The sequence below is a fragment of the Lunatimonas lonarensis genome (assembly GCF_000390185.1).
GTDB classification, from domain to species: Bacteria; Bacteroidota; Bacteroidia; order Cytophagales; family Cyclobacteriaceae; genus Lunatimonas; species Lunatimonas lonarensis.
Window position 1 is genome coordinate 1 of sequence record NZ_AQHR01000007.1, and the last position, 57,671, is coordinate 57,671.

The 57,671-nt window shown below is 47.3% G+C and carries 43 protein-coding genes and 2 pseudogenes (1 of these 45 running past the window's edge); 21 read left to right on the plus strand and 24 right to left on the minus strand.

What is annotated here, in order from left to right:
* Positions 1-144 precede the first annotated feature (144 nt).
* Both asnA and ADIS_RS00575 read left to right on the plus strand, forming a co-directional pair.
* Positions 145-1,179 carry an aspartate--ammonia ligase gene (gene asnA, locus ADIS_RS00570; protein WP_010852278.1) on the plus strand — a complete coding sequence of 345 codons (1,035 nt, stop codon included), beginning with the start codon at positions 145-147 and terminating at the stop codon, positions 1,177-1,179.
* 151 nt (positions 1,180-1,330) lie between these two features.
* The gene (locus ADIS_RS00575; RefSeq protein ID WP_010852279.1) at positions 1,331-1,525 is read left to right on the plus strand and encodes a cold-shock protein; all 195 of its coding nucleotides are present in this window, start codon (positions 1,331-1,333) and stop codon (positions 1,523-1,525) included.
* A gap of 58 nt (positions 1,526-1,583) precedes the next feature.
* Here the strand turns inward: ADIS_RS00575 and ADIS_RS00580 are convergent, their stop codons facing one another.
* Entirely contained in the window at positions 1,584-2,777 is a 1,194-nt protein-coding gene (locus tag ADIS_RS00580) for a glycoside hydrolase family 18 protein (RefSeq protein WP_155906971.1), read from the minus strand.
* Positions 2,778-3,209: 432 nt separating this feature from the next.
* Between ADIS_RS00580 and ADIS_RS00585 the strand changes: the two genes are divergently transcribed.
* The 4 genes from ADIS_RS00585 to ADIS_RS00600 all read left to right on the plus strand — a co-directional run bounded on the left by ADIS_RS00585 (position 3,210) and on the right by ADIS_RS00600 (position 7,139).
* A complete protein-coding gene (locus ADIS_RS00585; protein ID WP_010852282.1) occupies positions 3,210-4,235 on the plus strand; it encodes a sugar kinase in 1,026 nt (341 codons plus the stop codon).
* A 43-nt stretch (positions 4,236-4,278) separates the two neighbouring features.
* Positions 4,279-4,734: a YhcH/YjgK/YiaL family protein gene (locus ADIS_RS00590; protein ID WP_010852283.1), complete on the plus strand. Its 456-nt coding sequence runs from the start codon at positions 4,279-4,281 to the stop codon at positions 4,732-4,734.
* A 60-nt stretch (positions 4,735-4,794) separates the two neighbouring features.
* Positions 4,795-5,457 carry a bifunctional 4-hydroxy-2-oxoglutarate aldolase/2-dehydro-3-deoxy-phosphogluconate aldolase gene (locus ADIS_RS00595; protein ID WP_010852284.1) on the plus strand — a complete coding sequence of 221 codons (663 nt, stop codon included), beginning with the start codon at positions 4,795-4,797 and terminating at the stop codon, positions 5,455-5,457.
* A 311-nt stretch (positions 5,458-5,768) separates the two neighbouring features.
* On the plus strand, positions 5,769-7,139 hold the full coding sequence (locus ADIS_RS00600) for a Gfo/Idh/MocA family protein (RefSeq protein ID WP_010852285.1): 1,371 nt from the start codon (positions 5,769-5,771) through the stop codon (positions 7,137-7,139).
* Positions 7,140-7,240: 101 nt separating this feature from the next.
* On the opposite strand, the gene ADIS_RS00605 is transcribed toward ADIS_RS00600, so the two are convergent.
* The 5 genes from ADIS_RS00605 to ADIS_RS00625 all read right to left on the minus strand — a co-directional run bounded on the left by ADIS_RS00605 (position 7,241) and on the right by ADIS_RS00625 (position 15,765).
* A complete protein-coding gene (locus ADIS_RS00605) occupies positions 7,241-8,596 on the minus strand; it encodes a D-arabinono-1,4-lactone oxidase (RefSeq protein ID WP_010852286.1) in 1,356 nt (451 codons plus the stop codon).
* 74 nt (positions 8,597-8,670) lie between these two features.
* Positions 8,671-10,092, minus strand: coding sequence for a Glu/Leu/Phe/Val family dehydrogenase (locus ADIS_RS00610; RefSeq protein ID WP_010852287.1), 1,422 nt, complete (start codon positions 10,090-10,092; stop codon positions 8,671-8,673).
* Between the two features lie 72 nt (positions 10,093-10,164).
* The gene (locus ADIS_RS00615; RefSeq protein WP_010852288.1) at positions 10,165-11,133 is read right to left on the minus strand and encodes an aldo/keto reductase; all 969 of its coding nucleotides are present in this window, start codon (positions 11,131-11,133) and stop codon (positions 10,165-10,167) included.
* A 321-nt stretch (positions 11,134-11,454) separates the two neighbouring features.
* Positions 11,455-13,191 (minus strand): sodium:solute symporter, encoded by a 1,737-nt coding sequence (locus ADIS_RS00620; protein ID WP_010852289.1) that lies wholly within the window; start codon positions 13,189-13,191, stop codon positions 11,455-11,457.
* A gap of 96 nt (positions 13,192-13,287) precedes the next feature.
* Entirely contained in the window at positions 13,288-15,765 is a 2,478-nt protein-coding gene (locus tag ADIS_RS00625; RefSeq protein ID WP_010852290.1) for a PIG-L family deacetylase, read from the minus strand.
* A gap of 182 nt (positions 15,766-15,947) precedes the next feature.
* On the opposite strand from ADIS_RS00625, the gene ADIS_RS00630 reads away from it, so the two are divergent.
* On the plus strand, positions 15,948-16,892 hold the full coding sequence (locus ADIS_RS00630; protein WP_010852291.1) for a phytanoyl-CoA dioxygenase family protein: 945 nt from the start codon (positions 15,948-15,950) through the stop codon (positions 16,890-16,892).
* 5 nt (positions 16,893-16,897) lie between these two features.
* On the opposite strand, the gene ADIS_RS00635 is transcribed toward ADIS_RS00630, so the two are convergent.
* The 3 genes from ADIS_RS00635 to ADIS_RS00645 all read right to left on the minus strand — a co-directional run bounded on the left by ADIS_RS00635 (position 16,898) and on the right by ADIS_RS00645 (position 21,388).
* Positions 16,898-19,087 carry a DUF5916 domain-containing protein gene (locus tag ADIS_RS00635; protein WP_010852292.1) on the minus strand — a complete coding sequence of 730 codons (2,190 nt, stop codon included), beginning with the start codon at positions 19,085-19,087 and terminating at the stop codon, positions 16,898-16,900.
* A 201-nt stretch (positions 19,088-19,288) separates the two neighbouring features.
* Positions 19,289-20,482: a Gfo/Idh/MocA family protein gene (locus ADIS_RS00640; protein WP_010852294.1), complete on the minus strand. Its 1,194-nt coding sequence runs from the start codon at positions 20,480-20,482 to the stop codon at positions 19,289-19,291.
* Between the two features lie 42 nt (positions 20,483-20,524).
* Positions 20,525-21,388, minus strand: coding sequence for a phytanoyl-CoA dioxygenase family protein (locus ADIS_RS00645; protein WP_010852295.1), 864 nt, complete (start codon positions 21,386-21,388; stop codon positions 20,525-20,527).
* Between the two features lie 148 nt (positions 21,389-21,536).
* On the opposite strand from ADIS_RS00645, the gene ADIS_RS00650 reads away from it, so the two are divergent.
* On the plus strand, positions 21,537-22,202 hold the full coding sequence (locus ADIS_RS00650; RefSeq protein ID WP_155906973.1) for a hypothetical protein: 666 nt from the start codon (positions 21,537-21,539) through the stop codon (positions 22,200-22,202).
* An 87-nt stretch (positions 22,203-22,289) separates the two neighbouring features.
* Positions 22,290-23,495, plus strand: a complete 1,206-nt coding sequence (lhgO, locus tag ADIS_RS00655) for an L-2-hydroxyglutarate oxidase (protein WP_010852297.1) — start codon at positions 22,290-22,292, stop codon at positions 23,493-23,495.
* Here lhgO and ADIS_RS00660 read toward each other — a convergent pair.
* Genes ADIS_RS00660 through ADIS_RS00670 form a run of 3 tightly spaced genes read right to left on the minus strand, consistent with a single transcriptional unit; the run spans position 23,461 to position 26,008 of the window.
* Complete coding sequence (locus ADIS_RS00660) at positions 23,461-24,447, minus strand: YheT family hydrolase (protein WP_010852298.1); 987 nt, start codon at positions 24,445-24,447, stop codon at positions 23,461-23,463. The two genes, lhgO and ADIS_RS00660, sit on opposite strands and share 35 nt — an antisense overlap.
* Positions 24,447-24,794, minus strand: coding sequence for a hypothetical protein (locus ADIS_RS00665; protein WP_010852299.1), 348 nt, complete (start codon positions 24,792-24,794; stop codon positions 24,447-24,449). The genes ADIS_RS00660 and ADIS_RS00665 overlap by 1 nt, the downstream gene beginning before the upstream one ends.
* A 5-nt stretch (positions 24,795-24,799) precedes the next feature.
* Positions 24,800-26,008 (minus strand): BaiN/RdsA family NAD(P)/FAD-dependent oxidoreductase, encoded by a 1,209-nt coding sequence (locus ADIS_RS00670; RefSeq protein ID WP_035804150.1) that lies wholly within the window; start codon positions 26,006-26,008, stop codon positions 24,800-24,802.
* A gap of 211 nt (positions 26,009-26,219) precedes the next feature.
* Between ADIS_RS00670 and ADIS_RS00675 the strand changes: the two genes are divergently transcribed.
* A complete protein-coding gene (locus ADIS_RS00675; RefSeq protein WP_238325345.1) occupies positions 26,220-26,972 on the plus strand; it encodes an outer membrane protein assembly factor BamD in 753 nt (250 codons plus the stop codon).
* Between the two features lie 124 nt (positions 26,973-27,096).
* Here ADIS_RS00675 and ADIS_RS00680 read toward each other — a convergent pair whose 3' ends face one another.
* Together ADIS_RS00680 and ADIS_RS00685 are read right to left on the minus strand one after the other, a co-directional pair.
* Positions 27,097-27,699, minus strand: coding sequence for a tetratricopeptide repeat protein (locus ADIS_RS00680; RefSeq protein WP_010852302.1), 603 nt, complete (start codon positions 27,697-27,699; stop codon positions 27,097-27,099).
* Positions 27,700-27,713: 14 nt separating this feature from the next.
* Positions 27,714-28,529, minus strand: coding sequence for a 2,3,4,5-tetrahydropyridine-2,6-dicarboxylate N-succinyltransferase (locus ADIS_RS00685; protein ID WP_010852303.1), 816 nt, complete (start codon positions 28,527-28,529; stop codon positions 27,714-27,716).
* Positions 28,530-28,611: 82 nt separating this feature from the next.
* On the opposite strand from ADIS_RS00685, the gene ADIS_RS00690 reads away from it, so the two are divergent.
* The 8 genes and pseudogenes from ADIS_RS00690 to ADIS_RS00720 form a co-directional block, all read left to right on the plus strand.
* Positions 28,612-29,787 (plus strand): glycosyltransferase family protein, encoded by a 1,176-nt coding sequence (locus ADIS_RS00690; RefSeq protein ID WP_010852304.1) that lies wholly within the window; start codon positions 28,612-28,614, stop codon positions 29,785-29,787.
* A gap of 221 nt (positions 29,788-30,008) precedes the next feature.
* Positions 30,009-30,671 carry a metal-dependent transcriptional regulator gene (locus tag ADIS_RS00695; RefSeq protein WP_010852305.1) on the plus strand — a complete coding sequence of 221 codons (663 nt, stop codon included), beginning with the start codon at positions 30,009-30,011 and terminating at the stop codon, positions 30,669-30,671.
* 423 nt (positions 30,672-31,094) lie between these two features.
* Positions 31,095-31,541, plus strand: coding sequence for a thioredoxin family protein (locus ADIS_RS00700; RefSeq protein ID WP_035804153.1), 447 nt, complete (start codon positions 31,095-31,097; stop codon positions 31,539-31,541).
* Positions 31,541-32,923, plus strand: coding sequence for a tRNA uridine-5-carboxymethylaminomethyl(34) synthesis GTPase MnmE (mnmE, locus tag ADIS_RS00705; RefSeq protein WP_010852307.1), 1,383 nt, complete (start codon positions 31,541-31,543; stop codon positions 32,921-32,923). Before ADIS_RS00700 ends, mnmE begins: the two co-directional genes overlap by 1 nt.
* A 269-nt stretch (positions 32,924-33,192) precedes the next feature.
* A pseudogene (locus tag ADIS_RS23630) lies at positions 33,193-33,291 on the plus strand (hypothetical protein); the annotation flags it as partial.
* Positions 33,292-33,407: 116 nt separating this feature from the next.
* Positions 33,408-33,611 carry a tyrosine-type recombinase/integrase gene (locus tag ADIS_RS23280; RefSeq protein WP_238325347.1) on the plus strand — a complete coding sequence of 68 codons (204 nt, stop codon included), beginning with the start codon at positions 33,408-33,410 and terminating at the stop codon, positions 33,609-33,611.
* A gap of 434 nt (positions 33,612-34,045) precedes the next feature.
* Complete coding sequence (locus ADIS_RS23635; protein WP_162141545.1) at positions 34,046-34,228, plus strand: helix-turn-helix domain-containing protein; 183 nt, start codon at positions 34,046-34,048, stop codon at positions 34,226-34,228.
* Positions 34,229-34,668: 440 nt separating this feature from the next.
* Positions 34,669-35,285: pseudogene (locus ADIS_RS00720) on the plus strand (type I restriction-modification system subunit M N-terminal domain-containing protein); the annotation flags it as partial.
* 158 nt (positions 35,286-35,443) lie between these two features.
* On the opposite strand, the gene ADIS_RS00725 reads toward ADIS_RS00720, so the two are convergent.
* From ADIS_RS00725 to ADIS_RS00760, 8 genes are all read right to left on the minus strand, one after another.
* A complete protein-coding gene (locus ADIS_RS00725; RefSeq protein ID WP_010852313.1) occupies positions 35,444-36,847 on the minus strand; it encodes a BNR repeat-containing protein in 1,404 nt (467 codons plus the stop codon).
* 33 nt (positions 36,848-36,880) lie between these two features.
* Positions 36,881-39,088 (minus strand): polysaccharide lyase family 8 super-sandwich domain-containing protein, encoded by a 2,208-nt coding sequence (locus tag ADIS_RS00730; protein ID WP_010852314.1) that lies wholly within the window; start codon positions 39,086-39,088, stop codon positions 36,881-36,883.
* A 143-nt stretch (positions 39,089-39,231) separates the two neighbouring features.
* Positions 39,232-41,994 carry a polysaccharide lyase family 8 super-sandwich domain-containing protein gene (locus ADIS_RS00735; RefSeq protein ID WP_010852315.1) on the minus strand — a complete coding sequence of 921 codons (2,763 nt, stop codon included), beginning with the start codon at positions 41,992-41,994 and terminating at the stop codon, positions 39,232-39,234.
* A gap of 12 nt (positions 41,995-42,006) precedes the next feature.
* Positions 42,007-43,905: a heparinase II/III domain-containing protein gene (locus tag ADIS_RS00740; RefSeq protein ID WP_238325346.1), complete on the minus strand. Its 1,899-nt coding sequence runs from the start codon at positions 43,903-43,905 to the stop codon at positions 42,007-42,009.
* A 50-nt stretch (positions 43,906-43,955) separates the two neighbouring features.
* Entirely contained in the window at positions 43,956-44,951 is a 996-nt protein-coding gene (locus ADIS_RS00745; RefSeq protein ID WP_010852317.1) for an alginate lyase family protein, read from the minus strand.
* Positions 44,952-45,212: 261 nt separating this feature from the next.
* Positions 45,213-47,006, minus strand: a complete 1,794-nt coding sequence (locus ADIS_RS00750; RefSeq protein ID WP_051113236.1) for a RagB/SusD family nutrient uptake outer membrane protein — start codon at positions 47,004-47,006, stop codon at positions 45,213-45,215.
* A gap of 19 nt (positions 47,007-47,025) precedes the next feature.
* Positions 47,026-50,355 (minus strand): SusC/RagA family TonB-linked outer membrane protein, encoded by a 3,330-nt coding sequence (locus ADIS_RS00755; protein WP_010852319.1) that lies wholly within the window; start codon positions 50,353-50,355, stop codon positions 47,026-47,028.
* Positions 50,356-50,893: 538 nt separating this feature from the next.
* Positions 50,894-52,291, minus strand: coding sequence for a Gfo/Idh/MocA family protein (locus ADIS_RS00760; RefSeq protein WP_035804159.1), 1,398 nt, complete (start codon positions 52,289-52,291; stop codon positions 50,894-50,896).
* Between the two features lie 413 nt (positions 52,292-52,704).
* Here ADIS_RS00760 and ADIS_RS00765 point away from each other — a divergent pair, with 413 nt between their 5' ends.
* A complete protein-coding gene (locus ADIS_RS00765; RefSeq protein WP_010852321.1) occupies positions 52,705-53,706 on the plus strand; it encodes a Gfo/Idh/MocA family protein in 1,002 nt (333 codons plus the stop codon).
* Here the strand turns inward: ADIS_RS00765 and nagA are convergent.
* Entirely contained in the window at positions 53,699-54,895 is a 1,197-nt protein-coding gene (nagA, locus tag ADIS_RS00770) for an N-acetylglucosamine-6-phosphate deacetylase (RefSeq protein WP_035804176.1), read from the minus strand. The two genes, ADIS_RS00765 and nagA, sit on opposite strands and share 8 nt — an antisense overlap.
* 413 nt (positions 54,896-55,308) lie before the next feature.
* On the minus strand, positions 55,309-56,157 hold the full coding sequence (locus tag ADIS_RS00775; RefSeq protein WP_010852324.1) for a sugar phosphate isomerase/epimerase family protein: 849 nt from the start codon (positions 56,155-56,157) through the stop codon (positions 55,309-55,311).
* Between the two features lie 178 nt (positions 56,158-56,335).
* On the opposite strand from ADIS_RS00775, the gene ADIS_RS00780 reads away from it, so the two are divergent.
* Together ADIS_RS00780 and ADIS_RS00785 are read left to right on the plus strand one after the other, a co-directional pair.
* On the plus strand, positions 56,336-57,097 hold the full coding sequence (locus ADIS_RS00780; protein ID WP_010852325.1) for a creatininase family protein: 762 nt from the start codon (positions 56,336-56,338) through the stop codon (positions 57,095-57,097).
* An 18-nt stretch (positions 57,098-57,115) separates the two neighbouring features.
* On the plus strand, positions 57,116-57,671 hold the 5' end (the start) of the coding sequence (locus tag ADIS_RS00785) for a M1 family metallopeptidase (protein ID WP_010852326.1). Its footprint extends 1,079 nt past the window's final position; only the first 556 of its 1,635 coding nucleotides appear in the window; the start codon lies at positions 57,116-57,118; its stop codon lies off the right edge, out of view.

The following is a 57,671-nucleotide window of genomic DNA, read 5'->3' on the forward strand; positions in this document are numbered from 1 at the left end:
AATCGATTAATTTACAGACCAATTATTTTTAAGCGTAATCGCTGCCTCACGTAATCCAAATTGGTAATCAAGTAACTTTTAGTTAATATTGAACCCGGTAATAGAATACGTATTACCGGGTTTTATTCTATGTATCCAATATCCATGACAGCATTAAGCGAGTTGACTTACAAAAATTCCCTCAACAGAAGGCAAACTGAAAAGGCGATTGATATCATCAAAACACAATTCCCCCGTATTTTGTCAGAGAAGCTTAATTTGTTCAAAGTATCCTGTCCGCTGGTAATTATGGACGGTACGGGTATCAACGACGACCTGAACGGTATAGAAAGGCCTGTTAGGTTTCCAATTAAGAATCAGGCGGATGCCTCCGGAGTAGTCGTTCAGTCCCTCGCCAAGTGGAAGCGGTGGCAACTTGCCGAAATGGAGGTAGAACTAGAAGAGGGCATCATCACCGACATGCGTGCGTTGCGGCCGGATGAAGACTATTCCCCGATCCACTCACTTTATGTGGATCAGTGGGATTGGGAAAAGCGGATAGACCCTTCCATGCGGAAGTTGGCCTACCTTAAAGAAACGGTTCGGTCTATTTATCAGGCATTTGTAGAGATGGAAGCCATTGTCTGTGAACGTTTTCCCGAACTATCACCCAAGCTTCCAGCGGATATATCGTTTATAGAATCAGAGACTCTACTTCAACGCTACCCTTCCCTGTCCCCCAAAGAGCGTGAAGACCATATAGCAAGGGAACTTAGGGCCGTTTTTGTAATTGGCATAGGCGGAAAGCTCAGCAACGGAGAGTCGCACGACGGACGGGCGCCAGACTATGATGATTGGAGCAGTGAAAACGAGGAAGGTTTTCATGGGCTGAATGGGGATTTACTGGTGTGGAATGACGTGTTGCAGCGGTCTTTTGAATTGTCCTCGATGGGCATTCGGGTGGATGCCGAAGCACTCACCCACCAATTGAAGTTAACCGGCGAGGAAGATCGGTCCAGGTTGTTCTTCCACCAGAAATTATTAAATATGGAGCTCCCGCAGAGTGTGGGTGGTGGCATTGGACAGTCCCGAACCTGTATGTACCTGCTAAGGAAAAGACACATTGGCGAGGTTCAATGTGGGATTTGGCCGGTCGAAGAACAGAAGAAGTGTAAGGAAGCTGGAATAGCATTGATGTGACGTCCATGTGATGAGAACTTGGTACATGTCCTTTTATACGTCCGGTAGTGTAAATTTGCTTTTTTTTAAAAATTTATGAAATAATGTGTTTCATTTATCAAAAGAATACTTACCTTTAGGGCAGTTATTACAATCAATTTATATTACAATTATGAACACAGGAAAAGTAAAATTTTTTAACGAGTCTAAAGGCTTCGGTTTTATTATTGATGATGAATCGTCAAAAGAGTATTTTGTGCATGTGTCAGGCTTGATCGACGAAATCAGAGAAGATGACGATGTAACTTTCGACCTAAAAGAAGGAAGAAAAGGTCTGAATGCTGTGAATGTGAAAGTCGTTAGCTAATCATATCATTGACAATCAGTTTAAAAAAGCGGCTAAAAGCCGCTTTTTTAGTTTATGTCTATTTGTACATTGACTTTTCGTTGAAAATCGCATCCACCAAGCCGTCTTCCAATGCGTCACTGCCCAACTGCCAGAACATAATACCACCCATCCCCTGTTCCGCTGCATACCGCGTCTTTAGCTTAACGGAAAGCGTATCTTCATAGGTAATAAAAATACTGTCTTTGGGGTGATATAGGTAAGGAGCTTTTGCCTTTTCATCCCAATGGCGCTCGAAACCTCCCTTGCCTTCCATCGATTCCCTGATGGAGGCATAACTCCCCCTTCCTGTCCATGGCCCTTTGTTTTTTTGGAACAGTCCGTTGTTATCTGGCGGTACGCCAATCCAACCCTTTCCGTAAAATGCGGCCCCGATAACCAACTTCGCAGGATCTACCCCCCTATCTAAGCAATATTTGATGATTTTCTCTGCCGAGTAAGGCCTGCTAGTATCTTCCAAGCCTGCCAAGTAGACCCCAGCAGGCGTATTTGCCAGATCTTCTATGGACAAGGATCCCAAATTGGTGTGATGGAAGGTATACTTATCTCCACCGCCGGATAAATCATAGGTCATCAGGTTCATATAATCTACCTGCTCCATAACTTTTTCCAATTCTATGTGATTGAAAAAACGCTCCCAGCCAGCAGCGGCAAAGGATAGCAACTGGGGTCTTTCCAGCCGATTCAGCCCTTCACGCAACTCGGTCATCAGTAGCGTAAAATTTTCTTTATCCTCAGGTATGTGGGGATTACCTATGCCCGGGAGACCCGGATATTCCCAATCTATATCCAAGCCATCCAATGAATATTGCCGCTGAAACGCCACAACCGACTGCACAAACTTTTCCCTTTTATCAGGATCCCTTGCCATCTCGGAAAATCCTCCCGATCCGCCCCAGCCACCACAGGCTATCATCACCTTTAAATTTGGATAACTGGCCCGCTTCTCCACCAATTGTTGAAGAACCAACGCAGAAGAGTCATTTGCAAACTTCATCTCATCGTCGATTACCTCGGTAAAGGAATAAATGATGTGGGTGAGTTTACCCAAGGGCAGTTTGTCTACCTCTGCATTTCTCCACGAGGCATAATAATAGGCCATAACAGCCAACTCTTTATTTGCGGTGCCAGAAACGTGCTCTTTATTTTCCGCACAGGAGAAAAGCACTACTATGCTCAAAACCCAATGAATTCCAGTTGCTGATTGTTGCATAGATTCACACTAATTTTTAGTTTGTCATCGTTTTTACCACTGCTGGCAAGGCTAATTTACCGAAAACTGTTCAGAAATTAAAAGCACAATCGGGGTATTTCAAGTATCTACATGTTTCACTTACGCTTACCAAAATAGCCTTGAAGGCCTTCCCATCTAAAAAACTGATACTAAAACACATAGGAATCACTCATTTGCGATATTTGGTTTTTTGAAAATAAAACCGTAGTCTTGTCTAAAAAAAACGCTGTTTGGTGCCAAGAATTTTTAAAAACCCAAACCATTTGCCCACTGACAACTTCCAATGAAAAAAAGACAGTTCCGAAAGGGATTCTGTGTTGTGAAACCGGATATACGGCTTCGATCGACCGCAAACGAATTGTATTTCTATCCTTAAAAATAGCTTAACTTTAATTAAACAAAAATCCAATCATGTCTAAAAAAGTCGTAACGCTTGGTGAAATTATGCTCCGTCTGTCTACGCCGGATTTTAAAAGATTTGTACAGTCAGACACGTTTGATGTAACCTATGGAGGTGGTGAGGCGAACGTAGCCGCCGCACTATGTAACTATGGGCTACAGGGTACCTTCGTATCCAAGGTGCCCGATAACCCGATCGGCCAGTCGGCCATCAACCACCTCCGCCGATTTGGTGTAGATACCCAGTTTGTAGCAAGGGGCGGAAAGCGACTTGGAATTTATTTTCTGGAAACTGGGGCGTCCATGAGGGCTTCACAGGTTGTTTATGACCGAGCTGACGCATCTATCTCGGATGTTGATATCAGCGAGTTTGACTTTGACAAGATATTTGAAGATGCGGTATGGTTTCACACTACTGGAATCACTCCGGCTCTAAGCGATAAGGCAGCAGCCCTAACCGAAGCGGCTCTGAAGGCGGCAAAAGCAAAAGGCGTGACTACCTCCATCGATCTAAACTATCGTAAAAAGCTTTGGAGCAAAGAAAAGGCGAGGGAAGTGATGACCAGGTTGTGTCAGTACGTTGACGTCTGTATTGGAAACGAAGAGGACGCCGAAACAACCCTTGGCTTTCATAGCAAAGAAACAGATGTAACGAAAGGCGAACTCAATCTTGACGGCTACAAAGATGTATTCAAGCAAATGAAGGAGAAGTTCAACTTCAAATACATCGCCTCTACCCTTCGGGAAAGCTACAGTGCCTCCGATAACGGATGGAGTGCTTTGGTGTATGACGGAAATGAATTTTATCATTCCCGCAAATACGATATCCGTATCGTTGACCGCGTTGGTGGTGGGGATTCCTTTGCCAGTGGACTGATTTACGGATTGATTTCGGAGATGAATATGGCAGACGCTACCGAATTTGCCGTCGCAGCTTCGGCTCTGAAGCATACCTTCCCTGGTGACATGAACCATGCAACGCTCAGCGAAGTGAAAGTGCTCATGGGAGGCGATGCCAGCGGCAGGGTACAGCGTTGACCCATTCTATCGGTTTTTCTACACACTAAATAATGTTGTCGGTATGATTATCGATTCACTTGCTAATGCAGCACGTTACTATTCCGTTCATCCGCTCTTCCAAGAGGCATTTGAGCATATCCAAAAACAGGATTTAAACAACTTGGCTCCAGGCAAATCCGATATTTCATCGGATCGCCTTAAGTCGATTGTTTTTGTCGATGCTCCCCTCAAAACTGAAGCGGAGTCTTTGGCCAAGTTTGAATGCCATGACAAAAACATTGACATTCAACTCTGCGTGTCAGGCCTTGAGACCATAGGCTGGAAACCGCGTGAAAGCTGTACCCAATTGAAGGGGGAATACAACCCGGAAAAGGACGTCAGCTATTATGCCGATCAACCGGATATGTACTTTCAACTTGGAGCGGGTCAGTTTGCCATCTTGTTTCCGGAAGACGTACATGCCCCCATGATTGGCGAGGGAGTTGTAAGTAAATTGGTAATCAAGGTGAAGCAATAGGCCTTCCAACGGCAAGCGGCTTTTTCCCGAATAATTTTCAGACTAAGAATACAACATATTATGGCATTAAAAGAACAATTGTTGAAAATGCTGCCTGAACAGGGCATACTTCCCCTTTATTTCGATAAGGATCCGGAAGTGAGCTTGGAGGTATTAAAAGCACTCTATGCCTCCGGTATCCGGATGGTAGAATATACCAACCGCGGAGCGGCAGCATTGGAGAATTTCAAAAAGATGAAGGATCTCCGCGACGCTGAAATGAAGGATTTATACCTCGGGATAGGTACCATCAAAAATACGCAACAGGCCATTACCTACATCGAGGCAGGCGCCGACTATATCATCTGTCCGGGAACCATTCCCGAGGTAGCCAAAGTTGTATATGAACACAGCATGCTATGGGTTCCTGGTTGCATGACACCTTCTGAAATCATTGCGGCCGAAAACCTGGGAGCGAAATTGATTAAGCTCTTTCCGGGCGATCTGCTCGGTCCTGGGTTTCTATCTTCGATAAAGGCACTTTTCCCTGACTTGCTTTTTATGCCTACAGGAGGCGTGTCCTTGGATAGAGATAACTTGGAGTCTTGGTTTAAAGCGGGTGTTTGCGCCGTTGGAATGGGTAGTAAATTGGTTAGTAAACCCCTTCTAGACGCCAAGAATTATGCAAAAATCCAAGAGCTCACCAAGCAGGCGATTGATACCATCAAAGATATCAAGGGATAATCCGCTTCGAATTACAATCTTTAAAAGGCCTCTCCTGAGGCCTTTTTTTATGCAAAGGCTCCAGATTTCACATCGGCAAAATCGAATTTTACCACTTGAAGATTGAAACGGATTATTCATGGCCTTTGCTGCGAATCTTTTCCGGATTTTAAGTACATTGGTCTTTGAGAACAGATCCAGTCCATGAACGTCCATGGAAAATGAGCACACACAGGTTGGAAATAGCAATGTGTATCGTACGACCGGCGTCAAACGTCGTGACAACCCAGTGTATATAAACAAGTTCTGACCGAAAAAACAATTATAGATAAATGAAAACAACTCCAAGAAGATCTTTTATCAAAAAAATGGGCATGCTAACCGCCTCTGCCCTTGCCGCTCCTACGATTATTCCTGCGTCTGCTTTGGGAAAAAACGGCTTTACAGCACCCTCCGACCGCATCAACCTCGCATTTATTGGCGCTGGAAACCAAGCGGGAAACGACGCAAGGGGTTTCCTAGATGACCCTCGTGTGCAGATAACCACGATTTGCGACATCAACAAGGAAAGCTCGGGGTATTGGAACGGAAAGGTTGCCGGACGTGAATTTATCATGCGGATGGTGGATGAATACTACAGTGAAAAACATGGAAAAAACTACCGATCGACAAAAGGGGTTCTTGATTTTAGGGAGGTAGTGGAATCAAAAGATATAGATGCCGTGGAAGTGGTCACCCCGGATCACTGGCATGCGATACCGGTGCTAATGGCCGCTGCCAACAAGAAAGACATCTACTGCCAAAAGCCCCTGACACTGACTATAGGCGAAGGACGGGCCATGTCGGACGCTGTCAGAAAATACGGGGTCATTTTTCAGACAGGAAGTCAACAGCGATCGGGAAAGGAATTCCGCCGGGTTTGTGAACTTGTAAGAAACGGTAGGATCGGAAAATTGCAAACCGTAATCTGTGGCCTTCCGGGTGGTACTCCCGATTTCGGAAAAACGGGCCACCTAACCGAAACCGTTCCTGTTCCCAAAGACTTCGACTACGATACATGGCTGGGGCCGGCACCCGAGGCTCCCTATTCTCCAGCCAGAACCCACGTAAACTACCGCTGGGTGATGGACTACTCTGGTGGTATGGTCACTGACTGGGGAGGTCATCATCCCGATATCGCACAATGGGGCATTGGGATGGATCACAGCGGACCGATAAAAGTACAGAATCCGAAATCTGTTTGGTCCGACCACCCGGTTTGGGACACAGCTACTGAATTTTATTTCGAATGCCTCTACGATAATGGCGTCAAACTGATTGTCTCAAACGAGGCCGAACAGGGCGTAATATTTATCGGAACTGAAGGAAAGGCATGGGCTACCAGAGGGAATTACAAGGTTACTCCTGAAAAACTGGATGATACCGTAATCGGCCCCAATGAGGTGCATTTGTACAAAAGCGATAATCACTACCGAAATTTCATTGATTGCATTATTTCCCGGGAAGAAACCGTAGCACCCTGCGAGGTGGGACATAGGTCGATTACGATCTCCCATCTGGGAAATATTTCGATGATGTTAAATCAGGACTTGGATTGGGATCCGGTTAAAGAACGCTTTACCAATAGCTTTGCCGCCAATCAATTCCTAAACCGTCACATGCGGGAACCCTGGGGTGCCCTTTATAGAAAGTACCTGGTGTAACGAACCCCAGTCCAAAACAATAAAAAAAGCAGGCTATGAAAGGAAGATATACCTTTTAAAACCTGCTTTTTTAAATCCAACCCCCACGAAGATCAAGTTTGTCACTGCGTACCCAAATACTTGGCAAGAAATTCATTCCTAAACTTCCCCTTTGGATCCAGGTTTTTCACCAAATTTCTAAAATCATCCATTCGCTCATATTGAGCCTGTATCTCAGAAGGCTGAAGGGTAAACAATTTACCCCAATGAGGCCTTACCCCAAAGGGTTTGAGTCTGTTCTCTATTTTGGGCAAAATTTTCTGTACGTTTGGCCAGTCAGGTTTCCAGGTAAAATGAAGGGCTATAACATCCTGCTTATAGGCCGGGCTCATCCACAAGGCGTCTGATGCGATGGACCGAATTTCAGAAATCAGCAGATAGGGATAAATCTCCTCTCCCATCCCATACATCGCATGGATCGCTTCCACCGCGTGTTTTCTCGGAATGAAGTATTCGGACTGCAACTCCTCCCCACTTGAGGGTGTAAACTCCATCTTGAAATGGGGTAATCGTTCATGCCAAGGGCCTGGAAGTCCCATCTGTTCGGTGCAATTCAAAGGAGAAATCTCGCGTATGGGGTGAAGATGTCCGCCCGCCAATTTCGCACCAAAATACTCCTCCGCCACACGCGGAATCTGCATGTTGTGGATGCGAACCTTTTGCCAAACCTGATTTACCCGTTGTCCCTGCCAATCAGTAAACAGACTAACGCTGTAAGCGCTGGAAAATATTTCCTCGAAGTGATCACTTAACGAACGCAGGGGCAACGCTTCATAAACAAATTGGCATACTTGAAAAGTAGGCTCAATCCGCAAGGTAAGGTACTCCACAATGCCCAACGCACCCAGGTGGACGACCATCCCCTCAAACTCGCGGCTATCCGAGTCCATAGAAAGGCTGATTCGTCCACCATCCGCGGACAGGAGTTCCAAGCCCGTTACTGCGGAGGCCAAGTTACCGTTGTTGTCTCCCGATCCGTGGGTAGCAGTAGCGCAGGCACCTGCTACGGAAATATGGGGCAATGAGGCCAAATTGTGGAGCGCAAATCCCTTTTGGTTAAGGGCGGAAGCCAACACCCCATATTTGATCGCTCCGTGAACTCTGACAGACAGGTCATGTTCATTCACCTGAATGACCCCATCAATGTTCTCCAATGACAGGTGTTGATGCACTGTATCTGCGATCGAATTAAAGGAATGCCGGGAGCCCAGTACTTTGACGTAAGCTTGCTCTCGAACCACACGTTGCAGATCAGCATAGCGACTGGGCTTTGAAAGGCCACTAGCCGAATAGGTCAAGTTTCCTGCCCAATTTTTTCTTGGCACCTCTTGCTGATCGTCGTCGGCGGCTACCACCGGAAGGAGGCTGCTTCCAGCCATCAGTACTCCAGAAGTTTTCAGAAAAGTTCTCTTCTTCATCGGTCGGTATTATTTCGGCGCTCCTGGTATTCAGCCTGTAGTTGGCTAACCGCAGGAAAACTTCTCATTGATTATCAAGGGAATATCCCCAGATCCATGTAACTAACCGCAATGCGTTCCAGTGCGAGTATAAATCCTGCTGTCCTAAGACTTTGGATAGATTTCTCTTTACGGGTTCGGTTCATTTCATGATAAGCCGTCACCATCGTTTCCTCCAGCCCCGAGATAACCAAATCACGCTCGCTGGCACCCTTGACAATCAGATCTTTCTGGTCTTGGGTAAAATGGTCGCCGGTAGCATTCTCGATGCTTTCCAACAATGCATCGTATTTTTTCATGTCGTACCGCTTTTCAAGCTTCCCAAAGGACACTCTGGAGAGGTTCTTTAGCCACTCGAAATAGGATACCGTAACACCACCTGCATTCAGGTACATATCCGGAATCACCATGACATTCCGTCCTAAAAGGATTTGATCTGCTTCCTGCGTAACAGGCCCATTTGCAGCCTCTCCAATTATTTTGGCTTTTATATCGTGCGCATTGTCCTTTGTTATCTGGTTTTCGAGTGCCGCCGGAATTAGGATATCACATGGATAGGTAAGTAGGCTATTGCCATTTTGAACAAACTGCCCGCTGGCAAAACCTTCAAACCCTTTGTTCGCAACTTGGTAGGATTTAAGTGCCTCCACATCCAGGCCCTTTTCATCATATATTCCCCCATTGTATTCCGCTACGCCAACGATCAACGCTCCGGCCTCTGACATATACTTAGCGGAATGATAACCTACATTACCAAATCCCTGGACAATTACGCGTTTTCCTTTTAGTCCCACGGTAAGACCGAGTGAATCCATATCTTCTTTGACGCTTACCGCCTCCCTGATACCAAAAAAGACACCCAAACCAGTGGCCTCCGTCCTTCCATCAATGCCATGCTGAGAGAGGGGCTTCCCGGTGACACAGCCCTTGGCATTGATTACATTGGGGTTAAACGCCTCGAAGGTATCTACAATCCATGACATTTCCCTAGCACCCGTGCCATAGTCAGGCGCAGGAACATCTATCGCAGGCCCAATAAAGTTCTTTTTGATCAACTCCGAGGTGTACCGGCGCGTGATACGTTCCAGTTGATTGGCATTGTATTTTTTGGGATCTATGCTTACCCCTCCTTTTGCCCCTCCAAATGGGATGTTTACCAAGGCGCATTTGTAGGTCATCAATGCTGCCAATCCCTTAACTTCTTCCTCATTCACATAACTACTAAACCGAATACCCCCTTTTACAGGTAATTTATGATGCGAATGTTGAATCCGATATCCCTTTAACACTTCGTAGGTACCATCGTCATTTCGGATGGGAAAACTGAACTTAAATATCGCATTGCAGGCTTTTATTTGGTCCAATAGGCCCGGATGAATGTCCATATGTGCAGCGGCATTGTCTACCGCCAAACATACATCCTCGAATAAACTATAGTTTTCACTGTTTTCTGACATAGTTGGTATTGTTTGGTGAAGAATATGATTCGTTGATTTGAAAAAAAGTAAAAGCTTCCTAGGCCGAGTTGATTAACCAGCCAGGTTTTCCTCCCAAAGATCCGATTGACTAAAAGGACTTCCGGGTACATTTGTAAAGAAAGTGCCGTCAATAAACCTAAACTGCGTTTGCAAACTATTCAATTGCCCAAGGTCAACATCATCTAACTTTACATTTTGGGAGGCCAAGTTTTGTTGAATTCGACCTTTATCGGCCGATTTGGGAATGACCGCCATGCCTCTACGCAATGCATACGCAATCAAAACCTGTGCCGGGGTGGCACTATGCTTGGTGGCAATCTGCTTCACCATGGGATCCTCCAAAAGAACCGGATCATCGTCTCTACGCCTGGCTTTCGGACGGTCTGCCGAACCCAACGGAGAGTAGGCCGTCAACAATATACCTTCCTTCTTACAAAAATCCACCAAGGCATCCTGTCGGAGATAGGGGTGGGACTCAATTTGGTTCATCTCAGGCTTGATTCCAGAGGATTCAATTATTTCCGTAAGCTTTGCTATGTTGAAATTGGAAACACCAATATGCCGTGCCCTTCCGCGGGATTTTTCGCTTATCATTCCCTGCCATGTGCCTGAAAGCGGTGCTTCGGCGTAAGTTAAAAAATCCCCCTTATCCTGCGGAAACATCACGTTGGGCTTAAGGGCAATCGGCCAATGTATTAAATAAAGGTCTACATAATCAAGCTGAAGATCCTGAAGAGTTCGCGCCAAGCCGGCAGCGACATCTTCCTCTAGGTGCGCATTATTCCATAATTTAGAGGTGACAAAAACCTGTTCTCTGGTGACAATACCCTCCTCGAAGGCCCTTTTTAATGCCTCCCCTACTTCTTTTTCGTTTTGGTATATGGCAGCGCAGTCTATATGGCGATAGCCTGATTCCAAGGCCCAAAGAACGGCTTGGAAAACATCACCGGGGGCGGACTTCCACGTCCCTAATCCCAGGGAGGGTATCTGGTCACCATTTGAAAAACTTAGATAGGTCATAATTCAATTAAGGTTGATGGTGTGAAACAAAACAGCTCAATTCAGCTTGCAAAACGCCCTCACACGATGGACAATCATTTAAGCATCTAGGAACGTAAAACAAGCGACTTGGTTATTGTTTAGTGGCCAAATCACATGTCCGACAAAAACCAAAGCACAATGAAGGTAGCAAAAATCGACTAATAAAGCTCCAAATAAAGCCAATTAATCCCTCTATTTTAACGTATTCTCCGGGAAATGATCGCTTTATCGACAATCCACCGTCCAACTATAAAAAACTATCCAACACCTTCTTTCCCAGCTTCTGGATACCGGGCAAGCCTATTGGTTCCTTACCACTTTTACACGCTTCCCTCTGTTGGGTAAAATAAATTGAAGGACAGCTGCAACTACCATCAGCAAAATGCTCCCAATAACATTATACCATAAATAGCCAATATGAATGGGTATTCCCAAAAGTTCTCCCCCATTGTTAAAGTGGATCAGCAAAATCACGGCTTCGGTGACCAGGGCAGCTATGAAAACCGCGTGACCTTTTACCCACTTCATGAAAAATGCTACCAGGAAAATCCCCAGAATCGTTCCATAAAACAACGATCCCAACAGGTTGACAGCCTGAATGAGGTTCTCAAACAGGGTCGCATAGGTTGCAAACGTGATCGCAAAAAGGCCCCAAAAAACGGTAAATAGTTTCGAGGAACCGACGTAATGGCTTGAACTCCGGTGTTCATTGATGGATCTTTTGTAAATATCTACCGTAGTGGTAGAAGCAAGCGCATTTAGTTCAGATGCGGTGGAAGACATAGCGGCACTGAATATCACCGCAAACAGAAGACCGATAATACCCTTGGGAAGATAGTCCATTACAAAACGCATAAATACATAATCCGTATCGTTGGTTTCCCCCAATGGATCATTTTTAAGTATAAGCTCCTTGACTTCCTTTCTGATTGCTTGCTCTTCTTGGGAATAATCGGCGATGGTTTCCTTTAGGGAGTTGGTTTGCGTTTGGTCCTCCTTCTTTACGGCATCCAGCATGTCAAAAAGCCGAAGATTTTTCTGCTCGAAAGTCGTCTGATACCGCTTTTCCAACTCCTCAAAATCGGAAACATACTCGCTTTGCTTCAAGCGATCTACCTGCACTTGATTGAAAAAAACCGGAGGTTGGTAGAATTGGTAAAAAACGAAAACCATCACCCCGATGAAGAGAATAATAAACTGCATGGGAATCTTAAGAAAACCGTTCATCATGAGGCCCATGCGGCTCTCTTTTAGCGACCGCCCGGTAAGGTAGCGCTGTACCTGAGATTGATCCGTCCCGAAATAGGACAGGAAAAGAAAAAGAGCCCCGGTCATACCCGACCAAAAATTGTACCGGTCGGCCAAATTAAACTCGAAGTTCACGATGTTGAGTTTATCCATTTTACCGGCGACATGCATCGCATCAGAAAACCCTACGGGCAGCATATTGATTACCAATATACCGGCAAGTATCATCCCTCCCATCATAATGGTCATTTGCTGTTTCTGTGTGATGGACACTGCTTTGGTTCCTCCGGAGGCGGTATAGATAATTACCAATACTCCTATGAAGATATTTGTGAATGTGAGGTTCCAATTAAGTAGCGTGGAAAGAATGATGGCGGGAGCATAAATGGTAATGCCAGCGGCCAGACCTCGCTGTATTAAAAATAGAAAGGCTGCCAATGTACGGGTTTTGAGGTCGAACCGGGACTCCAGGAACTCGTACGCCGTATACACCTTTAGCCGGTAATATACGGGAAGGAAGAAAATGGAGAGAAGGATCATAGCTGCCGGCAAGCCGAAATAAAACTGTATGAACCGCATCCCATCTGAATATGCCTGCCCAGGGGTGCTTAGAAACGTGATAGCCGAGGCCTGCGTGGCCATGATCGATAGACCTATGGTCCACCAGTTCATCTCATTTCCCCCCTTGAGGTATCGCTCCATGGTGGCGGGACCATACGTTTTATAAACGCCATAGCCGACAATAACGGCCAGGGTACCAAACAATATCACCCAATCCACTGCACTCATGCGAAACCCACCGTTAGAAGGTAAAACAGTACAATCAAGATGGCCAACACGAGCATTTGCGCCGCATACACCCTAGACCAAAATCTATTCTCCCGCTTAGTTTGCACCGGCCTGTTCGATTAGGTTTACAAAAAGTTTGATAGCTCCGGGAACCCCTGCCGGCAGCAGCCTGAACCAGGATATACCCGAGTAGGTATACGTGCCGGATCCTACTTCCGCCAAAAGCAACGCCCCCCTGGAGGGTGATTCGTCCGGATCCTGTAACTCCAAAGGCGCTACGTATCGGTCATCCCATTCTCCGGCAAAATACAGCCCCCTCTCCTGTATCCACCCATCAAAATCACGCAATTCGATTTTGTTTGGACTATTCATCACAGGGTGGGCCTGAAAATCAGCCTTGACCGGTGAATCCTCTACCGCAACCCGATCCCGTGATAGGGTGATTGGAAAAGGACCCAAGGTGCGTGTCAGCAATGGAGAGGACGTATTGTATTGCACAATCAAATTACCCCCTTTGGAAACATAGTCCATCAATACACTGACATTATCCGCCAGTGATTGGTTGACATTAAACGCCCGGATACCTACGATGATGGTTTGGTAGTTTCTCAGGCGGCTCTCCGTTAGGGCACCGTTATCGAGCATGTCCACCGAGTAGCCCAAGTTGGTGAGAATCCCGGGTACATCGTCTCCAGCACCGGGTATATAGCCGATCCGCTGAGGGGTTAGGGAAAGGTTCAGGCGAATTAAATTAAACGCTGCGGGTGGAAAATACGTGAGATTGGGGATATGTTTGTAGGAAATGCGACGCTTTCCCTGGTCATAAACCCGACCTTCGGTGGTAATGAATTTTGCCACAATGCGGCTTTTTTCAGACCCAGAATGGCTCTTGATCTTCACCTGATAGGTGATTTTTCGTCTTTCTTGATCTATTTGCTTATCCATTACCTCATACTCGGCCGGGGTAAGTCCCTCGAAACCCAGCTCACCATCCAACAGATCTCCTTGAAAGAAAACCTCGATTGTCAACGCATTATCCTGCCCGTTTAGCAAAAAAAGATTGTCCTTGGACAGATCCAAAGAAACCGTGGGAACAACGGTAAAAGGTTGCCGAATCTCTCCGTCGACCTGATCGTTGTATTTATAGATAAGGGGCACATGGATGGAGAAGGTCTGATCGAACAGCCGAACGTCCAACACACCGATAATACCGGGATCATTGTATGGTTTTCCTATTTCCCTGCGGTCGGAAATGGTAAATAGGTTGTCAGAGGGAGTTTCTTTAAGCCAATAGGGCTGGGAAACCGGAAAATCCAGGGGAATGGTAAGCGGAATAGCCTCCTCAACGGGCTTATTTCCCGAGACAGACCTTTGCCAGGTAAACGCTTGGTCCAATACCTTAAAGGAGGTAATTTTCATCTCCATCGAAGTAGGATTGTTCACAACAAGCCTAGAGGACACACGATCAGTGGGGTAAGAAAGCTCCTTGTTCGACATAAGCTCCGCTTTAAACCCCATGGAAGAAAGTACAAGCCTATCCAACGCTTCTCGTTTTTCAAAAATCCATGGATCCTCGGTCGAAATGGCTGCCAGTTTTTCCCTAATTAGCAGCAAAGCAGGTACATTATTGCTTGGGTTTCTAAAATCAAATTGATCCAACAGGGCATCTATCTGTTTCTCCAGCTCCACTCCTCCCGCTACCGTTTCCCACCGATTGGAAATACCCTCAAACGGATTTTCAGCAAAAGGAGCCCCTTTTACCAGCTCCATAAAATCATCGCTGGCACCGACCTGCGCTGTCGCACCAAAGCCCTGCGATTTGTGCATCGTGCGGCTATCGGCTGCGATTTGGGAATAACTTGTGCCCAACAAGGGATTCACCTCGCCTACTTCAAAACGGTAAAACAACTTGCCTTTCTGGGGCTCATACTGTCCTCCCCAACTGTAGGCATTCCAAAATACCCGCTTGGGAGACCAAGGCTTAACCCATTGGAGTTGTTCCGGAAAAACCGAAGGATCTCCCGCTTTTTCAAAAGCTTCTACCGAGAGGATTGCGGACGTGGTATGGTGGCCATGGGTGGTGCCGGGAATCTCGTTGAAGCGATTGATCATAATGTCCGGTTGAAATTTTCTAATAATCCAAACTACGTCAGAAAGCAGCGTCTCACGGTCCCAATTGTTGAGTGTTTCATCCGGATGCTTGCTAAACCCAAAATCGATGGCCCGTGAAAAAAATTGCCTACCGCCATCAGTCTCCCGCGCACGTATCAGTTCCTGGGTACGAATCATTCCCAGCTCTATTCCCAGCTCTTTGCCGATAAGGTTTTGTCCCCCATCACCTCTTGTAAGTGACAGGTAGGCGATTTCAGCATGTTCTCGATTAGCCAAATACGCTATCAGACGGGTGTTTTCGTCATCCGGATGTGCGGCAAGATACAGCACCCGCCTGGTCTCTTTGAGCTTCAAGAGATCATGGTATAATTCAGATGAAGTCTGGGCGAGTAAATTAGTGGCAATTAGAGAGCAAAAAACAAGAAAACAGATACTGAAAATCGAGGATCGAATCGGTTTCATTGGCTTTGGTTTAGTTTGGTAAGCTAGGCTTAGTGTGGGTAAATTTAAAGGATATTTATATCAACGGAAATATTATCAGATAATAATGGAAGATACTATGCTTGGATTAGTTGGTATTTGGAAAAAATACCTTAACTTAATATCCTGACAATCTAACTTTTATCAATAAACCCTCTCAAATCATGGCAGCAAATACGTATCATCTTGACATCCCCGGGAATCCATCCACAGCTACGTCTAGCAAAATCAGGCTAAACGATAGAAGCAATGGACGCCCACTGAAAATCCTTACCGAAGAGGATTGGGAATTTTGGAGGTCGAATGGCTACTTGATAATCAATAAGGCTGTGCCGCTGGAATATACCAAACGAACTGCTCAACTGCTATGGGAATTTGAAGAAAAAGACCCGGACGATCCGACTACCTGGTATACAGTCCAACGGGCAGAAATGAAAATGAAGGAACTGACAAACAGCGGTATGGTCGAGATCTACAACCACCAATGCCTTTGGGATATCAGGCAATACCCAAAAATATATGATACGTTTTGCGATATCTGGGGTATGCAAGAGCTCTGGGTGACCATAGACCGGGCAAACCTCAACCTGCCAGCCAAGCCCGGCTTTGATTTTCCTGGATTCATCCATTGGGACTATGATCCGGAAACAAAACCCCAAAACGTACAGGGATTGGTGGCACTCAACGACCAAACCGACGAAGACGTAGGCGGATTTCAGTGCATACCGGAATTATACCGAACCTACGATACATGGAAAGTCTCCCAACCTACGGATAGGGATCGTTTCAAACCGGATGTTTCTGGTTTTGAAATCACAAAAGTCATGTTAAAAGCGGGAGACCTGCTCGTCTTTAACAGTTTACTTCCACATGGCATACGTCCCAACAAAAGTGTTGACAAGGTACGGATGGCCCAGTATGTTTCCATGATGCCTGCCGAGAATCACAATGAGGAACTACGAGCTTGGCGGATCAGGTCATGGGATGAGCGTCTTTCCCCCGAGGGATACGCCTTTCCAGGTGATCCCAGAAATTGGGAACAGACCCGGTATGAGCGTGCCTCCCTGAACCAACTTGGGAGGAAACTTTTGGGAATAGATCCTTGGTGACCCGTTTACATCGTCCACCAATAGGTAAACTTAAGCGCAACCGAACGGTTCTTCACGTAAAAAGGAGCGGGAAGATAATTGTCGGTGAATACCAAAAACAGATCGGATGCCGGTTTGAAACGCCACTGTAACCGAGTATTCAGGTTGATGTTGTTTATCTGCTCGTTATACTGGGCAAACGCCGTCAAAAACAGGGTGTTGGTGAAGGTGATGTCGGCCCGGGGTCCCACCAGCCAAAAAGAGGTACGTCCCCAAGGCTCTGGAAGGAGGATGTTGTTGTAATTTGCCGCCATGGACAACCCTACATAGGGTTGAAAGCGGTACCCTATTTCCCCCATCAGGTTGTATAGGTTCCCGTCGGCGTAGTACCCTCCGTACTGGGTGGATGCCGAATACGTGAAAAGGCTCTGCGGTTTTGAGATGTATTCTGCACCAAAATTGGACCAGCGATGGTCTGTAAGGGCAGCCAAGGTATTGCCGCTAAAGTTGGTCGGGTCAAAAGGAGCCTGTAGCAGGATCCGGTTGTATTCCCCAAAAACCGTAAAATCCGCCTGTGTTCTGAATCGGGTCGTGTAACCAAATCGGGTGATATGATCGGTTTGCTCCACATCCATATTATAATACAGGGAAGTATTCACCACCGGGCCATGGCGCAGGATGGTTTTGCTTTTTGGAAAAAACAGGTAGGCAAGGTTGGGATTCAATCGATAGTACCCTACCCGTGGCACGAACCCAACCTCGGCAGTGTAGTCTGGTGATACGTATTCATGGCGCCAGCCTGCCGTCAGCGACCCCGATGAATACCGGAGATTGGCCGCATGAACCATCCCACTGCCTCCGGAGAGTGGGCTAAACGACTTAAGTGCCATCACCTTACCGGTCCATAGGTTGTTTGAGGTCGCAAGGTTATACTCCACGCCAATGTTCCGATTGTAATCCGTGAACGTGGCCTGAATCGGTTCCGTGGTTGGTCCCGAATCAAAGACGGATTTATTGATCAGGATGATGCCAATATTCGAACGTTGGGCTACCCTTCGCTGAAGGGATACTACACTAAAGTTCTGGGCGGGAAGTCCTGTATCTTCGACAGCTCCGGTCTGCATGTTCATCGCACCAATCCGCCAGTCCTTGTTGATCTTTCCGCTCAACCTGGCCCCAAATTGTATGGGTGCGTCCAATCCTATCCGGCGAGAAAAGAAAGGCCGGATATTTTCGTAACCGAAATTTGCGAATAGATCCCCATTTTCCAGAAAAAACTGGCGACGCTCGGGAAAAAACAGCTCAAAGCGATCCAAGTTTGTCAATTGACGATCCACTTCCACTTGCGAAAAATCAGGATTAACAGTGAGGTCCAAATTCAGTGACGAGCTAACCGCAATTTTTGCATCCATACCAACCCTATTTTGGTAACGTGGATCGGCATTATTTTCAATATCATTGATGTAACCTCCCATCACGTAAGGGATGATGGAAATGTTCGCCCCAGCTTCGGGAGGGGGCTGATCCCAAATCAGTGATCCCGTGTAGGCTAGCGATGCGGAGGGAAACTGCCTGGGAACAGGTGCCCAACTGGACTTTTCGGTAGTCTTCAAGTCCAATCGGCTAAAGTTGATTCCCCATTCCCGGATACCCTTTTTGTACCGGATACTTTTAAACGGTATCGCTGCCTCCCAAATCCACTTATCATCGTAGTTTCTAACCTGTGAAACCCACTTGTTGTCCCAACTCAGATCTACTCTTCCCCCCTCGTACATAATACCATCCCACTGGGCGCCCGCAGCATTCGCACCAAAGCTGAATCCGTTCGTTTGGTCATCGAAGGGATCCATAAAAAGCAGAAAATTGTCGTTTTTCCCGAACACGAAATCCCTCCGGAGTGACTCGACATAATACGGGCCTGGAACAGCGTGAAAATTGACAACCAGTATATACAGGTTTTGGTCGTCGTACGTCATACGTACATCGGTTCTAACCTGGGAAAAACTGGTGTCCATAGGTAAAATCATGAAAAAATCAGTGGCAACCTCAGCGTCTTCCCACCCCTGTTCGTCCATTACCCCATCCACTACGATAGGCGACGAAGATCGCTTGATAGGGAGTTGATAATTGGCATTAATCTTCTGTCCATACACAGGAAGCAAAAGGCAAATGAACCCCGACAGGAGTCCTATCCAAAAACGGTAACAAGCATTCATAAAATCAATTCCCAATCCATAAAAAGGAGCGCAAGTTTACTAATTTAACTGATAGCAAATGGCCAATTCGTAAAAATTAAACAAAGTTCTAAAAACGATGAGCGGTTGGCCAAATGATTCAAATCAACGCAAATAGAAAAAAACCAGCGTAGAAAATCCGGCATATTATTTTTTCCGCTAAAATCGGTTTTGAGCGGAAAATTAACTTTGTGTTACGGTTTGGCTAATCTGGCCGGTCTTCCTATGCTTCAGTATCAGTTTGTGGTCACCATTTGGCAGGATTTCCCGCTTGATCAGGTAATGCTCGTCGTCATAAACCAAGAATCCGGCTTGCCCTTCCTCCTCTTCCTTACCTCTCCAAATCTCAAGGTTTACCGGCTCCCAACGTTTGGAGGCTGCGGATGCAAAGGCCGCATCTAGGATAGCATTCACAACGTAGCCGTCATAAAAGGTTTCCAGCGGCTCCCTTCCCTGCTCCATTGCATCAAACATATCGGTAAACATATGCGGATACCCCAATTCATGGGCTTCGTCGCCAACTGGAAATAGCCATCCAGAGTCCGATTCAGCCTTTTCCGCTACATAGCCACCACCATTTCCAGTGGTAAACATTTCAAAACCAGTTCGTAAAAAGCTGTTTAACCAAACGGTACCTTCCGTACCCATGACCTCATCGCGGAGGTCCATGCCGCCACGGAATGTCCAGCTCACCTCAAACTGACCGATCGCACCATTGGCATACCTGACCAGGCCAATGGCATGATCCTCCGCATCAATGGGATGTACTTGGGTGTCTGCCCAGCACATTACCTCCAGCGGCCTGATGTCTTTTCCTATAAAATTCCTTCCAATTTCCACACAATGACAGCCCAAATCAATGATCGCCCCGCCACCGGACTTATCCTTATCCCAAAACCAATCACTGTGGGGACCGGGATGGGCCTCCCTGGACTTTGTCCACAGTATCCTTCCCAAGCTCCCAGATTGGACACTCTTCAATGCTTTCAAAAACTTAGGCGTATAACATAGATCCTCCAAGTAGCCGGCAAATATCCCTGCTCGCTCTACCGCCATAAGCATTTCCTTGGCCTCTTCGGCGGTACGGCCCAACGGCTTGGTGCATAAAACCGGCTTTCCGGCATCGGCACAAGCCAATACGGCTTCCATGTGCTGGTGATTGGGAAGGGCGATAAGAACGACGTCGGTTTCAGGGTGCTGTATAGCCTCACGCATATCTGCCGTATGGTAGGAAAGGCCATAATCGGTCGCAAAGCGCGCTGCATTGGAGGCTGTACGGGAGTATACTAAGTGGATACGATCCACCCTACGCTGGGCGTGCAGCGAATCGGCATAAAATCGGGCTATAAACCCGGAACCAAGCATGGCTATCCTCATGGCAACTGGTAGTTTTGGGTTGGAATATGGAAAAAGGGGTGGCTAATTTACCTTTACATCTGACTCCCATCCGGTTTCCTTGAGTGCAGGATCCTTGTCTTTGGTCAGAAAGTCGGCTTTTGAAAGAGACTCGAAATCCCAGTCGGTCACCGCCTCGTCAGGTACAGTCTCCAGAGGGATTTTCCAGGCAGGTGAGGACTCGCTGTAGGCAATATTATCCAACGTATTGTAACAGGCAATCAATGACCATCGCGGATGATTCGACAGATTGGCCTCAGAGCGGTGCAGAATGTTGCTGTGAAAAAATAAGGCATCCCCCGGCTGTAACTCACAGTACACCAATTCCATGGTTTTCAGGGCATTTTCTACCATGACCATATCCGCCCCTACCTGCTCCCCCGCAAAACCGTGGTTCAACCGGCCCATTCGGTGGGATCCCCTGATAACCTGAAGGCAGCCATTTTCCTGGTTTGCCTCTGTCAGGGCAATCATCACGCTCATCATTTTATCCGGATATATAAACTGGTTCTTGTACCAGTACCCGTAGTCCTGATGCCATTCCCATGCACCACCTACTTTGGGTTCCTTTTGCATTAGTTTGGAATGAAAATGGCAGACGGGTGAGCTCCCACCCATCAACTGATGAACCCTAGAGACCATCTTTCGGGTACGGACCAAATAGCCAAATGGATCCTTGCCGGGAGTAAACCAAAGGGAAAGTCGCGTTTTTTTGCCGCTTTGGTCATTTAGGTCCATGGCATTCTTTCGCATGGCATCGTCCTCCAGCGCAACCCCATACAGCCGTTGGACTTCGGCTTCGGAGCAGAAATTACGGATGATCAGGAATCCGTCCTCCTGGTATCTCTCCAGTTCCTCGGCGGTAAATGGGTTGGTTGGGCTATTCATTCGGTGTCAAATCTAGTTTGAGTTAAAGATAATTAATATCCGTAGAATCCCAAACCTAGCCAGGGGATGATTTATATTTGTGGCTCTTTTACCAAACCAACGCCGTAGATTGATCCATAAGCTGATATCCGAACCAAACACCCTCCGATTGTTAGATTTACTTGGCTGCCAAAAATGGCGCCATAGCTATGAAGAAGAGAAGCATCAGCTCCGATATCAATCGGAATACGGTGACCTGTTCTTTCGCTTGCCCATCCACCTGAACTTTGAGGAAAGAACTTCGAAGGGATCCTTCGTAACGTTAAATTACCTAATAGTAATTATCGAATCTGGGTTGGCTGCCCTTGGGTATTTTGAAGATAGCGATACGATACACCACAAGGTCTTCAGAGCCTACATGGTACGCAAGAAACAAGGAAAAAGCCAACTAAAGTACCTAAAAACCAAAGGGAAATCAAGAGCAGGATCCCGCATTAGACTTGCCGAATCATTGCAGTTTTTTGAAGATATCAACCAACAGCTTACCGAATATCAGAATACCTATCGTATAGACAAAATTGCCGTTTCCCTTTCCACCACGCTGGTTCCGTTCTTCTATGGTGCCAAAACCCGTCCACCGTTCGAAAAAACCGATCCAAGGCTTTTTCACATTCCGAGGCACATCGCTTCCTGTACCTACGAAAATTTGGAAAAAACCCGTACATTTCTTCGAACGGGTGAGTTAAAATTTCCACTGGAGGCTTCCCCGGTAGTTCAAAAACTACTTCAGCAGCTTACAGCCTTCCAGCCAGACGCGGAAACCGAGGACTGGTGATCGCAATCTTCGGCAAATTATGCCAGTAGCTTATTTTGATTGAATTCAAATCTCTATCTTTAACCCACAAATCAGGTAGAACCACTTATGAAATATGATATCGCCATCGTTGGAGGCGGGATAGTAGGATTAGCCACCGGGCTTAAGTTGAAAACCCAAGATCCGTCCCTTTCGGTCGTAGTTTTGGAAAAAGAAAACCAAGTGGCCAAACACCAGACTGGAAACAACAGTGGGGTGATTCATTCCGGCCTATACTATAAGCCCGGAAGCCTCAAGGCAACCAATTGCATCAACGGTTACCATCAGTTGGTACGCTTTTGTGAAGTAGAAAACATCCCTTTTGAGATCACCGGAAAAGTGGTGGTGGCGACCAAAAAGGAACAAATACCACTGCTAAACGGACTCCTGGAAAGAGGTCTACAGAACGGGCTTACCGGCAGCCGGGCTATCACCTTGGACGAGCTTAGGGAGTACGAGCCCTATTGCAGCGGAGTGGCTGCCCTTCATATTCCGCAGACAGGTATCGTGGATTACAAGCGGGTGGCCGAGAAATACGCGGAGAAGTTTCAGTCGTTGGGCGGTGAACTATGCCTTGATCATGAGGTAAAGGATATCCTTACCACACCCTCACAGGTGGAAATTATCCATAAACACGGCACCCTAGCCGCCAAACTGCTTGTGAACTGCGCCGGACTTTATGCCGACAAAATCGCGGAAATGCAGCAAAAAAGCCCATTGAATATTCGGATCATTCCGTTTAGGGGAGAATACTACAAGATTAAGAAAGAACGGGAGTACTTGGTTAAAGACCTGATATACCCCGTTCCGGATCCCAATTTCCCCTTTTTGGGTGTGCATTTCACGCGCATGGCCAAAGGTGGCGTGGAGGCAGGTCCAAATGCAGTCCTTGCCTTTAAAAAAGAAGGGTACAAAAAATCGGATTTTAACCTCTCTGAATTTATGGGATCCGTTACCTGGCCTGGATTGCAGAAAGTTGCCAAAAAATACTGGAAAACCGGCCTGGGCGAATACAAACGATCATTCTCCAAATATGCATTTACCAAAGCACTTCAGGAACTCATCCCGGACATACAGGATTCAGATCTGGTGGAAGGCGGTGCCGGCGTTAGGGCACAGGCCTGTGATAGAGAAGGAGGATTGATAGACGATTTTGTCATCATGGAAAACAGTGCATGCATTCACGTACTTAACGCACCTTCGCCGGCGGCAACTTCCTCGCTGTCTATAGGTGAAACGGTCAGCAACTTGGCCCTGAAACGTCTAGGTCATTGATAAACTGCCAAACCCGTTCCTCTGCCCAAGTAGACGCTTGCCCTGCTCGGGTAAAACCTGTGTGGCCGCCCCGCCGGGGCATTTCCAAAAACAAGGAAGTAGATTTCTCCGCCAGGCGCATGGGGTAACAAAGACCCTCCAACAGTGGATCATTAATCGCGTTGATAATCAGCGTTGGAATCTGTATATGCGGCATCCACCTATCGGCGCTGACTGAATGATAAAAATCAGCCGCATCTTGGAACCCGTGGAGCTTTGCGGTGAAGTGAGTGTCAAACGTATCAAAATCCCTTACCCGTTCCAACAAATCCAGGTCAATAAGGCCGGGAAATTGAAAGGCTTTAAGCCGCACCTTGGCTTTGAGCTTTCCCAAAAATCGGTTTCTATAAAATCGGTTTGACCTGTATTTAAGCGTATTTGCACTGGCCGGCAGGTTACATGGGGTAGAGTATACTGCCGCAGCGCGAATCAAAGGTGAAAGACCACTACCCTCTTCCCCCAAGTATTTAAGAGTTTGTGCTCCACCCATACTTATTCCACTCAAATACAACGATTTATAGGTATCCAATGAAAGCAAATAATTAATAACGGTACGAAGGTCGTTGGAGCAACCATGGTGATACAAAACAGGCAAATGATTCATCTCCCCACTGCATGATCGGTTATTCCAAACTACAACGTCAACGCCCTGCAGGTTAAAAAGCTTTGCCAAGCCCTTGGCGTAGTGACGGTCTGAGCTTCCCTCCAAACCGTGGGAAACAACCAATAGCCGCTCGGAGCCTATTACCGCCCAATCCAAATCCAAAAAATCTCCGTCGGGCGTATCTATCCGCTCCCGAAAATACCCCAAGCCCTGAACCTTTCGGAAAAGGCTCGGCAGGATCGTTTCAAAATGGGCATTAAGGTAATGTAATGGCGGTCCTTTATAGGAAGATTTACCAACAATAGGCATCAAACAAATTTTTCCAGCTCCTCTTGAAGTTCATTAATAACCCCCATAAACGAACGTAGATGGTCGGAAAAATCCTGATCCATCCCCCCGGCTGACATCAACCGTTTTCCATCACTCAAGGTTCTATTCAGCGTTTCCAACCCAAAAAGAAATAAAGTCGGCTTAATTTTATGCCGAGCTTGACGGATCATATCCATATCTTTTAGCATGATGCCTTTTGCATAGGTATCCTGCAGCTCCCTGATAGCCACCTGGATTGCCTGAAATAGCTGGGTACGGAATTCTTCGTCCCCCTCTACCATTTCCTCTACTTTGTCATAATCAATGTGACGACCTATCGATTCCATACAAATTATTGATTTACAGAGATGCCGGCAACGAATCCGGTACTCCAAGCGGCCTGAAAATTAAAACCACCGGTAATACCATCTACATCAATCACCTCCCCCGCGAAAAATACACCATTTACCAACCTGCTCTCCATGGTATCCGGCGAAATCTCGTCAAGACGTACACCTCCGGCTGTTACAAATTCCTCCTTAAAAGTTGTTTTACCGTCGATCTCGATTGTAAATCTAAACAGATTTTCTAATAATCTATTGATTTGCTTTTTAGAAATTTGATGCCAAACAAGTCCGCTGTCGATTCCGGCTTGTTCGTTTAAAAATAACCATAACCTAGCCGGGATTTGAAATAAGGGATGGGCGCTGATTTTTCGTTTGGGATAACTTTCCCTGTACCCATGCAAAGCTATCCTAAGCCCTTCTTCCGTAAACGTAGCATCCCACCGAATCTGCGCCCGAGCTCGATACATATGATCATGCAGCCACTGCGCCCCAAAGGCAGACAATTTCAATACAGCTGGACCACTAACACCCCAGTGTGTGATCAATAACGGCCCCATGTACTCCAATTTGGTTCCTTCAAGACGGATATGGGCATTTGGCATGGAAATGCCGGGCAAGGATCGTAGGGGATCCTTCGGTGTATTAAACGTAAAAAGGGAAGGAATGGGATCAATAATGCGATGCCCCAAGGGCCTGATAAAATCATAGCCACTGGATTTGGGATGACCACCGCTTGTGACGATGACACAATCCACTTGCTCTGAGTAACCATCGAATCCCAACTGAAAACCATGCCCCGACCGGACGATGGATTTTACTTCCGTTTTGGTCTTGACTACCACCCCTACCTTACTTGCCTCACGCTTTAAAGCATCTATCACAGATTGGGAGCTATCGGATATCGGAAAAATGCGCCCGTCTGGCTCCACTTTAAGTTGTACACCCCTTGATTCAAACCAAGCAATTGTATCCGGAACTGAAAACTGCTGGAAAACACGTCGGAGAAATTTCTCACCCCTGGGATAAAACTTCACCAGCTTGGAAATCTCGGGACATGAGTTCGTTACGTTACAGCGACCCCCGCCCGAAACCTTTACCTTTGACAACAATTTGGAGGTCTTTTCAAAAATGGTAACGGAATTGCCCAAAGATGCCGCTTGAATGGCCGCAAAAAAGCCTGCAGCACCACCTCCGATCACTCCTATCCTACGCATTTGCCAAAAATACAAATTAGGGACAGTTAAGATCTATTAACGTGAGAAAATAAAAAATCTATCCCAACTTTGTTGGATAATTATACCCAAGTAAATAGCTTAGACTATGAATAGCTGTTGATCCATGAATCAAAAGCAGAAAAGAAGGCTTCACCCGCAATTCAAGGGAATTCCTTCGGAACATATAGCGTTCTCTAAAAAAAAATACCAGATGAAGCAACCAATTCAAGGATTTAGACCCAAAATGTTACTTCTAATGCTGTCTTTTTTTTCTGTTCAGCTTCTTTACGCGCAGGCTGGTCCAAACCTCGGCACTACGGCCAGAACCATGAATCAGGCCATACAGGCAATGGAGGAAGGAAAATTTGAAACTGCCAATGGGCTATTTCGCCAAATCGTACAAAGTAACGTACCCATCCCACCGGAAATGCCGTTTTTCTTTGCCAAGACGTTGTATGAATTGGGTCAGTACAGCAACAGTGAGAACTTCCTGCAAAAATACCTGGACCTGAACGGCTTCAGTGGCGAACACTACCAACAGGCAAAAGCGCTTCAAGAAAAGCTAAAAATTCCCCTTTCGCAGATAAAGGAATGCTCACTGTGCGATAGATTGGGCTATCGCCTGCATACCTGCGAAACCTGCTTGGGTGAGCGGGTCATCGAACAAGACTGCGGGCTGTGCAAACTAACCGGTATCGTCGGGTGTAGCCGCTGCGCGGGCAAAGGAGTGGTTACCAAAAAGAATGTCTTCAACATTGTGGAATACTACGATTGCGAACGCTGTGAGACTACCGGCCGGCTAACCTGTCCACGCTGCGAGGGAACCAAAGTCGAACACGGTGACTGTAACACCTGCAAGGGAACCGGCCAAATAACGTCCAGTAACCTTTGCGATCATACAAAGAATGATGGATTGACTTATAGTCAATCCATTAGAACATCGTTTAGGATTATCGGCCATTAACCAAATCATCCACTTTATGTATATACCGGATATCTCCGAAAAATAACGCATAAAAAAGGCTGCCCTTTTCAGACAGCCTCCTTTGTTCACTAGCCAAGCCATCTCGTCAAAGTATTCCTACAATTTAGGAACAGTAGTTTGCCAATGCATCGTTGGCAACTTCAAAATTAAGTTGAACAGCTTTCCTCAAATCATTACAGGCCTGCTGCTTCTTGTCAGTTGCCTGATGCAGCATCCCCCGGTAATAATAATATTGTCCATTCTCGGGACTCATCTTGATTGCCGCATTGTATTCCCTCAAGGCTTCCTTCACATTTCCCAATTGGTGCATGGCACGGCCCTTCATAAAATAGGCAGTAGAAGGTGCGCCGGAAATTGACACGGCATTGTCCGCATACATTAGCGCCAATTCATGGTTTCTCTTCTTATGGTAAAGATTTGAAAGGCTTAGTAGGATCTGCGTATTCTTCGTATCGGCTTCCAATGCCGCCTTGAATCTAACCTCCGCTTCGTCCAACTTACCGAGTTCCTCAAATGCCCTACCCTGATTATACAGTGCTTTGACATTTTTCGGCTTCGTTACCAAGAACTTATCATAGGCCCTTATGGCGTCCTCATACTGCTCATTCTGAAAGTAGGCATCACCCTGGGAAGAACCACTACCTCCACATGCGTATAATACAGCGATAGAAACTACAATTGTAATCAGGTTTTTTAATAGGTACATAAATAATTGTTTGGTTAAACTGCCACATTGTTTTCCCGGAGGGCATCGTTCAGGGAAGTTTTGAGGTCAGTAGAGGCTTTCCGCTGTCCGATTATCAACGCACAGGGTACCTGATAGTCGCCGGCTGGGAAGCTTTTTGTGATGGAACCAGGAATAACTACCGAACGATCCGGAACATATCCCCTGTATTCTTTCGCTTCACCGCCCGTCACATCAATAATCTTGGAACTAGCCGTAAGTGTAACCCCGGCACCGATTACTGCTTCTTTACCAATTCTGACACCCTCCACGATGATGGCCCTCGAACCGATAAACGCGCCATCTTCTACAACAACGGGAGAAGCTTGGATTGGTTCCAATACACCGCCTATTCCTACACCCCCACTTAGGTGGACGTTTTTTCCAATTTGGGCGCAGGAACCAACCGTGGCCCACGTGTCGACCATGGTACCACTGTCCACATATGCACCGATGTTCACGTACGAAGGCATCATCACCACACCTTTAGCAAGAAACGAGCCATATCTTGCGACCGCATGCGGAACTACCCTTACACCTTGCTTGGCATAATTGGTCTTGAGTGCCATTTTATCGTGAAACTCAAACGGCCCAACTTCAATGGTGTGCATTTTCTGAATCGGAAAATATAGAATTACAGCCTTTTTGATCCAGTCGTTAACCTTCCAGCTACCATCTGTCTCGGGCTGTGCCACCCGTACCGACCCGTTGTCCAGATCGGCGATTACTGTTTTGATGGCTATCTGCACATCTTTCTCATTCAACAATTCCCGGTTTTCCCAAGCACTTTCGATGATGTTCTGTAATTCCATAAACGTTTTATGTTGATACTTAAATTTTTAACTAATTTTAGCCTTTGCATACTTTGGGCAGGCACCTTGAAACCGTCGTCAAATGCCACCTAACCCGCTGATATGGTATGTTTTGTTTCCCCACTTGGCAGAAATGGCTGAAACCAAAAAGATTATCCTTGCATCTGTACTTAAACCCGTGGACGATCCACGTATGATGTACAAGATGGGGTTTTCAATGCGTGAAACAAATAAATACCGTCTTTACATCCTAGGATTCCCCCCAAAAAATCCTTCAATTTTTCCTGAAATTACCGTATCGACCCTATTCGATCGAAGAAGAACCCACCCTTCGCGCCTTTTGGCCGGCTTTCGCCTCCTGCGGCATATTCTTACCATCCGTCCACAGATCGTAATCGTTACCACCTATGAGCTACTCCCAGCACTGATAGTCGCAAAATGGCTGCACACATTCAAAGCCGTTTACGATGTGCAGGAAGACTATTCCCAAAATATACTCTTCAATAAGACGATGCCAACGCTTGTTCGCAAGCCTGCTGCGTCCTTCGTGAAAAGCATTGAATACATAGCCACACCTTGGATCGACTGGTACTTGTTGGCAGAACAATGCTATCGGGCTACCATCCCTAAACCAGAGCGAAGTACGCTTTTGGAAAACAAATACCAGGGTAAAATCATCCCTAAAGGTCCCTTAATGGTGAGCAGGGCAAAGGGGATCCATTTTGTCATCGTGGGGACACTTTCCGAAGTTTTTGGCGTATTGGATGCCGTCAAGTGGTTTAAGAACCTTGTTCAGGCCGAACCTCAGCATACCCTTGAAATCAGGGGCCACTGTCCGCTTGCCAGTTTGCGAAAAAGACTGCTGGAACTCACCGGCGATTGTCCTCAGATCACGCTCGATGCGTCGCCCGTTCCCGTAACCCATAGGCTGTTTGACCACGCTGTTGATAAGGCAGGTGCATGGCTTATGCCCTATCAGCTCACGGACAGTATTCGGGATAAAATGCCTACCAAGTTGTTTGACGCGATGGCAAGGGGCATTCCCGTCTTGATTACACCCAATCCACTTTGGGAGGATTTTATCAGCCGGTATCCGGGAGGGATCGGTGTTGATTTTACAGACAGGTCCGAACCTCAACGCGTGGTGGAAAAGCTGGCGCAGACCTCCTTTTTCAAACAGGCACCTGGAACAGAGGTAAGCTGGGACTCCGAGAAAGACAAGCTCATTCATGTTATAGAAGAGCTTTCAAAAGTCTGACAAACCCCGTTTGTATTTTTCCAAGAAACCCCCAGAATGGTGAAATACCCGTTTTTGTTGTTCTAATATATCTGTATTTCAATAATTTAAGTATTTTTTAGCCATGACTAAATATATTTTTAGCCAGATATAATATCAAATCCACCAAAAAAACGGAGTTATCCACATCTGTTTTAGGTTCGGTTTAAATATTTATTTAGATTTGCCTAAATGACAAAAACATGGAATTAACACCTGCGGAAGAAAACTACCTAAAAGGGATATATGGACTGGAGGCTTCTGGAATCAGCCCTATTTCCACCAATGAGCTGGCGGACTTGATGCAGACGAAACCGGCATCAGTTACCGATATGCTGAAAAAATTGGCCAGAAAGGGCATGATTAGTTATGTGCGCTACCAAGGTGTCCATATCACCTCGGCAGGAAAAAAAAAGGCCTTGGAAATAACCCGGCGCAGAAAGCTTTGGGAAGTATTTCTGGTAGAGAAGCTACGTCTGCATTGGGATGAACTGGCGGGATTGTCAGACGCACTGGAGCATATCTCCTCGCCCCTGCTTATACAGCGAATGGATGAATTTTTGGGATACCCAAAGTTTGATCCTTTTGGAGACCCCATTCCAAACGAATACGGGGAAATTTCCAGTAAACCCCGGGTACCAGTGCTGGAACTTAAGATCGAGCAAAGCGCCAAAATTATAGCCGTCAGCGACAACAGCAGCAGCTTTTTGAAATACCTGGATAAAGCGGGCTTATTTATAGGTGCCAAGGTACTTGTATTGGACAAGGTCGATTTCGACGGCTCCATGGAATTACTGGTCGAAAACAAAAAGCGTCTTTTCATTTCAAAAGAGGTGGCAGCAAACATTCTTACCCTACCCTTTTAAACATTGGTTAGTATGATTAAACTTAATTCAGTTCCATACGCAGGTCAATGCTGCGTCTGTCTAGTGGCACCCCCTGGATAAAAGGCAGGGAGCAGATCAACCAATGGTCAATAAATTAATATTTAGGTCAAATTATTTATTCAGCTATTATTCAGTACATTAAATATCTGTTACAAAAATTGTCCAGGGGTCAATACCACGCAAGGATAACGGATCTGTCCAAAGAGGACAGGCATCTACATTCATGTACGAAGACAAGGAACGTTCCTACCAGATACAAATAAGACCGCTCACTCAGAAGGCAGGGATGCCGCCAAGCAGGTAGCCAACGCGGAAAGAACCTTTCCAAATACAAAATCGTTATCTTTCCGTGTAGGGAAAATGTATATTTGCATTGTTCTTGACCCGAAACCCTTTCTTAAAATGAAACAATGGCTTGTTGTATTCCTCCTGGCCTGTAGTGTACAGTTGTCGATGGCCCAGGAAAAAATCAATTGGTATACGTTCGAGGAGGTGATACAGCTTGCCGAGCAAAACCCCAAAATGATCCTGGTAGATGTGTATACCGACTGGTGTGGCTGGTGCAAAAAAATGGACAAGGAAACGTTCACTGACAAGCAGGTGATTGCTTACGTGAATGAAAATTTTTATGCCGTCAAATTGAACGCGGAGAACAAGAAAAACAAATTCACCTTTCGTGGCAAAGAATACAGCGAAGAGGATATGGCCCGTGCAATGCGTGTGCGCTCCTACCCCAACTTTGTCATCATGGACGCTGCGATGGAAAACATAACCCAGCTACCTGGATACCGTGAGGCACGACCCTTTGTGTCGGCCCTTTCTTCCCTTCTCGATAAATTCAAAAATTAATGCTGGACTCCCTAGGAGGCAAACCTGACACCATCGTAGCATTGGCCACTCCGCAGGGGGTAGGTGCCATCGCAGTGATACGGCTATCGGGTCCGGACGCCATACCGTTGGCCAATCAGGTATTTCACGGAAGGAACCTAACGAAACAAAACAGCCACACCATCCATTTTGGGACCATCCGCGACGGAAATCGAATTATCGACGAGGTATTGGTTTCGATTTTTAAGAGTCCAAAATCATTTACAAAAGAAGACGCTGTGGAGATTTCCACCCATGGATCCTCCTATATCGTAAACAGTGTTATCAAACTGTTGATAAGAAAGGGAGCCCGTCCAGCCAAGCCCGGTGAATTTACCCTACGTGCTTTCCTAAATGGACAGTTTGACCTGGCACAGGCCGAAGCAGTGGCCGATTTGATCCATTCCGATTCCGAGGCCTCCCACCAAGCGGCCCTGCATCAAATGCGGGGAGGTTTCAGCAGCGAAATAAAGGTACTGCGTGAGCAGCTGATCCATTTCGCCTCGATGATTGAACTGGAGCTGGATTTCACCGAAGAAGATGTGGAATTTGCCAGCAGGCCCGACCTTCGGATACTGGTGGAACGATTGCTGCGGGTGATAGAGCAATTGATTGGCAGTTTTGACCTGGGCAATGTGATCAAAAATGGAGTGCCCACCGTGATCGCAGGCAAGCCCAACGCAGGCAAATCTACTCTGCTGAATGCGTTGTTAAATGAAGAAAAGGCCATTGTCTCTGATATCGCCGGTACCACTCGCGATTTTATTGAAGATGAAATAAATATTGGTGGGGTGATTTTTCGCTTTATCGACACGGCGGGTCTACGGGAGACTACGGATACCATAGAGGCGATCGGGGTAAGCCGTACCCAAGAGAAAATGAAGACCGCCTCCCTAATCCTTTATATGTTCGATTTGGGCGACACGGATATGGTCGAAATCAATAGGGACATTAACAAACTAGAAAATCTAGGTGTACCCTTTCTTAAAGTGGCTAATAAAGTAGACAAGGCCAAAACTCAATTTATCAGTGAGTTAAAGGATATGTTTCCGGACACTATTTTTATCTCCGCGGGCAATAGGGAAAACCTGGAGGGACTGAAAAGCCGTATCCTTGAATTGGTAAATTTGGACAAGTTCAAAACAGGTAATACCGTGGTGACCAACATCCGCCACTACGATGCACTGGTCAATACCCGGCAATCCCTACTCGATGTGTTGGAAGGCTTGGACAACGAGGTGACCAACGATTTTCTGGCCATGGACATACGCCGTTCCCTGCATTTCCTCGGTGAGATTACCGGTGAGATCACTACAGATGATCTATTGGCCAATATTTTCAGTAAGTTCTGCATCGGGAAGTAACGGGGTTGATTTTGTTTGATTCTGCTTGAATTAGGCGGTTTTCAACCCGTTTAAGCTCACTCTAGTTGATTGTGTTTTACCCAAATTTGTTGCTTATTTGTTGGTGACTATTGCGGCGAAGAATTCATCGCCAAGACCCTTTACACCAGGTACTGTTCCCACCAATGTACCCAAGTAGACCATCAAAACCTTTCTCGACCTATGAAAATCACTCTAAGGCAACGCCTGAAGGGTAGCAAAATCGCCCTGTACATCTGACATTTGAGAATATTTCCGTTGGGTTTGTCGAAGGGTTCAAGAAGTACCTCCACAACGCAAAGAAATCGGATGGCACCCCGCTTGCAGAAAATTCGAAAGCCTCCTATTTCAACAAGTTCCTGGCAGTGTTGAAACAGGCCAAGCTCGACGGAATCATCCAGACGAACCCGGGAGAGAGAGTTACCCCTGTAAAGCAGGAGGAGACCAAGCGGGAATTTCAAGAAATCTGTCGTTCCATTCAGCAAGGCATACCCATGCTACCCTACAACTTTCCCAGGGAACTGATATTTTTACTGTCAGCAAGTTGCTGGGGCACAAATCATTGAAGACCACCCAGATCTACGCCAAAGTCATGGACCAGAACAAAGTGGAGGCAGTAAATAGAATTCAGCTGAAAAGCCTACCAAGCACCGATGGAGAAAAACGATAAGGTTGAAAAACTGTGCGGAGATTTTGTACTGTTCCTTAAAAAGCTCAGGATCAAAGGCGGTACAGGGCGACAATACGTTTGCCATCATTCAATAATTTCGACCAATGGTATTTTCGCCAGGGAGCTTCTGGAATCGACGATCCTTTTGAAAGGGTTGACAATGAGGCAAGAGTTGATCTCGTATATCTTAAGGTTCGGCGAACCGTCTGTATGGCTGCGGGAAGCTCAGCGAATCAAACGTTTTGAGGAAGAAGCCCTGTCGGTCATAACATTGCTAAAAGATCAACCAAGTGAGGCTCCTTTTCAGCTGGCCATATTGTGTTCAGCTCAAAGAACAGCTTTCTCGCCCTTCTTAACCTCGTGGAGGAACTCGGCATCGTGCACTCCGAAAATAACCCTCAAATGTACTGGAGGTCGACGAGGCTGCGGATTTGTTGAAATGTACAAAAGGAACCCTCTACCAGCGGACATCCAAGGGAATTGTCCCGCTCTACAAAAGAGGGAGAAAGTTGTATTTCAGCAAGACAGAACTTGAGTCTTGGGCGTTGGATCCCAAACATAGGTTCGGTACTTTAGAGGAGCTTGAGCAGCGTGGGCTAAAGTATTGCACAAATTGACAACACCTAACAGCCTGTAGGACAAATACAAATAACACCACCGACGGAAATGACAATTCCAGGATCCATTCTGAAAACGGGTCTCCTCGTTCCACCCTCACCTTTGGATCCTACAGAGTTTAAACGAACGGGATTTAAATCAAGCCTCACCCTTCCGGTGGGGCTTTTTCTGTTTTCAAATCGCTGGCATTTTCCAGCCAAACGCATCTCTTAGCCAACCGAAAGTTTTTACCGGCACGGGCAACGCTTGGTTGGGCAAGGGAACGGGACCACAAGGGGCGGATGCTGTGGAGGTTAGCTGTGTTCCACCCGAAAACCGGAGTCAATTTTGGGGAACGTCACGTTAGACCACCACCATAGGGAAGCCCTACCCGCATAAACCATCAGTGGCGGACGAACCCCATGGCCGGTTCCAAAAGCCAGCAACACGAAAAAGACCTATGTCAGAAGACCAAAACAACTGCTGGAAAGCCAGCTCTGGAATATCGCCAACGCACTCCGGGGCAAAGTAAGCGCAGACGATTACCGCGACTACATCCTGGGCTTTATATTCTACAAGTACCTGTCCGAGCGACAGTATCTATATGCCAACAACCTGCTGGAAACCGAGAAGGTCAAGGACTACCTGAAGCTTGCCGACCCCGAATTGCTGGAAGCCATCAAAGAAGAATCCCTGCAGCATCTGGGTTACTTCCTCAAACCCGGGGAACTCTTTGAATCCATGACGGCCAAGGGCAATGCCTTCACCGAAACGGACAACAATTATATTCTGGAAGACCTGAAAGCTGTGCTCAACCACATCGAGCAAAGCACCATGGGTACCGATTCGGAGGAGGACTTCAACGACCTGTTTTCTGACATTGATCTCAGTTCCAGCAAAATCGGACGTACCCCAAAAGCCAGAAACGAAGTGGTGGTACAGATTCTTAACCACCTGAGCAAAATCGACTTCAAATTGCAGGACATCGAGTCGGACGTTTTGAGAGATGCCTACGAGTACCTGATTGGCAAGTTTGCAGCAGGTGCAGGTAAAACAGCCGGGGAATTCTACACCCCATAGCAAGTATCCAAGATCCTTTCCAAAACCACGAATCCGAAGCGATCCTACCATCCCAAACGTAACCCAATATATCGCCGAAGGCTTATATCCATTTATTTCGCGCAGCATATATCATTTTAATATCGCACAGCTCATATCCCCATACCAAAAACCGACTATTCAATCACATACAGGTACAGCGCACTAGGCCCCGGCCAGGGTTCCGGATAGGGTCTGTCCCGGTTTTGGGGAAGGGTCTCCCATTTGAGCAGGTACCTGTAGCCATCATTGGATGCGCCCAAATCTGAGGTGGAACGGATTTCCAATCCCGGAAAGCTGCCTTCCAAACTGACCTGTTCTATTAGCGCGGCCGGTTTGTTGACCTCACCCACGGGATTTAGGCCTTTATCCAGCAGCAGGGTTCCCCTACCGTACTTGATATGCTCGTAGCCTAGCTCATAGCGACCATCCGGCCTTCGGACAAAGGTGCCCAACTTTACCTCAAAGACAATGGTTCCCCTTCCCGAAAACTCCCATCGGTAATCCCAATCCGTCACCTGCTTGGTCTTCCAGCTGCGGCCCTCCAGCCAAGTAACATATAGCTGTAGATTGCCTGCTTCATCGTACTTGTGAAAGGCCATGATGGGAGAAAACTGCTCATCCAATACAAGCCTAGCCGCAAGGTTAATAATCCCTCCTCCAGTGGGTATGGGCGCGACAATCACCGATTTTTGGTCAAAGGTAACCGGCAATGAAACAGGATCCCCAAACGCATCGTACCAGTTGACCAAGTCCGGGCTTTTTATGTACGAAAGGTCGTGATTCGTTTCACAATCCGGGGTATCCCTCCACACCCAGTACATATGGTACCAATCGTCCTCGAGCAATTTCGGCTGCGAGGCATAGGCATTCATCAATCCCTGCCCATCGGTAAGCGGTGTATCCAACAGGCGTCTCCATTGCTTGGTTTGGGTATCGTAAAGGTTGTAGATTTCGTTTCCGTTTCCACTGCCCCCATCCCGGTAATGAAACAGAAGCTCACCCTCCCTATTGGTCAGAAAGTGCGGATAGGTACACCGCTGCTCGTTGGTTCCAACCATGGAGGTGTGCTGTACCAGCGTGCTGATATCATGGGCTACTTCCGAACGAAAATAGGTAATGGGATGTACGTGCATATTTCCCGAGAGATGCAGGTAGCCTTCCTTGTCAATGCCTAGGGTGACCGAATTATGGCTGTCCCAATTCAGAATTGTGCTGGTGCCGGCCCCTTCCTCTCGGTCAAAAACAGGTAGCGTGTGCAGGGAAAAAGCGGAATCGGTCAGGTTACGCTGCCCCACGGTCATGTATCGGTTTTTGTCGTAATAGGCGATGTATTGTCTATCGCCGCTTGTAAGGAGTGAAAAGCCAACCGGATGGCCGGCCCAAACCGAGTCGATAAAAATCCTCGAAACCAGCTCCTTCCCTTGATCCGTTTCATCCAGCACAATCCATTTTGCCTCCTTTTGGCAGCCGAAAGACAAATACCCCGTCAGCAGCGCAAAACAAAGCAGGCGGAAACGTGTGTGTTTATTCCTTTTCATTGATCTCGATTATTTTGATGCTACATTAAACCATCATTGACTTGTTGGTTTGGCAGGTAATCCACCATTGATTTCGACGACTGCACTGCTTCCTGCATATACACCCTCCGGCAACTGCACTCGGATTGAAGTGGCTCCGGTAGCGGGATTCCACGTCGAAAAAACGCCGTCCAACACCGGCAAGTCTACCTGCTGACTAAGCTGGAAGTGAATGGCCGAAAGCCTGCGTGAAGGATCCGATGCGGTAATTTTGGCCACTCTGCCATCCACGAGTTGTATCATCAACAAACCGGGCGAATCCATCTTGATCGTCCAATCCTTTGCCAGTTCCAATTCTCCAGCCCGGTAGAATGCCAGCTGATACAGGCCAAGTCCTTTGTGCCGGACGGCCTGTACCTCTTCCGTATTGGCGATGATTTCCATGGGGGTGGATGCCTCGAAATCTGCTAGTTGGCTGCTTGAAATCCCGGGAAAAACCATATAACTGTAGCTACCCTTGACCGGTCTTGGCCCGTGGTCCAGCCACAATGAAAACAGGTTTTCTGTGACCGTATCCCTGGGCGTACTGCTTTGCTTGCTGATAGCTGTCCATAAACCTGTCACCTGGCCATTGAAAAGATGTACAGGCTGGCTATCCGGAAACAAATACCCCACGGAATCGCTGTGCACCCAGCGCGCCCCGTTCAAATCGTGTAACCCATTTTCAAGCATCCGCTGCCCACCCCTGTCGAAAACAGTCACTTTCCCTTCCAGAAGGTTTTGATTCAAGGTGGTAAATACCGGTCTCGCAGAACGGGCCGAGATCCCCGACCCCAAACACACATAGCCCTCATCAAAAAAGAACCAAGCCTTTTTGGCACCAAGCGGATCATGCGCACTTTTGAAGTCATAAGCCACCATCCCGTATAGACCATCACTTGCTCCCCCCACAAACTCCGTGGTACCCCATTTCAGAATCTGGCTTTCATCCGGCAGGGATTCCTTTTGCAAAATGGTAGCACCCGGAACTTTTTGGTAATCCATCACCGGAAAAATATCGTAATACTCTTTTCCCGTCACTGCAAGGTGATTGGTACCGTCACCCCGGTGGTGATTCTTCAGCCCCTCACTGTTGTAGGGCTCTTCCATATTGGCATTTCGCGTGGAGTACATCCTCACTGATGCGAAATAATGGGGACGCTGAAATGTAAAGTGCTCGGAATGCCAGAAAAACTTACTGTACGAACTCCGCTGAAAGGCAATGCTCTTCTCTCTTGTGGTGATCACCTCCTCCAGCTCCTGTTTACGGTAATCCGTAGTAAGAAGGAGTTTCTTGGGGGTGGAAGCATCTAGCGGCTTAAGGGCACCGGGACGGGCAATGCTGCGGTTTTTCGCACCTGTATCCGGATAAGTACCAAAAGCAGTCGTTTTGACAATGCCATCCAGGTAGTAATCCACCAAAAGCCGGGTCTTTTCGTCAGAAAACGCATAGGACGTCCCTGCCACATAGACCGCCCATTCGACAAAGGCATCCGCATAGCCCAATCCGTAGGAGAGCGTGTTGTTCACACGATCCTCCCGGTGGTGAAAACTAAAATCGTATTGCATTCCCCTGCCCTCTGCAAACTTGATTTCTCCTTCTATCACCCGGATGACTTCTTCAAATTGGGGGTAATCCTTCATAAAAAGTAGGTTTTTGGCCAATATTCCGGCAATTTTAATCCGATCTCCACTTGGCCTCGCACCGGAGGCATTTAGGTGGGCCCTACCAATGATCGGTTGCATGCCATCTACCAACTCTCGGGGAAGGTGCTGGCCAACCAGCAACATGACGTGCACAAAATTAGTCGGAGTGCCAATCTGATTGTGCCACCAATTATCGCAAAAATAATCCCTTTCCACCCAATGGGCCACGCCCTGCCGTATCGCCTGTAGCAGCCGTCTATTTCGCCGAAATTTGGATCGCCTGTCCACGTAGGCCCTGCTTAGTAAGACCAGGTTTGCACTGTGGATGCGGTGTTCAAAACCCGTACGCGATACATCCTCATAATTGATTCCCGGCCAGGTGCCATCGGGTCGCTGCGTCTCCAGCAGCTCTGCAATAACGGCATCTTCTACCATGACCTGAAGGAGCTCGGAAACGATCCTATCGGTGATCACGGTGAAATCATTCGCCTTGGCCACCACCGGCAAAAAGGCCGTGAATACGATTAGGATGGAAATTCTAATCCCCTCCCAACTACGATAGGCTATTTCTTGCATTTGCGTTGTATTATATTTCCATGATATCTCTTTTGCTCCCTGCCGGGCGACACCCTAAGATAGATTCCGCGGTAACGGCAGGAAGTAAGCACTGGTTTGCGGCCCTATGACAGCTGACGGGACGAAAGCTAAAACAGGCTAAATCAGAATCGTCGGACGCAGCGAACCGCATACCGGCTGCCTTTGGTCAGCGGATACCAACCGCCGTATCCCTTGAAATTCTGGCCCCACACAAACCCAATATTGTATTCGGAAGAACTCCAGTACATATCCCCTTCGATGCCTTCCAATAGCCCTTTGGATTGAAACAGGATTGAAAGCTCCTCCTTGGAGGGTAGATACCAATCGCCATAGCCGCTATCGGTACATGCAGCACAGACCTTTGCCGCGAAATTGCCGGACAGATTATCAGAAGTCTGCTGAGCTATTATCAAAAGCGTGTTGTCTGCTCCGGCATACATGCCATCGCCGACGGCATTGACATAGCGGTCTCCATGGTCACCATAAAGCTGGGGAACGGAAACCTGTCCATTCCGCCAGGAGATGGCCGTATGCTGATCTGCCTCCGCCGCAATCAGTCCATGGATTCCGGTTTCATCCAGCCAAACGACGACCCCTCCTCCAAATTTCTCACCGATGTACCTTCGCCCCTCTGTGGCCTCAGGTAGGCGTTGATTTGATTCCTTGAGCAAATCAGCAAAGTCTATTGCCTGGCCTTCCCACACATCGTTTTTCACCACCACACTTTTCCCAGCCTGATCGCCTTCCGGAAGTTTGACCTGCAAAACCGAGGTACCTGCGTTGGTAGCAGATGCCGTCCAATAGGAGCCGTTTCCAACCAATCGTCCTCCAAGCTCAAGCGTAACAACCTTCTCTTTCCGGGACGGATCCGAAAGCGTGATTTCCGAAAACTCCCCTCCTTCCGGTCGAACCATGACCATGCCCGGAGTAGAGATGGAGACCCAACTGCCATTGGGCAAATCCGCGCGGCCGGGTTTGTAGAACACCAATTGCGCTATGCCCAACCCTTCATGCCATACTCCTTGCAATTGATCCGTGTTGGCAATGATACGAACCTGATCACTTGCGGTCACCCGCTCCATCAGCTCAGGATCAATGCCTGGGTATACGGTATACGCATAGGAGTCCCCTACCGGCTTGACGCCATGATCTACCCATAAAGAAAACACCTTTTTGGAAACCTGAGGTCTACGCTGCGCACGGAGGTTATTGGAAATGTCACTCCAATATCCCGTTTTGAATTGATTATGGATTTGGGCAGTTGTGGGTTGGTGAAATTGGTACCCGACACTATCCTGATGCACCCACATTACCTCTTTGATCGCTTCGCCACCGTCTGTTAATACTTCAATGCCTTTACTCGTCTTTACCAGCACATCCGACCGGCTAAGGGTTTGGTTTAGGGTTGTTACGACCGGGAAATCCGAATCAGAATAAATATCCGTGCCCAAGCAAACGTACCTGTCCTCGAAAAAAAACCAGGCCTTTTTGGCCCGTAAAGGATCGTGGACACTTTGGAAATCAAAAACCGCTGCACCAAACAAGCCATCCGACACCGCTCCCACGAAATCGCTTTTTCCGGCCTTTACGATTTGATTCCAATGGGGAAGTACCGGTTTTTGAACGACGGTGGTACCGGGTATTTTTTGCCAATCCCAAACCGGAAAGATATCGAAATACTCCGTTCCATTCCGGGAGATAAAGTTAGCTCCATCCGCATAATGGTGCATCTTCAGGGATTCTTCGTTGTGAGGCGCCTCCATGTTGTGGTTACGGGAGGAGTGCATCCGAACCGATGCAAAATACCCGGGTCGCTGATGACTGAAATATTCCGAATGCCAAAAAAAGCGGTTATGCGAAAGATTTGGGGGATGCGTCCCTTGTCGGATGGATGCCACGTTTTCCAACTCAGACCTTCTGTAGTCGGTAATCGCGGCCAATTTTAACGGTAATTCGGGACCTATGGGAGCCAATGCACCGTCTCGGGACATGTCGCGGTTTATCACTCCCGGATCCTTAAAGGATGCTTGCACCATGGATTTGCATATTCCATCAAGGTAATAGTCGACCAAAAGGCGAATCGATTGCTCGGGAAACCTATAAGCGGTGCCATCAAGCCGTTGCCCCCAATCGGCAAAGGTGGCGGCATATCCGGTGCCATAGGATAAAATGGAGGTAACCCGATCCGATCGGTGATGAAAACCAAGGTCGGGCTTAATACCCATACCGGAAGTAACGGCCACTTCTTCCACCATGGCGTCTACCGACTCTTTAAATCCGGCAGCATCGCGTCTGTAAAGAGCCAACTCTGCTGCCAAACCGGCAATTTTGATCAGGTCTCCGCCCGGTCTGGCACCCCACGCACGAAGGTTGGCACGTGCCGCAAGCGACGAAAGCCAGCCTTTACGCTCTGCCGAAAGTTCCTCGTCCAGCAAATACAAAACCTCAATCCAAGTGGTGGGGTTGGCAATTTCGTTGGTATGCCAATTTGCGGCGATAAAATCATTTGCCAACCAAAAGTCGATGGCCTGATCGATTGCCGATTTGAGACCAGGCTGGCCTTTTAGGGACGATTCTTCTTTCCGGTAGGCCAAGCTCATATCGCGGATGTTTACCACATGGGTTCTGTTTTCAAACGCAATGCGGGACACATCGTCGTAGTTTATCGACGGCCAGTGACCTTGCGGGCTGAGCGAATTCATCAGGGACAGGACAGCGGTCTCTGAAAAAGACATCCGTAGTTTGTCCTGTAACACCCGGTTTCTCAACAACTCCAGGTCATCTTGGGCAAAACCAAAACAACTTCCTGTCAGCAGCACTAAGAGAAAAGCAGGTATCAGCTTCCCCAAGACAGTACCGACCAAACGACCAAACGACGGATTCATGGAAGGGACGGTTTATTGACCAGAAAGCTTCACCCGGAGCACCTCGACACCATTGGAAAGCGTCCAAGCGGGAATGCGGATCTCCAGTCGCTTGAGCCCTTCCATCTGACGGTCCAATTCAAGGGGGGTCGGATCAAGCGAAATGACCGAAACCAGTAGCTGCCGATGGGACAGGTTTTCCAGTTTGACAACCTTTCCGTCTTGCTTCAACAGGGCGCCTCCAGGAACAATCTCCACATCCGCTTGGGTAAGCAACTGCCAGGTGACCGACTTTGTGTTCTCGTTTTTTTCGATATGGTCCTCAATGATGATCGACTTGTCGTCGGGCTTCACAAAGCGGCGATGAGCCTTTTTTAGGTTTTCACCAAACACAGGCGTCAGATCAAAGGTTGCCTGCGGCTGGGAACCGTCGTTAAACTCCTCCAAGGAGGCAAATCCATTGTTAATATGAAGGGCATCGTTGACAGTAAGGGTGCTATGACCAAAGTTGTTCTTGGTCAGCAGAGTCCATCGCTCGCACTCCTGGCAATTCCCCCAAAGGTTAAAACCTGTGATTTCCAGCTCATTGTAGGGTTGGTTTCCGGGATCGATAACCCAGCGAACACCATTCAGTTCCCAAATAAATGAACCCGCGTCCATGTTTCCGTGGCTGATGGTGGCCCGGCCACCCTTGCCACCAAAGTAATAGGCGTTTGGTCCCTGCTGCTGACCGCGGAAAATGACAATGGGGTTCGAACCGTCTCCTTTCCAGGCAAGCGGAAGACTGCCTTCACGGGTTGGTTCGAACTGTGCCAGCCATACCAATCCTGCACCACCAATGCGGTTGAGTTTGCCCATACTGGCCGGCGATTGGGAAAAATTCTCCTTTTCAATATACAGCGGGTTTCCGGTCTTGGTTCCAAACCATGCCAACACGATATCCCCCGCCGTGCCATGCTTGTCACCGCAATCGGCAAAGTTATAGTACCACCCTGAAGGGGCTACACTTAGGTAGCGGAAAGCAGCAGATTCTTTAAAAGCAGGATAATTGGCGATGCCGAAATCCGTCCCAAAGGCCGACTCCAACATAGCTGAAGTGAGTACCGAAAAGGCGGTACCATACCCCCAGTAGGTGGAACCTTCGGGATATACCCCATCGGGACCATACTCTTCCATGGCATGAGGTATCCCATCCAGTGCCCTGCTGATGGTTTTGGCTGCCAGCTCGGGGTCACGGTCGGCTATCATAATGGAAGCGGCTATCATCCCGCCGTTGCAAACTTGGTTCCAGTTATTGGTTCCGTTGATCCAGCCGTGACGCCCTTCCCAGCTGGGGTTGATGCCTTTTTCGATTAGGGTTGTCTTTGCCATATCGACGGTTGTCTTGGGTAGATCACCTCCAACCCAATCGATGGCCAAGGCCACGGCGGTTGCCATTTCTGCTACATCCAGGTAATGGGAGGGATTCCAGTCCGAAAAGCGGCAGACGGCCAACACTTCCCGGTTTATCTTATCCAGAAAACGTCTATCCTTTTCGAGGCGATAGGCTATGCCGAGCATATTTACCCGATATAGCATTTCCCTGGAGGTGCTAAGGAGTCGCCTACCGATCATAACCCGCTCCAATTCAGGCTCGGATAATATCTTCTCAGCATTCAATTTGATACCCTCGTAGTAATTGGCCACCATAGGGTCGCGCTTGATCTTCTGCTTCACCTGCCGCTCTAAGGCGGGGGTCAGCACCAACTTTGGGCTGGTTTTTCGAAGTTTGCTCTTCAAATAGCTTACCGTCATGGGGTTATCAAGCTTTGGAGGATCCGTAGAAGGATGCTCGTTGCGATCAATGGCCATCAACGGAGAAAACTGCCATGCGAAAGAAGCTAGCAGCAGGACGTAGAAAGCAATGTGTTTAGGAGTAGATGTAGGCTTCATAGTGGATTGATATGTTGGGTTACACTGATTGGGTTTACTTAAGGGTTAAATCAATAGCCAATTTTGGGCTTCATAAGGGTGGGGAAAGTCCACGCAAAATGGTGAACGGGATACACAATCGGTCGGGCTTCTCCGGCATAGCTACCAAAGGAATGATCATCATAAATTAATTCCATGGCTTCCATAAGGTTGCCGGGCCATAAAAAGGGCGAGCCCGGACGCTGATTTTCATACCAAGGCCAGTTCCCCGGCTCCTTTACGTAATGTAGCAGGTAGTCCAACCCCTTTTTTAACAAAGCCCCCTCGGTACCCCCGCGCAGTAAATCTGTACCTTCCGTCTGAAGCACCACCCAGCAGGCCGCCGTAATGGGAGCCAGCGAGAAATACGTGTACCAAAGCCCCCTATCCTGTCTGCGTACCTCCTCCGGCATGTGGCCATCTGACGCTATTTTGTGATCGAGGTCACTTCGGATCAAGCGAATGTTTTCCGCCATTTCGTTGGCATCTTCCAAAAACGCGGCACTTAATACAGACCCATACCGGCCCCAATCTGCCCAGTTGTTCTTGCGAAGGCGGATTTCATTGCAGGCCCGTCGGTACACATCGGCCACCCAGGGCTCGATCTGTTCAAGGTCTCTTTTTGATAAATAGCCCGCATCTTTTAGGAGCTGCGCAGCGATCACCATTCCAGGGCCTGAGTAGGACATCACCAACGGCCCATCTGCTTGGCTATACCCTTTGTTTGTGGTAGACCAGGCAAGCAGAAAGTAGCGGGATTTTTTGGCATACTTACGTTCGCCGGACAGCGCAAAAGCCAAAGCGGTGGCATATGCGTTGAACGAATCGGATTGAAGGCTTTTGGAGTTGTTGCGGTGACCATCCGGATCCACATAAAAACCAGGCACGGCAAAATCGGACAAAGCACGATGTTTTTGGGAGAGTGCGGTATCGGCATACGCCAGTAGCTGCTTGTAGGCCGAAAGATAAGGTTCCCGGGCTTCTTTGAGCTGCTTTTTCACAAATGAAACCTGAGATGAAGGATGCATTCCCTGTGCGTTCAGAAATGATGCTGAACTGAGCAACAAAGCGACTGTCCAAAAATATAGTCTTAAAGGACTGAATGAAATCATGACCAGGTTATAATGGGGTAAGGTGATTTTTACAGTAAAACACTCCGTGTGAAATATCAGAAATATCGACGAAAAACATTCACCGCTCATAAAAAAACCTGCTGATGCCGGTTTCTGAACAGCCAAGCCATTCGAACCTTCATCAGCAGGTAAGAATTCAATTATGATATCCCGGAATTAGTTCCAGCCCGGATTCTGACCCAGACTGGGGTTCTGTGCCAAATCGCTTAGAGGTATTGGCCATAAATAATCTTTGCTTTCATCAAACACCGGATTATCCCAGTCTGTATTTCTGTAGACGTCGATGTAGGTCTTTCCATTAGATGGATCTACACTTGTTCTAATGATAGCGTTGGGGAAACGAGCTTGCGCAGCTGCGTTCCATTGGATACCCATATCCTTTTTCAGCAACTTCCTGCCCTGCTTCCAGCGTCGGATATCGTCGTAGCGGAAACCCTCGCCCATCAACTCGATACGACGCTCTCTACGAATCTCCACGATCAAGGAAGAAACTCCGTCGTTGGCATAGCGGGGATCCATGGGAGGATTTAGCGTAAGGTGTGGCATGCCTACCCTGTCTCGAAGCTTGTTGATACTGGCATCCAAGTCTGCCTGTGTAATGGTACCCAGTTCAGCTTTAGCTTCTGCGTAATTCAAGAGCACTTCTCCAAAGCGAAGGATCAAAGCAGGAAATTCTCCCGTATCAAAGGCCTTACCGATCATATCGTCCGCGTTGTAATGCTTGATCACATGATACCCAGTAGAAGAAGTCCTACCTCCGGGCTGACCTGCAAGCCTTGGATAGGGCAAACCATCGGCATTGTGGTATTTGTAAAACGCTGCATCAGCTGGATGCAAGATCGTTTGCCTTAGCCGAGGATCCCGATTTACGAATACGTTCTCAAATACATCGTCCCCTTGGTATAAATTGGAGAGTGTAATGGGCAATCCATCCGTACAAAGATAATCTTCGACTAAGTCACGGGTGGCCCCTCCTGTGTAAGAATAATAATCCTGTACGTGATTGGTACGGATACCAAGTACATAACGCCTCCACTGAATTACTTCCGGGTTCCCGGTCAGATCCGCCAGTTGGCGATGAAATGAATTGTAGTCACGTTCTGGGTTTCCGGTAGTATAGATACTGTAAGGTCCATTGTCCATTAATGCCTTAGCCGCATTGGCCGCTTCGGTCAGCCAGGTATCGGCGTTGGGCAGTCCATGGTATTTCCTCCAAGTACCCTCAAATAGGCAAATGCGTGACTTAATCGCCAAAGCTGCCCAACGGTTTAGTCGACCGGGATTATTGCCATCTCCCCAGTTATTGGGAAGGTGGGTAGTGGCGAAGTTCAAATCCTCCAACACCTTATCCATAACCTGTACTCTAGGAGTTCTTGCTGCGAAAAGCTCCTCTGAGTCAATGTTCAACTCCCTATCCACATAAGGCGCATCACCAAACATTTTGACGATGTGGTGGTAAAACCACCCTCGGAACAAACGTGCCTCACCTACGTAACGATTTCGGATATTATCCGGAATATTTGCCCGGCCATAATTAGCCAACCCAATATTAACCGCTCGTACGAAGTTCCAACCCCTGAAACCGTACCATTGATTGGCTATCCCACCGGATGACGTGGGAACGATTTGCCTACCAGCCCGAACCATTTGAAATGGCGCATGACGTTCATGATCTGGAGCCAAATTATCTGCAAATCCATCCAACATAAGGTATGAGGCAACTTGACTATCAAATCCCTGATGATGCCCCAGCATAATCGGAATGTTAACATCATCCTGAGACATGTGATAAAACACATTGTTATAGGTGGCCAAATCATTGGCTGTGTTCCAGAAGGTTTCGTTACTTATCTGATCAAGAGGATACCTCTCCAGAAAGTCATCGTTACAGGCACCCAGCATAAGCAGGGAAACCAGCAAGAACCTAAATTTATATAGTTGCTTATTCATCTGTATCTTCATTAATTGATTAGAACGTTATCCTAACACCCAGCGTATAAATGCGTTGCATAGGGTACTCGATGGCTCCCGCATAAATCGCTTCCGGATCCAATGGCCTACGTATTGGAGAATACTCCCACAGGTTCATCCCGGCAAAGTACACATTTGCCTGCTGCATACCGATTGACCTAGTGATGTTGTAAGGAATATCATATCCTAGTGAAAGGTTTTTCAAGCGGATGTACCCGGCGTTCTGCAGGAATCGAGTCTGAGGCAGAATATTCTTCTTATCATTGGTAGATATGTGGGGATGTGCGAAGTAAGCGTCCCGATTGTCTTCTGACCACGAATCATTGATGAAGTACCATTCTACGTGTCCCGCATTGAAAGGGAAGAACCAAGTCCAGTTACCGGAGGTTGGCCAGTGATCTCTTCTCCAAATCCCTTGAAAGAAGGCATTGAAGGTGAAGTTTTTCCACGCCAAATTGTTGTTGATACCGAAGCTTAAACGTGGCGTATTATTCCCAATTACTCTGCGGTCGCCTGGATTGGCAAGAGTCGCGTTTCCTGGCGTGATCCGTCCATCTCCGTCCAAATCCGCATAGCGAATATCGCCGGGTCTCCAGTTTGCACCTAACGCAGATTGATTGGGCGCAGAAGCAACTTCGTCCGCGGTTTGGAAGATACCTACCGTCTCATAGCCCCATATCTCGCCGATTTTCTGACCTACGTAATATTGTGCGTTACCTCCCTCTGCAATGATATTACCTCCTGCGGCAGTTCCTGCGGGAATGGCACCGTTTGGATTATCAAACTTCGTAATCGTAGCTGTCCAATCGGAAAGCGCAAGGGTAACATCGTAGCTCAAGTCATTTTTCAAGCGATCCTTCCAGGTCAGAGCCAATTCCCATCCTGTAGTTCTGGAATCAGCTGCATTCGCCTGTGGAGCCGCGGTTCCAAGTAGGGACGGATAGGTGGAGCGCATCAACATATCCTTGGTATCACGTTGGAAAACGTCCAAGGATGCATCGATCTTCCCGCCAAGCATAGTAAAGTCCAATCCTACGTTTCTGGAAATCACCGTTTCCCAAGTTAGGGTTGGGCTAACCAATCCAGCAGGAGATACAAAAGGTGTACGAGCGGCACCGTTCATCATAAAGGCTGATTGGCCTATACCCATGGTAGGAATATAGGGATAGAACTGGTTGCCCAACAGCTGATTACCCAACTCACCGTAGGATGCCCTTACTTTCAACTCATCCAGCCAAGTACTGGTCCCCGCCATAAAGCTCTCGTTGGAAATCCTCCAACCGGCTGAAACCGAAGGAAAGAAACCAAAACGGCTGTCTTTGGGAAAACGGGAAGTGCCATCGTAACGGGCGTTGGTTTCAAGCAAGAATCTTTCATCAAAAATATAATTAACCCGGTAGAAAGCACCCCTAAGTGCATTGTGGTTTTGGGCACCGAAGGTCTGCTGCATACCGATGGTCGCATTCAAATCCTGGACCAAGGGCGTGATCAGGGTGTTGTTTTGCGCGCGTACGAATTTGTTCTGTCCCCACTCTTGATTGAAACCAACCATGGCATTTAGGTTATGCTTTTCAGGCAGGGAAAACTCGTAATCGGCAAAGGCGTTGATTACGTAGTACTGATTAAAGTTGTTACGCTCGTCGATGAAATCGTTACCGCTAAACCCATTACTTATCATTCCTGCCGGGTTTGTCAGGTTTGGTGACACAATCTCTATTTTACTTGCCACGTTTTGTTCGGCTCTATGGACAAAATTATAGGAGAAGTTACCTTGGATTTTGAGGCCTTTGACAGGATTCAAAACAGCTCCCTGGGTCATCCAAATGTCATTGTTAGTCCAAGTAGACCTACCTCCGTCTTTTAGGTAAGGCCAGAAGTTCGTACCACCAAAATACATACCTATAAACGGCTCATAGATCTCCCTGTCTCCTGGCGTTAAGTAATGGGGAAGGTCGGGAAACTGAATGGGCATAATAGGGTTTACACGCGCCAGGGAGTTGATATTTACGTCCCAGTTATAAAAGTAAGGCTTGTCACTTCGCTGGGAGTTTATCACCACCTTCTCCTCCAGCGTCAACCATTTGTTTACTTTGAATTCACCTTTCATCAACACGTTGTAACGCTTGAAATTTTCGTTATTTACCGAAAGGTATCCATCCTTATTCAGGTGCCCGAAGGACACAAAGTAGTTGGAGTTCTCAGACCCTCCGGAAATGGACAAATCATGCTGTTGGGTGGGTGCCAGATTGATCATGATATCTTCCTGGTAGTTATTGAACCCATAAAAGCGCAGCGTTCCATTTACCACGCCCCATTCGTTTTCCGGTATGGGGTTGTTTCTCCAGCGAAGGGTTCCGTCGATCATATCTTGATCAAACTGGGGCCTGCCATTGGTTCTTTCAAAAGCCAAGTTTCGAGCCAATACAAATTCATGGGGATCGTTGATGGGATCCATGTTGAAAATAGGCTTGGCCAGGGAAAACTGACTGTTCAAGCTGACGGATACTTTACCCGCTTTACCACTTTTTGTGGTAACCAAGATCACGCCGAATGCAGCACGTGCACCGTATACAGCCGCTGCGGCAGCATCCTTCAACACAGATACACTTTCAATGTCGTTGGGGTTGATACGGTTTAGTTCCATAGGAACGTTATCCACCAAGATCAGGGGAGATCCTCCGTTGATGGATTGGAATCCGCGCACGTTAAAGGCTGGGCTTTGTGACGGGTCACCGTTCCGGGGAGCGATGTTCAGGTTGGGAATTACACCCTGAAGACCTTCAGCCACGTTTGCGATGGGACGGTTCTGCAATCGCTCAGAGGTAGCCACACCTACCGCACCGGTCAAGTTAACCTTCTGCTGGGTACCGTAACCTACCACCACGACTTCTTGCAGGGAGGAAGTAGCCTCTACCAAGGTGACATCAAGGATCCGCTGGTTTCCCAAGGAGATGGTTTGGCTTTCAAACCCGATAAATGAGAACACCAAATTGACTCCCTCAGGTACGGTAATGGAGTACTTGCCATCCATATCGGTCGCAGTACCTAAATTAGTTCCCGGCACAGAAACCGTCGCGCCTGGGATGGGTTCTCCGTTTTGGTCACGTACGGTACCTGTCACGGTCACATCAAAGGCTTTCACCTTTAGGATCTCGTCCGTTTTCTTCGCCGAGGCGACGAGCGGCCTGTTCAAATTAAGTTTCTCCAGATTCGCATCCAGGGAAACTTGTTGTTGGGCAAGTAGATCTGTTGCCAGAAAAACCGTACCCACCATCATTCCCGCCGAGAGAAGCCTCGACAGAAAGCGGTTTGGTAAACCTGTTTTCATAGAATTTGATTGTTGTTTAAGTTATTATAGGAATTGAGGTAATAAAAGAAGCTGGATCGCTTCAAATTAGGAGTTCGGTCGACATCTGTCATACGTAAATGGGTTTAGAGTTAAACTAACCTTTAGCAAAGTACCCATCACAAAAAAGAAAAACCTCCTAGCTTTTTAAAAAACAACTTGTATTCAATCAAATAGGTGATTTAAAAAATGTTATTTTTCTGTTATGGGTAATATTGCTAATTCTTTTTTCAGTGGGAAATTTATGACAAATTTTATAAACCAAAAACAGTTCGGGTTTTTTTTTCAAAAAACCGCTTAAAATAGTATGAAGCCGATTATACCAAATATAAGAACCATAACACCCAAATAGACGTTTTTAATCGTTTCAAGTGCAATTTAAGATTGTTCATTCCTAAATCGTGGCCGTAGAAGGTTTCATCAGACATAAAATTTCGAATCTACATGTAACGATAAAAAAAGAAACCCCTTCTCCGTTTATTAGGGAAAAAGGGGTTTTAAGGCAGCTTTAAAGCTAGTATTAGGTTCTGTCCGCTGAGGGTTTCAAGTCAGTAAGCGTGGCGATTTTTACAGGCGCACCTCGCTCTATACTTCGTCTGGCTGCCACACCAACCAATACCGACATCACGCCATCCCGAATACCGGCCGCATGCTTGTAGGGATCCTCCGCATCGGGGTTTTTAAATATCTTATCGTGTAGCCTGCGGTCTCCGCCCCCGTGGCCACCGCGCTCACTTACCACGTTGATAAATTGCGGCTTGTCAAAATTCTTATGGACAACCAACGGTTCCTGATTCATGTCATCCAGGTTTTGGTTCATTTCAGCAGAATGCAAGGCCTCCTGATCCAGGTTGTCTTTGCTCATGAAGGGAATATCCAACCAAGCGTCGATTCTCCCCTTATGCCCGTTGAAGGACACCTTCCAACCCTCGTAGGGACTGTAGGTTGTTAACGAGTAATTTACAACCACCTTATTGGCATACTTGATCTGCGCCGACATCTTATCGTGGATATCGATCTCGTTTCGGTAAACGCACCCGTCGCGGGTATACCCATCGTGATGCTCGTTTTTCACGTAGAGGTTCATGTCATGCTGACTCTTCGTCACATCCCAGTAATATTGGCACTTTGATTTATGCGCACAGGATCTACAACTCTTTCCACGGAAAGGGCCGTTGCTACCGTAGTGTTCCAAAGCCCCGTAAGCAAACACCTCTTCCGGATCCGAGTCCAGCCACCAGTTCAACAGATCAAAGTGGTGGGTAGCCTTGTGAACCCAAAGGGAACCGCCGTTTTCCGTCACGCCGTGCCACCTGCGAAAGTAGGAAGCACCGTGGTGTATATTCAAATACCAATGAAAATCAACGGATGTAATCTCACCAACTTCGTTGTTGTGAAGCAACTCCTTTATTTTCGTGATGTAGGGGCTCCAACGATAATTGAAACCCACAATCAGGTTTTTACTTGATTTCCTTTCCGCATCTAGGATTTGCTGACACTTGTTTTCATCGGTAGTAAGGGGTTTTTCTGTCAACACATCACACCCGAACTCCAAGCCTTTGATGATAAACTCGTGGTGGGTAGAGTCTTTGGTCGTAACGATTACCAGATCCGGCTTGGTTTTGGTAAGCATCTCGTCAAAGTTGACAAAAGTGGGACAGGAAACCCCCATATACTGTTTCGCAAATGCCAACCTGCCTGGGTTGATATCGCTAAGCCCTACAAATTCCAATGAATCTCCGTACTGTTCTACAAGGCGCTTTCCCCAAAAGGAAATACCGCGTACCCCGGTACCTACGAGCACCACACGCATTTTTCTGTTCATGCCAAAGCCTGTAAAAGGAACCGCAAGCGCGGTACCTGCTGCCAGCATGCTCACTGAATGAAGAAAGGATCTTCGAGACAAGTTATTATCCATATTTGGTTTCTTATTAATTGGTGTAATCATAAAATACAAGTCGGCCAGCAAATCTGTGCAAACGATTGCATAATAGGCAGAAATTCGGTTTTTGTCAATAATAAAATAGTCTAGACCTACACTCGACAGAGAAATTAGATCGCATTTTATCAAAATATATAATCGAAATTAAGAAAAATACAGTTTAATATTTCAATTTACAAAATATACAACCAATAAGGAAGTATTTTTATTTGGCAAAGTGAAAGGCCTTACTTAAGGGCCCCTAGTGCTTATTTATAATGATTTTGGATAATTTTTCCTTCAATGTCCCGGATTACGAACCGAAAAAACTAACTTGGTAATCAAATGTCATCGGGATCCAACGAGTTCAATTTCCGGATCCGGTAATCTATAACCAAAAAACAACAGGAATGGATAAAATCAGATGGGGCGTTCTAGGTGCCGCCAAGATTGCCCGCGAGAAGGTAATCCCCGCCATGCAGGGTAAAGAAGGCTTTGAGATCACTGCTATTGCCTCCAGAAGTTTCGACAAGTCTAAAACGACAGCTGAGAATCTAGGTATAGCCAAGTACTACGGTTCCTACGAAGAGCTGATACAGGATCCCGACATTGATGCCATCTACAATCCCCTGCCCAACGACCTCCACGTTTCCTACTCGCTTCAGTGTATCCAAGCCGGCAAACACGTCCTCTGCGAGAAACCCCTTGCCCTCCATGCCGATGAGGTACAGACACTGATCCATGCGAGGGATAAACACGGCGTCAAGGCAGGCGAAGCATTTATGGTAGCCTCTAACCCCCAATGGAAAAAAGCCAAATCCATCGTCCAAAGTGGCGAACTGGGGACACTTCGAGCTGTGCAGGGATTCTTTAGTTATTACAACCGACAAAGGGACAACATTCGAAATATCGCCGAGAACGGTGGTGGAGGTGTTTGGGATATCGGATGCTATCCTGTGTTCACGTCTCGGTACGTTCTGGGGGAGGAACCTACACGTCTCGCCGCATTGCTGGACGTTGATCCGGAGTTTGGAACCGACCGCGTTGGTTCCGTGATTATGCAATATCCATCGGTCCAGATGACCTTTACGATAAGTACCCAGTTGGTTCCCTACCAGCGAATGTTTTTTTACGGGGAGAAAAAAGCACTGGAAGTACGCATCCCTTTCAATGCGCCCATCGATCAGGCCAATGAACTTCATCTACATCATGGAGACATCGTAGGGCACAAGGTAGAGATCATACAGCTGCCGGTCAGTGACCAGTATACCGAACAAGCGGTAGAGTTTTCCCGGGCTATCCAGCAGGATCTTCCCGTACCGGTGAGTCTTGAATCCGCTTATCAAAACACGCGGATCCTGGAAGCAATCTTTCAGGCAGCCAAGGAGGAACGCTGGATCAACCTTACCTGATTTTATGTTCACTGGAGGAAAATACATGCCTCCCCTCCACAAAAGTGTGTGCAACGCGGATATCGTCGTCAAAAATCACGATATCCGCGTCTTTCCCAACCGTGATCGTCCCCTTTCGATCCGACACTCCCGAAATCCTCGCTGGTGTGGTACACATCATTCGGATTACCTGTACAAGCGGTAGGTCAGCTTCTTTGCATAGGGTTCTAACAAGTCGGTCGCAAGTGGCCACGCTGCCTGCGAAGGAGCTTCTATCTGGCAGCTTGGCAACACCGTCCTCGACAATTACCTTCAATCCGTTTTCCTTAGGCCCCAAAACGCTCTCTGTAGCTTCGGTACCGGCGGCGCGCATCGCGTCCGTAATCAAGGCTATCTTATCGGGCCCTTTCACTTTGTAAATTAGCTTCAAAAACGGTGCGGGTAGGTGCACCCCATCGCCGATTACTTCTACATCCAGCTCGTCCAACAAGAGCGAACTTTCTATCACCCCGGCAAAACGAAAGGCATTCCTGCGGGTAACTCCCGACATTCCTGAGTACAAATGGGTGGAAAGAGAGTAGCCATGCTCTACCGCAGCAACCACTTCTTCATACACCGCATCTGAATGGGCAATGGCCGCAAGCACCCCACACTCCCTAAGCCTCTTGCCAAATTGCAGGGCTCCGGCCCGTTCAGGGGCAGCACTCCAACGGTTGATTAAATGCGAGCGCTCCAAGATGGGCTCGTACTCTTTTGGATTCGGATCTCTGATGAAACGCGGGTCTTGGGCACCCCGTTGGTTCATGGCAAAATAAGGTCCCTCCAAATGCAGCCCCAAAAAAGAAGCCCCATTCCGGTTTTCTCGAAGTGCCATCTCATAGGTATCCAACGTATGAAACAAATGGGATTGATCGCTGGTAAGTGTGGTGGGCACCATCGAAGTAGTTCCATAAGCTGCATGCAACTCAGCAATCTTCAAAAAACCCTCAACCTCACCATCCATAAAATCAAACCCGCCTCCTCCATGTACATGTATGTCCACAAAACCAGGGGACACATACCTACCCTTGGCGTCGATTTGCCTGATATTCTCCAAGGGCCTGCTATGCCGGTCAATGCTGGCAACTTTTCCGTCCTTCACCAGTAAGCTGGCACTCGGGATTATTTCGAAAGGAGTGATGATCCTCCCATTTATGATCTGAAATTCCATTGGGATATATTTCCTGAATTTTAGGTTAGAAATCAGTTCGCCGCCCACAAAAGTACTGAAATTATCTAATCCCAACCGTTCCTGTCCAGTCGTCGATGGCAGTCCATTTCCCCTCAAGAAGGGATTTTAGCGTCAGGGAAAGAAAATCACTTCAAAAAGGATTGGTTTTACTTGGAAAAAACATACATTTGGGTTCCAGCAATTACGTTGTCTTCCTTTATTGTTGGAATTAATCTACTAATCAATTAAAAACCCCTGGGAATGTTTCCAAGGGGTTTTTGTTTTTGGGGTTAGGGACAACTTGTCTTGTTTTTGAGTCGCTACTCTTTTGGGATTACGCAGCAAAGATGATAGAGCATATGAACCGCCAATCCGTTACTTCGACAGCTATAGACAAGCGCTAATTTCATACCTTATCCCAAGGCATCTACCACGCCCCGGTAATATCCGACGGATTCCGAAATCCCTTGTAGGGGCGTTTTCATGTCCTTTTCATACTCCAAACTGACTTTGCCGTTGTATTTCACCTTTCGCAGCATCTTGACGAAGGCCGGAATATCAATCACTCCCCGTCCGAGTTCACAGGTCTTACCTTCCGCAGCGGCTGCCGTGACGTTTTTCAAATGGATATCAAAAATCCGATCCTTGTATTTTTTTAGATCTGCAATTGGATCGTGGCCGTCGCGAATGTTGTGGCCCATATCAAAACAAAGCCCGATCCGCGTGTCCAAATCCTTGATGAGGTTCACCGTCACGGTGGCGTTTGGATAAAGCTTATCTTCCGGTCCATGGTTATGGATCGCAAAACGGATGTTGTATTGCTTTACCTTCTGATCTAAATAAGCTAGATCTTCGTGCAGTGGTATACCGACAATCAGATCCACCCCTACCCGCTTGGCATACTCAAAGGCCCTGTCCATTTCCTCACGCGTGCGGCAGTATATGGGGCCTACCGCGTATCCGGTCACATTGGAAGCGGCCAATTGGGCATGAAATGCTTTGATAGTTTCGGCATTAGCATCTAGGGGCAAATGGAAATCCTTGATGCAAAGGAAGTTTACCTCCAATTTCTTGATCATTTCCAACGTCTCCTCCAGATTGAAATGAACAAAGGTATACCCGGCAAACCCAAGATGGAAAGGATCCTCCTTTGCTGAGGGAGCTGCCGATGCATAAGGGGAAGACGTGGCGATTGCGGTACCCGCAACCACACCCATCAGCCCCTTTTTCATAAATTTCCTACGGGTAGTATGGTTTGACATAATGTGTATTTTTGGTTTATTATCGTTGAACTAAATCAGGAAAATACGTAAGGTACCTTTCCACTGATTCGCAAGATAGACGCTTCTTAGAAATGTTGGATGGTTTTTCACCAAAAATTGTGTTTTCTTTACATCGGCAGAGCAGTTTTTTTGAAACCTTAATCTATTAAAACGTACGATGAGACCCTACATCTTGGCTGAAACAAACTGGAAAGCACTGAAAGACGAGGCGATTTCCTTGGCCGTCTTGCCCTGGGGTGCTACGGAAGCCCACAATTACCACCTACCCTACGGCACGGACGTGTTTGAAGCCGACGCCATTGGGGCTGCGGCCGGTAAGATTGCCTGGCAAGCGGGTGAAAAGGTCATGATATTGCCCACAATTCCTTTTGGTGTAAACACGGGTCAGGCAGATATTTACCTAGACATCAACCTGAATCCGAGCACCCAATTGGCTATTTTGAAAGACATCGTAGCTGTACTCCACAGGCAGGGTATTCCGAAGCTGTTGATATTAAACAGCCATGGTGGAAATGATTTCAAAGTCATGCTTCGGGAAATTGGACTGCTGTATCCTGACATGTTTTTCTGCACCTGTAATTGGTTTCAGGCCATGGACAAACCCCTTTACTTTGAGGAAATGGGAGACCACGCGGATGAAATGGAAACCAGCTTGATCCAATACCTGCATCCGAAACTGGTCCTTCCGTTGGAAGAGGCTGGCGAGGGCCGAGAAAAGAAATCCAAAGTATCCGGCATCCGGGAGGGCTGGGCCTGGTCTGAACGAAAATGGTCGCTCGTTTCAGAAGACACAGGAATAGGGAACCCCAAGTTGGCAAATGCGGAAAAAGGAAGGCGATTTTTGCAGGACGTTAGTCAAAAAGTCGCAGAGCTGTTTATCGAAATTTCCCGCCTAGACATCAACAACCGCTACGAATAATAATACCAACGCTACACCATGAATCGGAAAAACACCTATCTCCTACTCCTTTGGATCATCCTTTCCCCCTTTGGCCTGTTTGCACAGGAATACACGCGGCAGGATACATTGCGGGGGTCCATCACACCTGAACGTGCCTGGTGGGACCTGGTATTTTACGACTTGGATATTCAAGTGGATCCCGAAAGGCGCACCATTGGCGGAAAGAACACCATCTATTATACCGTACTGGAGCCACGCCAAGTGATCCAAATTGACTTGCAGGAACCTATGCAGGCCCAATCATTTTTACAGGATGGCAAAAAATTGACGTATCGGCGCGAAGGCAACGTCTATTTTGTACGGCTAGACCGGAAACAACAGGTCGGTGAACTGAATTCTATAGAGGTAACGTACGGCGGTCAACCCAAAACAAGCACCAATCCCCCGTGGGATGGGGGGATTACTTGGTCGACTGATAGCAAGGGCAACCCGTTCATCGCCAACTCAAATCAGGGAGACGGGGCGAGTTTATGGTGGCCTTGCAAGGATCATATGTACGACGAACCGGACAGCATGCAGATCAGCGTGCGCG

What these genes read in the sequence shown, in the direction of transcription:
- asnA (WP_010852278.1), top strand. Translation starts at nt 145, where the DNA reads ATGACAGCATTAAGCGAGTTGACTTACAAAAATTCCCTCAACAGAAGG.
- ADIS_RS00575 (WP_010852279.1), top strand. Translation starts at nt 1,331, where the DNA reads ATGAACACAGGAAAAGTAAAATTTTTTAACGAGTCTAAAGGCTTCGGT.
- ADIS_RS00580 (WP_155906971.1), bottom strand. Translation starts at nt 2,777, where the DNA reads ATGCAACAATCAGCAACTGGAATTCATTGGGTTTTGAGCATAGTAGTG.
- ADIS_RS00585 (WP_010852282.1), top strand. Translation starts at nt 3,210, where the DNA reads ATGTCTAAAAAAGTCGTAACGCTTGGTGAAATTATGCTCCGTCTGTCT.
- ADIS_RS00590 (WP_010852283.1), top strand. Translation starts at nt 4,279, where the DNA reads ATGATTATCGATTCACTTGCTAATGCAGCACGTTACTATTCCGTTCAT.
- ADIS_RS00595 (WP_010852284.1), top strand. Translation starts at nt 4,795, where the DNA reads ATGGCATTAAAAGAACAATTGTTGAAAATGCTGCCTGAACAGGGCATA.
- ADIS_RS00600 (WP_010852285.1), top strand. Translation starts at nt 5,769, where the DNA reads ATGAAAACAACTCCAAGAAGATCTTTTATCAAAAAAATGGGCATGCTA.
- ADIS_RS00605 (WP_010852286.1), bottom strand. Translation starts at nt 8,596, where the DNA reads ATGAAGAAGAGAACTTTTCTGAAAACTTCTGGAGTACTGATGGCTGGA.
- ADIS_RS00610 (WP_010852287.1), bottom strand. Translation starts at nt 10,092, where the DNA reads ATGTCAGAAAACAGTGAAAACTATAGTTTATTCGAGGATGTATGTTTG.
- ADIS_RS00615 (WP_010852288.1), bottom strand. Translation starts at nt 11,133, where the DNA reads ATGACCTATCTAAGTTTTTCAAATGGTGACCAGATACCCTCCCTGGGA.
- ADIS_RS00620 (WP_010852289.1), bottom strand. Translation starts at nt 13,191, where the DNA reads ATGAGTGCAGTGGATTGGGTGATATTGTTTGGTACCCTGGCCGTTATT.
- ADIS_RS00625 (WP_010852290.1), bottom strand. Translation starts at nt 15,765, where the DNA reads ATGAAACCGATTCGATCCTCGATTTTCAGTATCTGTTTTCTTGTTTTT.
- ADIS_RS00630 (WP_010852291.1), top strand. Translation starts at nt 15,948, where the DNA reads ATGGCAGCAAATACGTATCATCTTGACATCCCCGGGAATCCATCCACA.
- ADIS_RS00635 (WP_010852292.1), bottom strand. Translation starts at nt 19,087, where the DNA reads ATGAATGCTTGTTACCGTTTTTGGATAGGACTCCTGTCGGGGTTCATT.
- ADIS_RS00640 (WP_010852294.1), bottom strand. Translation starts at nt 20,482, where the DNA reads ATGAGGATAGCCATGCTTGGTTCCGGGTTTATAGCCCGATTTTATGCC.
- ADIS_RS00645 (WP_010852295.1), bottom strand. Translation starts at nt 21,388, where the DNA reads ATGAATAGCCCAACCAACCCATTTACCGCCGAGGAACTGGAGAGATAC.
- lhgO (WP_010852297.1), top strand. Translation starts at nt 22,290, where the DNA reads ATGAAATATGATATCGCCATCGTTGGAGGCGGGATAGTAGGATTAGCC.
- ADIS_RS00660 (WP_010852298.1), bottom strand. Translation starts at nt 24,447, where the DNA reads ATGCCTATTGTTGGTAAATCTTCCTATAAAGGACCGCCATTACATTAC.
- ADIS_RS00665 (WP_010852299.1), bottom strand. Translation starts at nt 24,794, where the DNA reads ATGGAATCGATAGGTCGTCACATTGATTATGACAAAGTAGAGGAAATG.
- ADIS_RS00670 (WP_035804150.1), bottom strand. Translation starts at nt 26,008, where the DNA reads ATGCGTAGGATAGGAGTGATCGGAGGTGGTGCTGCAGGCTTTTTTGCG.
- ADIS_RS00675 (WP_238325345.1), top strand. Translation starts at nt 26,220, where the DNA reads ATGAAGCAACCAATTCAAGGATTTAGACCCAAAATGTTACTTCTAATG.
- ADIS_RS00680 (WP_010852302.1), bottom strand. Translation starts at nt 27,699, where the DNA reads ATGTACCTATTAAAAAACCTGATTACAATTGTAGTTTCTATCGCTGTA.
- ADIS_RS00685 (WP_010852303.1), bottom strand. Translation starts at nt 28,529, where the DNA reads ATGGAATTACAGAACATCATCGAAAGTGCTTGGGAAAACCGGGAATTG.
- ADIS_RS00690 (WP_010852304.1), top strand. Translation starts at nt 28,612, where the DNA reads ATGCCACCTAACCCGCTGATATGGTATGTTTTGTTTCCCCACTTGGCA.
- ADIS_RS00695 (WP_010852305.1), top strand. Translation starts at nt 30,009, where the DNA reads ATGGAATTAACACCTGCGGAAGAAAACTACCTAAAAGGGATATATGGA.
- ADIS_RS00700 (WP_035804153.1), top strand. Translation starts at nt 31,095, where the DNA reads ATGAAACAATGGCTTGTTGTATTCCTCCTGGCCTGTAGTGTACAGTTG.
- mnmE (WP_010852307.1), top strand. Translation starts at nt 31,541, where the DNA reads ATGCTGGACTCCCTAGGAGGCAAACCTGACACCATCGTAGCATTGGCC.
- ADIS_RS00725 (WP_010852313.1), bottom strand. Translation starts at nt 36,847, where the DNA reads ATGAAAAGGAATAAACACACACGTTTCCGCCTGCTTTGTTTTGCGCTG.
- ADIS_RS00730 (WP_010852314.1), bottom strand. Translation starts at nt 39,088, where the DNA reads ATGCAAGAAATAGCCTATCGTAGTTGGGAGGGGATTAGAATTTCCATC.
- ADIS_RS00735 (WP_010852315.1), bottom strand. Translation starts at nt 41,994, where the DNA reads ATGAATCCGTCGTTTGGTCGTTTGGTCGGTACTGTCTTGGGGAAGCTG.
- ADIS_RS00740 (WP_238325346.1), bottom strand. Translation starts at nt 43,905, where the DNA reads ATGAAGCCTACATCTACTCCTAAACACATTGCTTTCTACGTCCTGCTG.
- ADIS_RS00745 (WP_010852317.1), bottom strand. Translation starts at nt 44,951, where the DNA reads ATGCATCCTTCATCTCAGGTTTCATTTGTGAAAAAGCAGCTCAAAGAA.
- ADIS_RS00750 (WP_051113236.1), bottom strand. Translation starts at nt 47,006, where the DNA reads ATGAATAAGCAACTATATAAATTTAGGTTCTTGCTGGTTTCCCTGCTT.
- ADIS_RS00755 (WP_010852319.1), bottom strand. Translation starts at nt 50,355, where the DNA reads ATGAAAACAGGTTTACCAAACCGCTTTCTGTCGAGGCTTCTCTCGGCG.
- ADIS_RS00760 (WP_035804159.1), bottom strand. Translation starts at nt 52,291, where the DNA reads ATGGATAATAACTTGTCTCGAAGATCCTTTCTTCATTCAGTGAGCATG.
- ADIS_RS00765 (WP_010852321.1), top strand. Translation starts at nt 52,705, where the DNA reads ATGGATAAAATCAGATGGGGCGTTCTAGGTGCCGCCAAGATTGCCCGC.
- nagA (WP_035804176.1), bottom strand. Translation starts at nt 54,895, where the DNA reads ATGGAATTTCAGATCATAAATGGGAGGATCATCACTCCTTTCGAAATA.
- ADIS_RS00775 (WP_010852324.1), bottom strand. Translation starts at nt 56,157, where the DNA reads ATGTCAAACCATACTACCCGTAGGAAATTTATGAAAAAGGGGCTGATG.
- ADIS_RS00780 (WP_010852325.1), top strand. Translation starts at nt 56,336, where the DNA reads ATGAGACCCTACATCTTGGCTGAAACAAACTGGAAAGCACTGAAAGAC.